47 protein-coding genes and 4 pseudogenes are annotated in these 57,671 nt (G+C 40.4%); 18 read left to right on the forward strand and 33 right to left on the reverse strand.

The window, feature by feature from the left end:
• Positions 1–254: 254 nt before the first annotated feature.
• The 13 genes and pseudogenes from ylqF to ND6B_RS19940 all read right to left on the reverse strand — a co-directional run bounded on the left by ylqF (position 255) and on the right by ND6B_RS19940 (position 12,690).
• The gene (gene ylqF, locus ND6B_RS09115) at positions 255–1,208 is read right to left on the reverse strand and encodes a ribosome biogenesis GTPase YlqF (protein ID WP_033103548.1); all 954 of its coding nucleotides are present in this window, start codon (positions 1,206–1,208) and stop codon (positions 255–257) included.
• Between the two features lie 251 nt (positions 1,209–1,459).
• A complete protein-coding gene (gene darG / locus ND6B_RS09110) occupies positions 1,460–2,527 on the reverse strand; it encodes a type II toxin-antitoxin system antitoxin DNA ADP-ribosyl glycohydrolase DarG (protein WP_033103549.1) in 1,068 nt (355 codons plus the stop codon).
• A 7-nt stretch (positions 2,528–2,534) separates the two neighbouring features.
• Positions 2,535–3,143 carry a type II toxin-antitoxin system toxin DNA ADP-ribosyl transferase DarT gene (gene darT, locus ND6B_RS09105; protein WP_033103550.1) on the reverse strand — a complete coding sequence of 203 codons (609 nt, stop codon included), beginning with the start codon at positions 3,141–3,143 and terminating at the stop codon, positions 2,535–2,537.
• Between the two features lie 2 nt (positions 3,144–3,145).
• Positions 3,146–3,979 carry a hypothetical protein gene (locus tag ND6B_RS09100; protein ID WP_033103551.1) on the reverse strand — a complete coding sequence of 278 codons (834 nt, stop codon included), beginning with the start codon at positions 3,977–3,979 and terminating at the stop codon, positions 3,146–3,148.
• A 3-nt stretch (positions 3,980–3,982) separates the two neighbouring features.
• Positions 3,983–4,528, reverse strand: a complete 546-nt coding sequence (locus tag ND6B_RS09095) for a hypothetical protein (protein ID WP_033103552.1) — start codon at positions 4,526–4,528, stop codon at positions 3,983–3,985.
• A 36-nt stretch (positions 4,529–4,564) separates the two neighbouring features.
• Positions 4,565–7,747 (reverse strand): type I restriction endonuclease subunit R, EcoR124 family, encoded by a 3,183-nt coding sequence (locus ND6B_RS09090; RefSeq protein WP_033103553.1) that lies wholly within the window; start codon positions 7,745–7,747, stop codon positions 4,565–4,567.
• Between the two features lie 22 nt (positions 7,748–7,769).
• Positions 7,770–9,029, reverse strand: coding sequence for a restriction endonuclease subunit S (locus tag ND6B_RS09085; protein ID WP_033103554.1), 1,260 nt, complete (start codon positions 9,027–9,029; stop codon positions 7,770–7,772).
• 1 nt (position 9,030) lies between these two features.
• Positions 9,031–11,634, reverse strand: a complete 2,604-nt coding sequence (locus ND6B_RS09080) for a type I restriction-modification system subunit M (protein ID WP_033103555.1) — start codon at positions 11,632–11,634, stop codon at positions 9,031–9,033.
• 51 nt (positions 11,635–11,685) lie between these two features.
• Positions 11,686–11,808, reverse strand: coding sequence for a hypothetical protein (locus ND6B_RS20485; protein ID WP_268746941.1), 123 nt, complete (start codon positions 11,806–11,808; stop codon positions 11,686–11,688).
• Between the two features lie 15 nt (positions 11,809–11,823).
• Positions 11,824–11,943, reverse strand: a pseudogene (locus ND6B_RS20385) (restriction endonuclease); the annotation flags it as partial.
• A gap of 38 nt (positions 11,944–11,981) precedes the next feature.
• Positions 11,982–12,095 (reverse strand): annotated as a pseudogene (locus tag ND6B_RS20390) (restriction endonuclease); the annotation flags it as partial.
• A 20-nt stretch (positions 12,096–12,115) separates the two neighbouring features.
• The gene (gene mads1 / locus ND6B_RS09075; protein ID WP_033103556.1) at positions 12,116–12,292 is read right to left on the reverse strand and encodes a methylation-associated defense system helix-turn-helix domain-containing protein MAD1; all 177 of its coding nucleotides are present in this window, start codon (positions 12,290–12,292) and stop codon (positions 12,116–12,118) included.
• Positions 12,293–12,480: 188 nt separating this feature from the next.
• The gene (locus ND6B_RS19940) at positions 12,481–12,690 is read right to left on the reverse strand and encodes an AlpA family transcriptional regulator (RefSeq protein ID WP_235420485.1); all 210 of its coding nucleotides are present in this window, start codon (positions 12,688–12,690) and stop codon (positions 12,481–12,483) included.
• A gap of 262 nt (positions 12,691–12,952) precedes the next feature.
• Between ND6B_RS19940 and ND6B_RS09070 the strand changes: the two genes are divergently transcribed.
• Together ND6B_RS09070 and ND6B_RS09065 are read left to right on the forward strand one after the other, a co-directional pair.
• A complete protein-coding gene (locus ND6B_RS09070; RefSeq protein WP_033103558.1) occupies positions 12,953–13,489 on the forward strand; it encodes a YaeQ family protein in 537 nt (178 codons plus the stop codon).
• Positions 13,490–13,673: 184 nt separating this feature from the next.
• Complete coding sequence (locus ND6B_RS09065) at positions 13,674–14,279, forward strand: PGAP1-like alpha/beta domain-containing protein (protein ID WP_028834704.1); 606 nt, start codon at positions 13,674–13,676, stop codon at positions 14,277–14,279.
• On the opposite strand, the gene ND6B_RS09060 is transcribed toward ND6B_RS09065, so the two are convergent.
• Positions 14,276–14,485 carry a hypothetical protein gene (locus tag ND6B_RS09060; RefSeq protein ID WP_033103559.1) on the reverse strand — a complete coding sequence of 70 codons (210 nt, stop codon included), beginning with the start codon at positions 14,483–14,485 and terminating at the stop codon, positions 14,276–14,278. The two genes, ND6B_RS09065 and ND6B_RS09060, sit on opposite strands and share 4 nt — an antisense overlap.
• A 399-nt stretch (positions 14,486–14,884) precedes the next feature.
• Between ND6B_RS09060 and ND6B_RS09055 the strand changes: the two genes are divergently transcribed.
• Entirely contained in the window at positions 14,885–15,358 is a 474-nt protein-coding gene (locus ND6B_RS09055) for a Dps family protein (RefSeq protein WP_008112861.1), read from the forward strand.
• Between the two features lie 64 nt (positions 15,359–15,422).
• On the opposite strand, the gene ND6B_RS09050 is transcribed toward ND6B_RS09055, so the two are convergent.
• The 4 genes from ND6B_RS09050 to ND6B_RS09035 form a co-directional block, all read right to left on the reverse strand.
• Complete coding sequence (locus ND6B_RS09050; RefSeq protein WP_033103560.1) at positions 15,423–17,495, reverse strand: S9 family peptidase; 2,073 nt, start codon at positions 17,493–17,495, stop codon at positions 15,423–15,425.
• A 151-nt stretch (positions 17,496–17,646) separates the two neighbouring features.
• The gene (locus tag ND6B_RS09045) at positions 17,647–18,222 is read right to left on the reverse strand and encodes a hypothetical protein (protein ID WP_013466224.1); all 576 of its coding nucleotides are present in this window, start codon (positions 18,220–18,222) and stop codon (positions 17,647–17,649) included.
• 277 nt (positions 18,223–18,499) lie between these two features.
• Positions 18,500–21,631, reverse strand: a complete 3,132-nt coding sequence (locus ND6B_RS09040) for an efflux RND transporter permease subunit (RefSeq protein ID WP_013466226.1) — start codon at positions 21,629–21,631, stop codon at positions 18,500–18,502.
• A 13-nt stretch (positions 21,632–21,644) separates the two neighbouring features.
• Positions 21,645–22,823 carry an efflux RND transporter periplasmic adaptor subunit gene (locus tag ND6B_RS09035; protein ID WP_028834707.1) on the reverse strand — a complete coding sequence of 393 codons (1,179 nt, stop codon included), beginning with the start codon at positions 22,821–22,823 and terminating at the stop codon, positions 21,645–21,647.
• Positions 22,824–23,115: 292 nt separating this feature from the next.
• Between ND6B_RS09035 and ND6B_RS09030 the strand changes: the two genes are divergently transcribed.
• Positions 23,116–25,626, forward strand: a complete 2,511-nt coding sequence (locus ND6B_RS09030) for a zinc-dependent metalloprotease (protein ID WP_033103561.1) — start codon at positions 23,116–23,118, stop codon at positions 25,624–25,626.
• A gap of 52 nt (positions 25,627–25,678) precedes the next feature.
• On the opposite strand, the gene ND6B_RS09025 is transcribed toward ND6B_RS09030, so the two are convergent.
• Positions 25,679–26,467, reverse strand: coding sequence for a PhzF family phenazine biosynthesis protein (locus tag ND6B_RS09025; protein WP_033103562.1), 789 nt, complete (start codon positions 26,465–26,467; stop codon positions 25,679–25,681).
• Between the two features lie 65 nt (positions 26,468–26,532).
• A complete protein-coding gene (locus tag ND6B_RS09020; RefSeq protein WP_016899022.1) occupies positions 26,533–27,147 on the reverse strand; it encodes a PQ-loop domain-containing transporter in 615 nt (204 codons plus the stop codon).
• 272 nt (positions 27,148–27,419) lie between these two features.
• Between ND6B_RS09020 and ND6B_RS09015 the strand changes: the two genes are divergently transcribed.
• Positions 27,420–28,553, forward strand: a complete 1,134-nt coding sequence (locus ND6B_RS09015; protein ID WP_033103563.1) for a PepSY-associated TM helix domain-containing protein — start codon at positions 27,420–27,422, stop codon at positions 28,551–28,553.
• A 48-nt stretch (positions 28,554–28,601) separates the two neighbouring features.
• Positions 28,602–29,757, forward strand: a pseudogene (locus tag ND6B_RS19625) (tetratricopeptide repeat protein).
• 17 nt (positions 29,758–29,774) lie between these two features.
• Here ND6B_RS19625 and ND6B_RS09010 read toward each other — a convergent pair.
• The 4 genes from ND6B_RS09010 to ND6B_RS08995 form a co-directional block, all read right to left on the reverse strand.
• Complete coding sequence (locus tag ND6B_RS09010) at positions 29,775–32,588, reverse strand: TolB family protein (RefSeq protein WP_033103564.1); 2,814 nt, start codon at positions 32,586–32,588, stop codon at positions 29,775–29,777.
• Between the two features lie 143 nt (positions 32,589–32,731).
• Complete coding sequence (locus ND6B_RS09005; RefSeq protein WP_033103565.1) at positions 32,732–34,282, reverse strand: PH domain-containing protein; 1,551 nt, start codon at positions 34,280–34,282, stop codon at positions 32,732–32,734.
• Positions 34,272–34,817: a PH domain-containing protein gene (locus ND6B_RS09000; RefSeq protein ID WP_033103566.1), complete on the reverse strand. Its 546-nt coding sequence runs from the start codon at positions 34,815–34,817 to the stop codon at positions 34,272–34,274. Before ND6B_RS09000 ends, ND6B_RS09005 begins: the two co-directional genes overlap by 11 nt.
• 16 nt (positions 34,818–34,833) lie before the next feature.
• Complete coding sequence (locus ND6B_RS08995; protein ID WP_033103567.1) at positions 34,834–35,688, reverse strand: D-hexose-6-phosphate mutarotase; 855 nt, start codon at positions 35,686–35,688, stop codon at positions 34,834–34,836.
• A gap of 415 nt (positions 35,689–36,103) precedes the next feature.
• Between ND6B_RS08995 and ND6B_RS08990 the strand changes: the two genes are divergently transcribed.
• The 9 genes and pseudogenes from ND6B_RS08990 to ND6B_RS08950 all read left to right on the forward strand — a co-directional run bounded on the left by ND6B_RS08990 (position 36,104) and on the right by ND6B_RS08950 (position 46,534).
• Positions 36,104–36,586 carry a MarR family winged helix-turn-helix transcriptional regulator gene (locus tag ND6B_RS08990; RefSeq protein ID WP_016899014.1) on the forward strand — a complete coding sequence of 161 codons (483 nt, stop codon included), beginning with the start codon at positions 36,104–36,106 and terminating at the stop codon, positions 36,584–36,586.
• 111 nt (positions 36,587–36,697) lie between these two features.
• Positions 36,698–37,983, forward strand: a pseudogene (locus ND6B_RS19630) (carbohydrate porin).
• A 142-nt stretch (positions 37,984–38,125) separates the two neighbouring features.
• Positions 38,126–38,521 (forward strand): YbaN family protein, encoded by a 396-nt coding sequence (locus tag ND6B_RS08980; RefSeq protein ID WP_033103568.1) that lies wholly within the window; start codon positions 38,126–38,128, stop codon positions 38,519–38,521.
• Between the two features lie 82 nt (positions 38,522–38,603).
• The gene (locus tag ND6B_RS08975; RefSeq protein WP_013466239.1) at positions 38,604–39,236 is read left to right on the forward strand and encodes a PepSY-associated TM helix domain-containing protein; all 633 of its coding nucleotides are present in this window, start codon (positions 38,604–38,606) and stop codon (positions 39,234–39,236) included.
• Complete coding sequence (locus ND6B_RS08970; RefSeq protein WP_016899010.1) at positions 39,236–39,745, forward strand: DUF2271 domain-containing protein; 510 nt, start codon at positions 39,236–39,238, stop codon at positions 39,743–39,745. The genes ND6B_RS08975 and ND6B_RS08970 overlap by 1 nt, the downstream gene beginning before the upstream one ends.
• A 34-nt stretch (positions 39,746–39,779) precedes the next feature.
• A complete protein-coding gene (locus tag ND6B_RS08965) occupies positions 39,780–40,625 on the forward strand; it encodes a DUF4198 domain-containing protein (protein ID WP_033103569.1) in 846 nt (281 codons plus the stop codon).
• A gap of 275 nt (positions 40,626–40,900) precedes the next feature.
• Positions 40,901–43,435: a TonB-dependent receptor plug domain-containing protein gene (locus ND6B_RS08960; protein WP_033103570.1), complete on the forward strand. Its 2,535-nt coding sequence runs from the start codon at positions 40,901–40,903 to the stop codon at positions 43,433–43,435.
• 207 nt (positions 43,436–43,642) lie between these two features.
• On the forward strand, positions 43,643–44,536 hold the full coding sequence (locus ND6B_RS08955; protein WP_033103571.1) for a lipoprotein: 894 nt from the start codon (positions 43,643–43,645) through the stop codon (positions 44,534–44,536).
• A gap of 102 nt (positions 44,537–44,638) precedes the next feature.
• Positions 44,639–46,534, forward strand: coding sequence for a monovalent cation:proton antiporter-2 (CPA2) family protein (locus tag ND6B_RS08950; protein ID WP_013466243.1), 1,896 nt, complete (start codon positions 44,639–44,641; stop codon positions 46,532–46,534).
• Here ND6B_RS08950 and ND6B_RS08945 read toward each other — a convergent pair.
• From ND6B_RS08945 to ND6B_RS08920, 6 genes are all read right to left on the reverse strand, one after another.
• Positions 46,509–47,237 (reverse strand): hypothetical protein, encoded by a 729-nt coding sequence (locus tag ND6B_RS08945; protein ID WP_033103572.1) that lies wholly within the window; start codon positions 47,235–47,237, stop codon positions 46,509–46,511. The genes ND6B_RS08950 and ND6B_RS08945 overlap by 26 nt on opposite strands.
• Before the next feature lie 119 nt (positions 47,238–47,356).
• Positions 47,357–49,153 (reverse strand): alkaline phosphatase, encoded by a 1,797-nt coding sequence (locus ND6B_RS08940; RefSeq protein ID WP_033103592.1) that lies wholly within the window; start codon positions 49,151–49,153, stop codon positions 47,357–47,359.
• An 11-nt stretch (positions 49,154–49,164) separates the two neighbouring features.
• On the reverse strand, positions 49,165–50,754 hold the full coding sequence (locus ND6B_RS08935) for an alkaline phosphatase (protein ID WP_033103573.1): 1,590 nt from the start codon (positions 50,752–50,754) through the stop codon (positions 49,165–49,167).
• Positions 50,755–50,940: 186 nt separating this feature from the next.
• A complete protein-coding gene (locus ND6B_RS08930) occupies positions 50,941–52,149 on the reverse strand; it encodes a CynX/NimT family MFS transporter (RefSeq protein WP_033103574.1) in 1,209 nt (402 codons plus the stop codon).
• Positions 52,150–52,227: 78 nt separating this feature from the next.
• On the reverse strand, positions 52,228–52,698 hold the full coding sequence (cynS, locus tag ND6B_RS08925; RefSeq protein WP_028834723.1) for a cyanase: 471 nt from the start codon (positions 52,696–52,698) through the stop codon (positions 52,228–52,230).
• A 24-nt stretch (positions 52,699–52,722) separates the two neighbouring features.
• On the reverse strand, positions 52,723–53,382 hold the full coding sequence (locus tag ND6B_RS08920; RefSeq protein WP_033103575.1) for a carbonic anhydrase: 660 nt from the start codon (positions 53,380–53,382) through the stop codon (positions 52,723–52,725).
• Between the two features lie 105 nt (positions 53,383–53,487).
• Between ND6B_RS08920 and cynR the strand changes: the two genes are divergently transcribed.
• The 3 genes from cynR to ND6B_RS08905 all read left to right on the forward strand — a co-directional run bounded on the left by cynR (position 53,488) and on the right by ND6B_RS08905 (position 55,807).
• The gene (gene cynR / locus ND6B_RS08915) at positions 53,488–54,381 is read left to right on the forward strand and encodes a transcriptional regulator CynR (RefSeq protein WP_033103576.1); all 894 of its coding nucleotides are present in this window, start codon (positions 53,488–53,490) and stop codon (positions 54,379–54,381) included.
• A 100-nt stretch (positions 54,382–54,481) separates the two neighbouring features.
• On the forward strand, positions 54,482–54,727 hold the full coding sequence (locus tag ND6B_RS08910; protein WP_008112798.1) for a DUF3297 family protein: 246 nt from the start codon (positions 54,482–54,484) through the stop codon (positions 54,725–54,727).
• 177 nt (positions 54,728–54,904) lie between these two features.
• Positions 54,905–55,807 (forward strand): homocysteine S-methyltransferase family protein, encoded by a 903-nt coding sequence (locus tag ND6B_RS08905; RefSeq protein WP_033103577.1) that lies wholly within the window; start codon positions 54,905–54,907, stop codon positions 55,805–55,807.
• A gap of 44 nt (positions 55,808–55,851) precedes the next feature.
• On the opposite strand, the gene ND6B_RS08900 is transcribed toward ND6B_RS08905, so the two are convergent.
• The 3 genes from ND6B_RS08900 to ND6B_RS08890 form a co-directional block, all read right to left on the reverse strand.
• Complete coding sequence (locus ND6B_RS08900; protein WP_033103578.1) at positions 55,852–56,688, reverse strand: alpha/beta hydrolase; 837 nt, start codon at positions 56,686–56,688, stop codon at positions 55,852–55,854.
• 73 nt (positions 56,689–56,761) lie between these two features.
• The gene (locus ND6B_RS08895; protein ID WP_033103579.1) at positions 56,762–57,178 is read right to left on the reverse strand and encodes a MerC domain-containing protein; all 417 of its coding nucleotides are present in this window, start codon (positions 57,176–57,178) and stop codon (positions 56,762–56,764) included.
• Complete coding sequence (locus tag ND6B_RS08890) at positions 57,178–57,669, reverse strand: Fur family transcriptional regulator (RefSeq protein WP_033103593.1); 492 nt, start codon at positions 57,667–57,669, stop codon at positions 57,178–57,180. The genes ND6B_RS08895 and ND6B_RS08890 overlap by 1 nt, the downstream gene beginning before the upstream one ends.
• Positions 57,670–57,671 lie beyond the last annotated feature (2 nt).

A 57,671-nucleotide genomic window follows, 5' to 3' on the forward strand; every position in this document is an offset into this window, starting at 1 on the left:
CGAAGCATACTTCTTGTGACGGAAAAGTTCATTTGTTTCTCGACCCTGAAACAACGTGTGGCGCACGTTAACAGCTATGGAAACCTGTTATAAACCACAACGCCCCTTGCTGTTTATGACCTGTTTCCGCCCTACTCATTTACTTGCTACATTGCTCATATCGGTGACGGTAGATATGAAACTAAAAAAGCCCTTACGGGCTTTTTTTATGTCTGTAATTTAGTGCGTAAGGCCTTAACCTGCACTTTTAAAAATTAACGACGGTTTTTTCGTGCACGTGCTCGGCGTTGTTTTTTCTCTTCTTCTTTGGCTTGCTTTTTCGCCTCTGCTGCCGCGCGCAATTCAGCCACCATTATTTCTTCTTCTTCACGCATGGCAGGTGTTTCCATGGTAATACGACCGATAATGCCATCTCGTAATTCATTAATTAGAATTTCCGACATTTTATACGTATCGATTTGGTTACCACCGCGAATACAGCCGCGCTTTTTACCCGCCATTTCAACAAACTCCCAATCGCTTTCTGGCAGTTCATCTAATTTATAGCGCGCTTTTAAAAGCTCAGGATAAGCATGCAATAAATACTCAGCGGTGTAACTTGCCACTTCTTCGTACTCAATAGCGGTATCACGTATCGCACCGGTTGCGCCTAAACGATAACCTGAGTTTTCGTTCTCTACTTTTGGCCACAGCATCCCTGGCGTATCGTAAAGCATAATGCCATCATCAAGTTTAATACGTTGCTGCGCCTTAGTAACTGCAGGCTCGTTACCCGTTTTAGCCACTATACGCCCAGCAAGCACATTTATGAGCGTCGATTTACCTACGTTAGGAATACCCATAATCATGGCTTTAATTTGCTTATCGGCACCGACTTTATGCGGCACTAACTTTTTACACAGCTCATTAATTCGATGCACTTCTGCGGCTTTATCGTTACCAAATGCAATGGCTTTTACGCCATTTTCTTGCTCAAAATAGTCTTTCCAGGTTTGCGTCATTTTAGGATCAGCTAAATCGGCTTTATTGAGAATTTTGATGACCGGCTTACCTTCACGCAGGGTAGCCACCATCGGGTTTTCGCTACTGTAAGGAATGCGCGCATCTAGCACTTCAATGATCACATCCATTTGTGGCATTATTTCTTTAATTTCATTTCGGGCTTTATTCATGTGCCCAGGGAACCACTGTATTCCTGCTCTACTCATTTGATTTATATGACCTTTAATTTTAGGCTCTAGGCCATGGGTACTAATGTGGGTGCTAAAAGTAAAACTATGCTTTTGTACTTTTGGTTTATTGGTAGAGTTTACTACAAAATAGCATTCTAATTCTTCTTAAAATAAACTCCTCAAACAAGAACTAAAATATTAAATGCGCGATTCATCATATTTAGTATTTTATAAATAAGAAAACCGCGGCATAAAAGGGAAGCTATACGCTTCCCTTTAGATTAGTTTTAAGCTGTTTGTGCTTTTAAATTTAGCCAGTCTTCTTGCTTTAACTTGTTCCAAGCAGCAAGGATATGGGCGGGCTTCATTTGCGATTTTCTAGCATTCCAGCTATGTACTGTATTAATAAGCTCTTCATCAGTAATGTTATTACCTTCTAACTCATTAGTTGCAACCCAATGCACAGTTGAAAGTAGTTCCATACCGTTTTGCGACTCAAAGCCTTCTATTAGCCTAGCTACTTTATCAAATCGTTGTTTTGTATCTGGGCATTCTTGCAAATAGTTAATTGCTTCGATAGCCGCATCATCTTTAAGCTCTATAGGTGTATCAGGCTTATTTATACCGTCTGCATAACCAGTAATAAAGTGACCTTCCATTTTATCTAACACATGGCGCAGCACATCAGCATAAGGGCCATAATGATGTTTTTGAAATACCACTTTGTTTAAAGGTTCTCCCGCTGCCGTTAAAAAATACACAAGCTTTTGTACTTCTAGTAACGATAAGCGATAACCAAACCCTGTAGAGGTATAACGTTCTATCAAACCTAAAACGGCAGCTCTACCGAGTGTCATATCGGGTCTTTTAGTTTTATTAGGCATCGCCTGGGCCGTTGGGGCGTTTTGTGGTGGGTATACACGCCATTCAACGTTTGGCAATTCACTTAAAGAGTTCTGTATAAGTGAATCAACAGCATTCCAATCTAAGCCCCCTAAGCCACTTCCCAGTGCTGGTAAGGCGACTGATTTAAGCCCTAATCGTTTTACCTCAGTTTTTAAGCTGTTAAGCCCTTGCTCTATATATTCAAGCTTAGAACTACCTTTCCAGTGCGCTTTAGTAGGGAAGTTAATAATATAAAATGGTGCATTAATAGAATTAAGCTCAACTGTTAACACTTCGCCTGTTATTAGCTCTTTATCATCACAGGCTTTTTTATATACTTTAAAGTTATCAGGGAAGGCCTTTTTAAATTGCAAAGCAAGCCCTTTACCCATTACCCCTACAGTATTAACTGTATTGATAATAGCATCAGCTTGATCATGTAAAATATTGCCAGTTTGATAAGTAATCATCTTAACCTCAGTAGTACCACTGTGGTCTAACTAAGACCTCAGGTTTATGCTGCGCATTTTGAAGTAGCATATTTACTTCATTAGCAACATCTTGTGTTTTTACGCCTATTTGGCGAATAGCTGCCCATTGTACAGACTCAAACGCTAAAAACTCAGCTTGTTTTTCTTCTTTAAAGTCCTGCCAATAGCGTTCATTAATAATACGTTTTATATCCAACTCATTAATACGTGTAAAATCATCAATTTGCTCTGCATATTCTAAATCGGCATGAATATCAGTAAAAAAGCAATGTTGGTTTCCCAGGCGCACTGTTTCAGTATCACTAATTAAGTGTAATACCTTATCTTGCCCACCGCCAAAGTCGCCATGTCCACAATGAATAACATACAACATGACTGAACGCGGGCAAAAATTAAACGGCACATACTGACCAATCGTACCACCCGCAGCCACTTTTACAGGGCGAACTAAACGACGTTTTTTAATATGGCTATAACCAATATTTTGGTTAACTAAACCAAGCTCAATACGTTTAGCATCAGACCATAGGCAACCTTGGCCTAAAATACTAACTAAGTTATCAATGTGCGTTATGTGCGAGACCTTGACCGTCATAATTAGTCCATTGCCTGTACTGAGTTAGCTAAACGTCTTTCATGGCCTAACGGTGTTGTATAAAATCGTTGTTCGATACCATATAGCAAGTACTTTAATTCATCATCAGTTGTTACTTCAAATTTACTGTTATCTTTATCAAACTTAAGCTTTTGCTCACAGTAGCTATGAATATAAGAACACATTTGGTCTCTATCTTCAGCAGGCATAGCAGCAAGAGTATCCATAGCTAAAGCGACTCTCTTGCGATTTGGCTTCGATACTTTTTCGGTGCTAAAATCGCCTGAAAGCTCTATAAAATCTTCTTCAAGAAAGCTTTCAACTTCTTCATTAGTCGCTTCTTTGTAAAGCACATCGATACCTTTAAAAATGCTAGATATAGTGGCTAAGCTTCGAAAAACTAATCTATCTTTTTCTTTAAAATAAACAGCATCAGCAAACTCATTAACAACCAAACGCTTCTCAGTATTCTCAAGCTCCGCAGCCTCGCCAAAAGCAATCATCTTCCTTGTAACAAATAGAGAAGGTGTTATTTTTTGAAAATAAAAATCCCCCGCTTGAATCGCTAATAATAAATTAATACTACTAAACTTATCTTTTGATAGGTCAAAATAATCCTTAGAGTCAAATTCCTTTTTTAATATATCAAGGCAGTACGGTTGCTCACTAAAGTTATCGATTTTAAACCATGAATCCTCATCTAAATTATGATCAGGGGCATATTCAACGCAGGCCTCATCTGTAACGAACAACTTATTAAACAGTGTTTTTCCAGATATAAGTTTAAAAACTTTCCTTTTACCATGTCCTTTTATTTTAGCTAGTACCTGATCCATCAACTATCTCCGTTCAATAAATGTGTAATTATTAATTCGGTGAGCTTCCTCAATAACTATTTCATCAGCGGTTTTGTATGCATGCCTGCTGATCAAAAAGATTGCACCACCATTTTTAGTTTTTATATTGTAAAACTCAAACCCAAACAGTAAAAAAAGGGGATTAAAATATAATGCCTGCGATAAAAATGTAAAAATAAATAAAACGCCATAAACAAAAAACAAGGTTTCCCAGTTCATAATACTCAAGGCAACAAAAAAGTAACCTAAATAGCTCGGCAAGAAACTATTATTTGCGTGTTCCATGTCTGTAACTTGACCAGTTTTAAAGTCATCCTTACCTAGGTATCGACTTAAATAGATACTGATCCCTGTAAAAGTAACGGGCACTGTAAAATAAAGCCCATAAGACACCATGTTGTGCATTTCCACAAGGAACGTACAATTATCAAAAAAGTATCCTAAAGTGTAAGCTTTTTGTACTAAAAAAATAATCACCAGTAACGAGGTAGCATTAAATGTTAGTAGCAATCTAAATAATAAATTCATTCAACTTAATCCTTTTCTGTTGGCAAAATTAAAAATTCACTCTTCTAAAATAAAAGTTTGCAGGTGCTTATCTACTTTAATTCTTAATTTAAAAGGAGGAACAGTACTACCATCTTTACCCTCAAAGTATGCTTTAGCTTTATTAATATCAACTGTCGCTTTTAGGTTATCAAATCGGCCAAATTGATTTATGTTTTTCTCATTAATTACACTGCTCATTAGCTCAATTAAAAGCGATTTATCAACACCTAAAGCATCAACCAAAGCATTGATTTTGGCGTTTTCTACATTGTTTTGATAATCGTTTATGTAATCTCTAAAGCTATGGCCATCCACTAACTTAGCATCACCGCGCTGTAAATCGTGCAAAAACAATTTAGCGTACTTTTGTTCGTTTTGAGTCAGTGATGAAAACGACTTATGTAGTTCGTTGAGTGTAAGCTCAACACTTGCCTTATCCAGGCCCTGATTCAGTTCTTTTAAATATTTATCAAAGCGACTGTTCATATAGTCGGTGTCGATTTTACCGGTATCAATTTCAGTCAAATAACCGCTAATATCAAAAGGTACTTCACCGCCACCAGCACCGCCGCCATCACCTGAACGAGCAAGCTCTTTATAACGTAGTACTAAGCTCAGGTAGGTTTGCTCGTCTATAGTTAACTCAGCCTCATCGCTAACAACAGAGTCAACCGAATACTTAGCACTTTGTTCAGCAATACCCACACTAAACTCACGCCATTGAAAGCCCTGCACTTTTGCTGCCTCTAAGTGCTGGTTAAAGGTTTTAAATAAATTTGCAAATTTAGCACAACCTTCAAGATCTTCGGGTAGCTTTTCAAAGTTTTCAACGCCAGCACTTGCAAATAGCTCTGTTATATCTGCCACTATTGTGTTCATAGCTTTAAGGTTGCTTTCTAAGCGGTCAACAAATAAGCCTATTGGCCGATCACCAGAATAGAGTTTAACTGCATCGTTAATGTGCTGCTCCATGGTATGAGGATAACGGTAGTAACGAATAGTTCCGTGTGGTTTTTCATCTTTTTTAAACAACCGATTAGTACGTGAAAATGCCTGGATAATATTTTGGTATTTAAGCACCTTATCTAAATACAAGGTATTGAGCCATTTAGAGTCAAAGCCTGTCAGCATTTGGTCTACCACAATGAGTAAGTCTAACTGTTTTTCTGGCTCTGTATGTATGCGCTCATAGGGCCTTTTATGGGCAAGACGTGCAGCTAAATCTTTTTTAAACTTACCATGCTTTGCAAAATCAAAATCTTGACCATAGCGTGCATTATAATCTGCCATAATCTCGTCTAGGCCATCACCTTTAAAAGTCGGCCCACGATCGCCGCTACCGTCATTATCAATATTTGGGTCAAACAGTGCTGATATTTTAAGCTCTGGTTTAGCCGCTTTTATACGGCGGTAGTAGTCAATGGCTTCAGCAATACTATTAGTAGCTAAAATGGCATGAAATTTATTAGCCTGGCTTAGCACATCCCATTTATCTAAAATATCACTCACTACCTCTTCTTGATGAGCATCAGTTAAGTATTGGCTTTTAGGCACGTAGTCTTCAATACCTTTATGATATTTACCCATTGCATCTTTTTTGCCTGCCATAGGCACATCATTCATAAAGTGGTTAAACTTTTTCTTTTTAGCGGGGCTACTCATAGCATCAGCCACCGAGTCTGCTTTAGCCTGGGCTAAAGCCACCTCTTTTTTTATGTCGCTATCTTTAAAGGTAGGTACTTTATAAGGGTCAAAGCCAAGCACGTTGCCATCGCGTATTCCGTCAGCAATGCTATAGCGATGTAATTCGTTACCAAATACGGTGCTGGTGGTATTGCCGCTTTTTTCGTTTTCTTCTTGAATGGGTGTGCCCGTAAAACCAAAAAACAATGCACTAGGAAAAGTACGCTTAATGGTAATCAACATATCGCCAAAGGTTGAGCGATGCGCTTCATCAATAATAAACACTAAACGTTTAGCTTGTATTATTTCAATATCGGCAGAGTTAGTCGCTGTGCCTTCATCATCAACCGCTTCGAATACGTTACTCATTTTTTGAATAGAGCTAACTATTAATGTTTCAGCCGGATCTGTACTTTTTAACTTAGAGATTAATACACCCGTATTCTCTGTTGCTTGTACGTCTTCCCCGTCGCCAGCAAAGCTCCGGTACTCTGCAAGTGATTGAGTACCTAACTCAATTCTGTCCATCAAAAATATAACTTTGTCGGCATCTTTAGATTGCGAGATTAACTGTGCCGACTTAAAGCTGGTCATGGTTTTACCTGAGCCCGTGGTATGCCATATATAACCCCCTAAGCGCTCGGTATTCGAGTTTATTTGCTTCCAATTAGTTTTAGCTACTTTATCGGATATCGCATTAGCGGCGTAATATTGATAACTGCGCATTACCTTAAGCACACCATCGGTATCGTCGGCCACGGTATAAAAACCAATAAGTTGGTGTGCCATAGGAATAGACAACAAGTCAGATGCTATATATTTCCAGTAATTTTTAGGCTCATTATTAAAGTTTGCCCAGTTAAATTGGTAATCGGGGTTAAACTTGCCGTCTAAGCCTGGGTTAGCAAAGTATTTGGTCTCGTTCGGCTCCATAGCTACAAACACTTGAATAAGCGAAAACAGCCCACTAAAAACGCCTTCTTCACTGTATTTTTCAATTTGGTTAACCGCTTGGCTTACCGGTACACCGCTACGTTTAAGCTCCACATGAATAACGGGCATACCGTTAATTAATAACAACACATCGCCGCGCCTGTCGTTACGTAAAGGGCTGGCGCGTTCAAATTTTGGTTGTTGTACTATTTGGTAACGGCTTTGGCCTGCGGCTATTTCTTGGCGGTCATATATTTTTAAGCTAACCTCTTTGCCTAAACGTTCTGGGTGAGCTGGGTTGTCGCGCGTAATTGCCACTGTTTTGCCATTAATTAAACCATTCAACTTCAGCGGTGTTTTAAGCTCTTTAATCTGAACAATAATTTGCTGCATTTCACCGTTGGTAAGCGGTACATCGTTTAAGCGGTCTTGCTGGCGGTTGTTTTCAAATAAAATATTCGCCCAGTTTTGCAGTAAATCAGCCTCAGTTTTGTTTTTTAATATTTCAGCTTCCCACCCTTTATGGGTAAGTACTTCAATAAAAGCCTGCTCAAATTGTGCTTCAGTTTTAAACGTAGTCATTGTTTTTTACTTCCCATCCTTGTTATACAAACATTTTTCTCAAACAGGCCTGCTTGATGTTATTGAGTTTGGTGATTTGTTGTTGATGTTGGTTTATCAATGCATCGAGTTGATTAAAGTACTCACCTATTTTAACTTTTTCTTTTACCGTTGGAGGTAACTTAATTTTAATCAACCTTATATCTTCAACTGTAATATTTGCGTGAGATGAAGATTTTGTTAGTGTTTGGAAATACTCTTGCCCAACCTTGGAAAGCAATTGATGAATAGTTACTAATCCATCGGAAGCACACTTCAACTTACATATTCCAACAGCTCCACCGACCAGCGACTTTTCTGGTAACTGATAAAACCCAACATTTCCGATTTTTCCAGATATTGAAATAAGTACAGATGGAACATCTATAAGTATCCTTGGATATTTATTTGCAACATCACAAGGAATAAAGAAGTCGGTTTCCAGATTTATGTTTGGACCACTAAAATCTTTATTTTGTATAAATGAGAATGTTTGACTACTTTTTGTCCTCACCAATGAGGGCTTGATTGTCGCCGAATAGTCAAAACCGGTTTGCTTAGTTATTAGATTACATATGTCATCAAGTTGCTTCTCTTCCCACTCTTCACTAAACCCCTTAAAACGGATTTCTGGGATAGTTTCGCCTTGTTTAGGGAACATTTTTTCCAGCATAGCTTTTTTAATATTGCTGAACTTATCATGCTTTTGTTGATGTTGATTGATTAGGCTGTCGAGCTTTTGGAAGATGTTGCCGATTTGAACCTGTTCTGGTTCATCTGGTACGTTTACTACTTGGCCCTTAACTATGTCAGAATTTAGATTAACCTGACTACCAGGCTGACCATATTGCTGCCACCTTGGTTCAAATGACTTTAACCATTGGTACATATACTCAAGTTGAAAAATAGGTTTTTTAAATATTAAGAAACCATCGTGAACTCCAGTCTCAACATAATTAATAACTGGCTTCCCTACGCTTGCGGCGATACTTAAAAGTAAATGCATCTCAAACAATACACGAGTCTTTCCTTGACCAAGCTTTGAAATCCTTTGACTTAAATAATGAATCCTACCGTCTTGCTTCGTAACATCTCTAATGCGTAACCAACCAACATTTGAACTAGTATCAAACCATTTTGGATCTTCTATAGGTCGAGGGCTTGCTCCGCGAACAATTTCAGCTAACTCACCTAGTTCTTTCGTCTCCCATTCACGACTAAACCCTTTAAAACGAATTTCAGGTACTTTTTTCTCTACAGCCATCTTATTCGTCCTTTAACAAGCTCGTCAGTTCATTCAAGCCTTGCATATCAAACTCATTACCGGTGAGCTCGCCCATCATTTGTGCTAACTCTTGCTCGGTGGCTTTAATATCACTCGCCACTTGCGAGTATGTGACTGCGTATTTATCGGCTAGAGCTTGTACTTGGCTGGTGAGCTGGGTAATAACTGCGCTTGGCATCGCCGCGAGCTTATTACTTAATGTGGTAATCCATTTTAAGTGAAGCAGCTCGCTTACTTGCGCGTCAGATAAACTCTCAATTGTTGTTTTGGTTAAAAGGTGCAGTGCAATAGCTGCTTCTTTAACTGATTTTTTAAGTGCTTTTTCTTCGTCGATTAGTTTATTAGCCTTGATGATTTTTGCTTCGTAGCTTTCCTGATCAAATTTAACTTTGCTGTCTTTTTGCTCTTTCAAGAAGGCTTTAGCGGCTTTGCCCACTTCAGCATTAACAAAGCCGTCTTTGCTTTCTTTTACCGTCGTTTGTTCTTTATCTTCTTCAGTTAAGCTTTCTATCACCTCTTCAAGCTGGCTCGCGATTTCTGCAAGGCGAGCTTCTTGTTCAGCCAAAGCTTGTAGCTCGTCGCTTAGGTGTGTTTGTTGTACCAAATTAAACGGGAGTATGTGACCTTTCCAGCCATCTTGCACTTCGGTGTCTTTACCGTTTTTCTTTTTAATCACCATATTAGCATCTACCTGTTTAGTTGCTGCAAAGCCTTCGGTCTGCATCATTTCTAAATCGGCGCTAATGGTTTGCCATTGGTTATTTTGGTATTGGTAGGCTTGGTATTTGTCCACCAACGCAATAGGCGCTAAGCGTTTAAATAGTTCTTCACTGAGTGTCGCTTCTATTTGATTGCGGTTAACTGTTTCCCACCCTTTAATAAGCGTAGTATTTAAGTAATCATCGTAGCTGCCATCAACACCTGTAAATGCGTTATTGTAGGTAGTGATAAGTTCACGCACTTGTGGGTGTTCACTAATGGTGGCATTCACGTCTTCTTTAGCCACTCTAAGCTCGCTATAAGCGGCTGATTTAGGCGCAAACAATGCAGAATGCAATTGTGGTAGAGCTTGCCAATAAGTTTGTAGCTCGGCTATTTCATTATTAGGGATACCACCAAGCATAGTGGCGTGTAAGTCCCAACTTTCTGCTGCCGCAGAAGAATCTACATAACGCGGTATATTTAAGTTGTAGTCATTTTCGCGCAGGGTTTGCTTGCTTACTACTTTTGAAAACTTATCGATACTTTCACGGTTAATAACCGCATCTGTCACTCGTTTTATATCACTTGCTTGTAGCTTGTTGTTTTTGCCTTCTTTAATAAAATGTTTAGAGGCATCAACCACTAGTACATCAGTGTTTTGTCGTTTTTGTTTGAGCACAATAATAACGGTTGGTATGCCTGTACCAAAAAAGATGTTCGCCGGTAAACCAATAATCGCGTCGATGTGATTATTTTCGATTAGTTGTTTACGTATTACGCCTTCTTCGCCACCACGAAATAGTACACCGTGTGGCAGTACAATGGTCATAATACCATCGGGCTTTAAGTGATAAAGGTCGTGCAGTAAAAAAGCAAAGTCGGCTTTAGTTTTAGGCGCTAAACCAAAACGCGAATAGCGAGGGTCGCTGTCTTTAAAGCTTGGGTCCCAGGCTTGTGAGTATGGTGGGTTTGATACAACGGCATCTACGTATAAAGGGTTGTATGTAGCAAGCGGATCGCTTTCATCAAAGTATGGCCAATCATCTTCTAAGGTATCGCCATTACGGGTAGTAATGTTATCGGGCAGAATACCGCGCATGATTAGGTTCATCCGGGTTAAGTTATATGTGCTCTCTTTTAGCTCTTGCGCGAAGTATTTAATATCGTCTTTACTTTTTGCATATTTAGCAACTGAGCTACCTATGTTTATTAGTAATGAACCTGAGCCACTGGTTGGATCGTAAATTTCAATTTTATCTTTATGTTTTAGTTCATGTGCTGTGATTTCTGACATGAGTAATGACACTTCGTGAGGTGTGTAAAACTCACCAGCTTTTTTACCTGCATTGGCGGCAAACTTTTCAATTAAGTATTCGTATATGTAACCCAGTACATCGTAACCAACATTACCACCCATAGGGATGCTTTTAATTAGGTGTAGTAAATCACTTATCGCTTTAGTACGTTTAGGCGCACTTTCTCCTAGCTTGCTTAAGCCTGTTTCTAGTGTGGTGAAAATACCTTCAAATAGCTTTTTATGATTAGGGTGAATTAGACGGCTAAAAGCCGAAAGTGCATCGCGCACGTTAGACTCATCAAAGTCAGACTTTGGATCAACCCAGGTAGAAAACAGGTTATTGTACGATATAAAGTAGCCTAAATTACTTTGCACATATTCTAAGGTTTCAGGGTCGTCTTCGCCAAGGGCTTTAATTTCATCTTCGGTCATGCCTTGCTCTTTGACAAAGCTAACTAATTTATCACTTACGTACTTGTAAAATATAAAGCCTAAAATAAAGTCTTTGTAATCGTTCGCTTCAATTTTCGAACGCATTTGGTTGGCTGATTCCCAAATTTTGGCTGCTAGTTGTTGCTTATTCATAAATAAAACTATTTCCTAGTACATAAGTAAAACGTAAACAGATAATGCTGCTTACGCTTCGAAAAATTCTTCGTCTATTTTTTTCAGGTGTAATACCTGCTCGTCTCTGCTGCCAATGTTGTAACGCAGCATGAGTTTTGCTAATTTTTTATCATTTATGAGGGCTATACGCATACCTAGGTCTTTAACTGTTTGCATGGCTGATGGGGTAAAGTCTGAGATGGTAATAAATATTCCTTTTTGCGCTTTTTTAAGGTTAAGAGCGCCAAAGAAGTCTCGTATATCAGCTGAGCCAACAGGTTCTCTAATACAGACTGCTTACCACCTGGCTGTGTTTCGGTGTGCACTTCATCTGTTAAGTTAAACTGCTCAGCGAGCTGGTTAATAACATTACGTAATTTAAGTTCATTAACTTGCCCGTTGTTATGAGCTTTATACGCGTTCTGAAGAAAGGGCCGCATAAACTCTTGGTAATTTAGGATCACCCGTTATCCTTTTGTTTTTCTATCCAGGCTTCTATATCTTCACGCTTAAAACGCCATGAGCCACCTACTTTAAAGCCAGGCAGTTTTCCTTCACCCGCTAATCGATAAGCTGTTTTTTCATTAAGCTTTAAATAAACCGCAAGCTCTTGGATTGTTAGTATTTCGTCACTCATTGATTTATCTCTGACTGTGAACAAAAGTAGAGTATGAGAAAATTGCGGAATGGTCAATTTAATACTGTAAAACACTTTTATTAACGCTATTGGCAAGTGCGGTATAAAGGCTCGGGTATTAAGCCCGAGCTTTATGTTATTTTCTTTTATATAGATTGGACTTCCCAGCTTATAAGACAGTTCTGGGTTTAGTTATCTCTTTCCCCTAATCTCTCCATTATCCAATCATCAACCTCTGACTCTAACCAGGCTACAGATTTAGCACCAAGCGATACTTGCTTTGGGAATGTGCCTTCAGAAATAAACTTATAAATACTTGAATGGCCAAGTGATGTTTTTTGAATAACTTCTTTTAATTTGATTAAACGCGTGGAATTTCTCAGGTTCGTTATTAGCACCTAACTTTACAGAGTATATAATTTTAACTGGCAAGTCTCTATACCCAAACCACCTTAAGACCTGAGTCTCAGTTGGAATTAAAAGCGATTTAGCCAAGGCATTGATTGAAAATAATAGTGGTTCTATTGTTAAAATCAATAACGCAGTATCAATCGCTTTGAAACCAACCCTTGGGCGTTTCATAAACGCTGAGCGCTGTATCTTGAGGTGGTTTGGGTATTATTGCGCTATACTGACGCAAATTTTTTCATATAAGACACTATGGCTCTCAAATCTACCATCATGAAGGCGCAGTTATCGCTTAGCGATATGGACCGTCACGTATACCAAGATTTTAATTTAACCTTGGCACAACACCCATCAGAAACAGATCAGCGGTTGATGATCCGCTTACTCGCTTTTGCACTTAATAGCTGTGATGGTTTAGAGTTTACCAAAGGGTTAAGCGCTGATGATGAGCCGGAGCTTTGGCATGTCAATTACAGTGAAGAAATAGAGCTGTGGATTGAGCTGGGGTTACCAGATGAAAAGCGCCTTAAAAAAGCCTGTAATAAAGCTAAAAAAGTAATTTTATATACCTATGGCGAGAATAACCAAGCTATTTGGTGGCAAAAGCATCAGCCTAAATTGTACGAGTTTAAAAACTTAAGCATTTTTAGCCTTGATTATGCTGCTACTCAGTTATTAGCTGCGTTGGTTGATCGTAATATTAAATTGGCTATTACCATTCAAGATGGTGAAGTTTGGGTTAATACCGACACCACTAACATTGAGATAAAACCTCAGCAATTAATGTAACTAGAATAGGTTATACCAATTGCATTAAATTAGTTATCTATTATAGCGACAAGTAAATAAGTCGGTAACAAGGCGAAAATTGTGACATATAGTTGTTCTATATAAATAATTTTTAACGTAGGTAGCGGATTATTTAATACGCTAGAATGATCATGTTTTTAATAAAATTGGTATTAGGGGGCGTATGAAAGTTAAACACGTTATTGTTTTACATGGCTTATATATGTCTGGCTTGGTTATGCGCCCGTTGTGCTCACGCTTGGAGGAGTCGGGGGTGAAAGTTTTAAACCTTACCTACAATACGCGTGACCCTAATCGGGATGCTATTTTTTCGCAAATAGATGAATTTATTGGCAACGAGCCTTCTGCTTTAGTGTGTCACTCTATGGGGGGCTTAGTTGCTCGCGCCTATTTAGAGGCAAACTCAGCGCCAAGTCATCATGTTGAAAAGGTAATCACCTTAGGAACGCCACATACTGGCAGCCATATTGCTGAAAAAATGCAGCAAAAAGGGTTCGAGCTATTATTAAAAAATAGCGTTGAGTTTTTACTCTCTAAGAATGGTGATTGGCCTTTTAAAGCCAAGCTATATAGCATTGCCGGCGACTTACCGATTGGCTTAATGCCACTCATTGTAAAAGGCAGCCGCTCTGATGGCACCGTATTATTAGATGAAACCAAGCTAAAGGGTATGGCCGAACATAAGGTATTTCACTTAAGCCATACCAGTATGATTTACTCACGCCAAGTCGTTAATTATATTCTTGAGCGCTTGAATGAGGACATTTAGTCCTCGGCTGCAGCCGCCACTTTGTAGCTGATCAAAAATATAATACCTAGCACTAAGGGCATTGGTGCAGCAATATAGCCAAGGGCATCAGAGTTTGCAAAACTTGCACCCGCTAAGTGCGCAACTAACCCTAATACAAACCCTAGCAAAGCAATACCAATAACGATGAGTTCAGCTTTATTTTCTTTACGTGTTTTAGCTTCCATAATTTCTCTCCGCATCTAATCAAGTAGCCCCTTAACTCAATAAAGTGATCTCTATCAAGTTGGGTTATAGTGATTATGCGCTTTACTTATGAGCGTTTTTTGACCTACATCAATAAATAAAATAAGTGTGCGCTGCGCCTGTCAAAAGCTTGTTTTAGATCATATTTTGTACTCACAAAATAAACAATTTCGCTGCTCAAGGTAGTATTTTTATAAACACAACCCATATCTATTGAACAGCGTTAGCTAACTTATTTAAAAAGTCGAGCTACGGTGATAGCTTTTAGCTATGACACCAATATGTATAAACGATTTTATTAATACACCATCTTAGGTAATACTGACTGTATTGAGCAAGGTGTAAACAAATTCATAAAACGGTTCTTTAAGGAGCAATGTATGTCGCAAGTAAATGCAATTGGTTTAAACAGTACAAAAAGTGAAGATATTATTAAGTCACTGAATACGCTTTTAAGCAGCTATCAAATTCAATATATGAATGCGCGCGGTTTTCACTGGAATATTAAAGGCCGAAACTTTTTTGAATTACATTTAAAGTTTGAAGAAATTTATAACTTACTACTGTTAAAAGTAGATGAAATCGCAGAACGTATTTTAACGCTTGATGGTGCACCGCTACATGCATTTTCAGATTACTTAGAAGTAAGTGAAATTAAAGAAGCAAAAGGGATCAGCGACGGCGTAACCGCAGTAGAGAACTTACTTGCCGGATACAGCAGCTTAATTAAAATGCAGCGCGATATTCTTGCACAAGCCGCTGAAGCTGATGATGAAGGTACCGCGTCATTAATGAGTGACTACATTAAAGAGCAAGAAAAACTAGTGTGGATGTTAAAAGCCTACCTAGATTAAGTTATTTTAAAAAATAGAAAGCCTCAGTTATTACTGAGGCTTTTTTGTAAAAATCATTTACGGGCTATGACAAAGCGATAAAAAAGGCCATTTCTAGCGCTTTTTCCTCTAAGCTCTTAAAGCGACCCGATGCCCCACCATGTCCTGCATCCATGTCGGTTTTAAACACTAAAATATTATCATCGGTTTTATATTCACGCATTTTAGCCACCCATTTCATTGGTTCCCAATACTGTACTTGTGAGTCGTGCAAACCGGTTGTCACCAGTATATTGGGGTAGTGTTGCGCACTAATATTGTCGTACGGTGAATACGCTTCAATAATGTCGTAAAAATGGGGGTCATTTGGGTTACCCCATTCATCATACTCATTTGTTGTAAGCGGAATGCTTTCATCTAACATTGTGGTGAGTACATCTAAAAATGGCACATGGCAGCCCACTCCACAGTAAAGCTCAGGCGCTTGATTTACCACAGCTCCCATTAATAACCCCCCAGCACTGCCACCAGAGGCAAACACTTTACTTTTGTTGCCATATCCTTGCTCAGTGAGCGCTTTGGTTACATCTATAAAGTCATGAAAGCTATTTTGTTTATACTGTTTTTTACCATGTTCGTACCATGATCGCCCTAGCATTTCACTACCACGCACATGCGCAATCGCATAGACAAAGCCACGGTCTAGTAAACTCAGTGACGTACTCGAAAAGCTAGGATCTATGGTGATCCCATACGCGCCATAACCATATTGAAACAACGGATTTGAGCCATCTTTTATGAAGCTATCTTTACGATATACCAACGACACCGGCACTTTTGCCCCATCTCGAGCGCTTACCATAAGCCGCTCTGACTGGTAGTCTTCTGCGTTAAAGTCACCGAGTACTTTTTGTTGTTTAAGTAAGGTTTTTTCGCCTGTGGTTAAATCAACATTATAGAGCGAGCCTGGCGTTGTTAAGCTTGAATAGTAAATGCGTGCATGGGTTACACTTGGCTCTGGGTTCATCGCAATAGCGGCGTAGTAACAAGGATCATCAAACTCAAGGTTCATTCGCTCGCCGTTTTTATTAACCACAACAAAGCGTGCTTGGCCTTGTTCGCGCTCGCTAAGCACTAAAAAGTCGTTAAATAGTTCAACGCCTTCTAATAATACAGTTTCACGATGAGGGGTATGTGTTTGCCACTGGTTTTTATCAGTAATGGTGTCGCTTGTTGCGGTCATTAATCTAAAGTTTTTGGACTGCCAGTTAGTCACTATATAAAAAATATCACCAAGCTTATCGATATCAAATTCATGCCCCTCTTCGCGCGGCATTAAAGCGGTAAACTCACCTTGCGGTTGATTGGCATCAAGCACCCACATGTCGTTAGTTTCTGTGCTCGCTAAATCAATAATAATTAAGCTTTCATCACGGCTTTTACCTAAGCCCATAAAAAAGCTGCTGTCTTGCTCTTCGTATACCAGTACATCTTGGTGTTGCTCAGTCCCTAGTTCATGTCTAAAAACTTGATAACCCAATAAGGTTTTTAAATCCTTTTTTACATAAAATACGGTTTTATTGTCGTTCGCCCAAACAACTTGCCCCTCGGTAATCTCAAGTACATCGTCGAGCATTTTATTGCTGCTTAAATCTTTAAACCGTACTGTGTATATCCGTCTGCCGTCGGTATCTTCAGAGTAAGCCATTAATTGCTCGTTGGGGCTTAGTGCCACTTCCCCTAACTCATAAAATTCATAGCCATTGGCAAGTTCATTAACATCAAGTAGTAGTTCTTTATCAGCCATTGTCATACTGCGGCTGCGATAATGACGCGCATATTCATCATCTCCGCGAACCTCTGAGTGATACCAATACTGGCCGTCTTTTACCGGTACAGTGTTATCGTCTTTTACAATACGACCTTTAAGCTCCTCAAATAATGTATTTTGTAGTGGCTTAATGGCAGCTAATTGTGCATCACAATAGGCATTTTCTTGCGCTAAATGTGCGAGTATATCGGCATTTTGTCGCTCATCATCGCGCATCCAATAATAATCATCACTGCGTGTTTTAGCATGAGTAGTCAGCGCATGAGCTTGCTTTTTAGCAACAGGGAAATTAGGTAATAAGCTTAAAGAATAATCAGAAGAAGACACAAAAAAACCGCTTAAAAAATAACAATGGCGGTCAGTTTATCATAAAAATAAAAAAGCCCACTCATAGTTGAGTGGGCTAAAGCGGTATAAATTCGATAACTAAAAACTACGAGAATTTTTATTGTTGTCGTTATACCTAAGGGAAGTTGATTTACTGTATTTGCTGCCAAGCCATCGCCCAGCTTTCACCAACGCCTGGCTCAAACATAGCGCTATTCTCATTCACACGGCAAAACTCACTAAATGGCCATGCCTTACACTGGTATATATGCCCTGTTTTTGGCTGTAATACTTTGGTGCCCGCACTGTACATATCGCCATTTTGAGGATAAACCGCGTCGTATCCAAGGCTATTGACTGTGATTAATTTTTTATTTTTTTCAGCGCGATTAAAGTGAACCACCGCGCTACAAATACCACTGCTTTCAAGTGCAAATATTTTGTTATGTCGGTACGCAACCACCAATCCTTGCTCTGTCATTCTGCCAGCGCACACAAGCGGAATATGCATATTAATATGCTCAACCACCAGCAAACTCCAAGCATGCGGTTCGCCCTGCTCTGGAGAGAGTATTTCATAATCAAACGCTAGCTGAGTTAATTCGCCATGCTCATCGTAAAAGCTCACACTAACCGTATCACCAACAAAGAGCTGGCTATACTGATCGAGCCCAAGACAACCAATAGTTAACCATTCTCCACATGTTAATGATGAATGTATAAACACTGCAAAACCTTAAAGAGTCAAACGTCGCCCATAACATATGGCTTTCAACAGGCAAACTAGCTCGTGAGCTAATATGCGTTAACTAAAGTATTAGGCTAAAAACCATTGTGTAATACCAATACCGACTGATTGTAATTCGCAATGTTGCAATAATCAAACAAAAGAATGTAACCAGAGTTTAAAAACAATACTAAAGTTTGCACTAATGAGCATAAAACAAAAAAGCCAACCGCTTTATAAACGGTTGGCTTTTTTCAGCTACATGATCTGGGTGGTGTTAACTTACGCTCGCTTTTTTACTTGCGAACGGGCGCTTAAATAGCGCGCCTATGTCGGTTAAAATAATATACAAACACGGCACCAAAATAAGGGTGATCAGTGTTGCAAACATAACCGCAAAGCCCAGAGCTACCGCCATAGGTATTACAAATTTGGCTTGTAAACTGGTCTCAAACATAATCGGCAATACCCCTGCAAAGGTCGTAATTGAGGTAAGTAATATGGGCCTAAAGCGTGCACAGCCTGCTTCAATAACCGCATCTTTTATACTGATACCAGCTCGACGCGCCTGATTAATAAAATCAGTCATCACTAAGGAGTCGTTAATAACCACCCCTGCAGCAGCAATTAAACCAAAGCCCGACATTAAGCTAATATCTAAACCAAACCAAAAATGACCCCATATTGCCCCCGTTAAACTAAATGGAATAACCGACATTACAATGAGAGGTTGTGAGTAACTTTTTAACGGCACGGCAAGTAATATATAAACTAAAATCATACCACCAGCAAAAAATAACAATTGCTCATTAGCTTGCGCTTGTTGCTCTTCAATTGCGCCACCTAGTTCTGACTTAACACTTGGGTATTCGTCCAACAGTTGTGGTAGTAAATTTTCTTTTACTTGCTTAACCACTTCGCCTGGCTCAATCACTTCCTCATCAATGTTGCCATACACATAAACAGTGCGATAACCGCCTTCACGACGAATATAACTAATACCAGGGGTTTCAGTTAGCTCAACCACATCTCCTAGCAATACTTCTTTGCCTTGGGGCGTAGTGATAACCGCGTGTTTAAGCGATGAAAACGCTTCGCGAGTAAGCTTAGGGTAACGTACCATCACCCGTACTTCTTCACCGCGACGAATAACACGTTGCGCCTCGCCACCATAAAAACTGGCACCGACTTGATTTGCAATTGAGGCCAAATCTAACCCTAAGTCAAAGGCGACTGGTTTTAAGCTCATTTGTACTTCTTTGCTAGCAGGGTCAATGGTAGAGCTTATATCAAATAAGCCTTCTTGCTGCTGCAATAATCCAATAAAGCGACGCCCTGCTTCATTCAATGTATCGATATCAGAGCCATACAGCAAGTAACCAAACTCACCGTTACCGCCGCCACCTCCACCGCCAACATCATCCTGAATAGTTAACGATTTAACGCCCGCAATATTAGGCATCGCTTCACGCCAGCGGCGCGAAAGCTCAAAGGCATTATAAGGGCGTAAATCTTCATCAACCAATGGCGCTAATAACTGCGCCTCTGTACGACCTTGGTTAAATACCAATACATCGCGAATCATCTTTTGCCCTTCTTCGCGCTCGGTTTGCTTATCTATTTCAAGCACCATGGCTTCGATTTGGCGAATAGCATTAATAGTTTGAATGTCTGATACGTTATCGTTCATCTCAACATTAATTTGCGGGAAGTCATGCGGCACTTTAGGCGATGGGATCATTCTCACCTGGTTTGACGATATTAACGCAAAGGTGAAAATTAGTAGCGCAATAAAACTAAACAGCACCGTCCAACGCCACTTTATACAATTAACAATAAACTGCCTATACGGCCCATTTACAAAGCCAAAAAAGCGCTTATTAAAGCGTGCTCGCCAACCGTCAGGGTTAATAGGAGAAAAGTGAGTATGCGCAATGTGCGCCGGTAATATCAGCTTAGATTCAATCAAGCTAAATATTAAACATAAAATCACCACCACTGAAATACCTATAAAAAAGGAACTTTCAGGGCCGCTTGAAAGCGTAAACGGCGCAAATACCGCAATGGTTGTTAGTACACCAAAGGTGGCAGGGGTTGCCACTCGTTTAGCGCCATTAACCACATTAACAACACCGCCGCCTTTTTTTTCTATTTCGGTGTAGGCACTTTCACCTATGACAATGGCATCGTCCACCACAATCCCCAGCACCATAATAAAGGCAAATAAAGACACAATATTAATTGTGATACCAAATAACGGCATCAGCATCATCGCACCTAAAAAGCACACTGGTAAACCAATCATTACCCACAGTGCGAGCTTAAAACGTAAAAATAACGAAAGCATAATAGCGACTAAAATTGCACCTTGCAGCAAATTAGCTTTCATCATGTCTAAGCGTGCATTTAGATAGTAAGTAAAGTCCATTAGCGGCTCTATACGTACACCCAATGGCAGTTCTTTATTTTTTTGATCAATATACGCTTTAACCGAATCGGCCACCGGAATAATGTTTTGATCTTCGGTGGCTTTTACCGATAAATAAACCGCGTTTTCGCCATTAAATTTAAAGTAACGCTCACCTTCAACGAACTGATCTTTGATTATAGCAATATCTTGTAGCAGCACTTTGGCACCATTGGCGCCAATTTTTACCGGAATTTGCCTAAACTCTTCACCAGAATAAAACTGATTTTCTACCCGAACCGAAATAACACCCGCATCAGTTTTTAATTGTCCGGCTGAAAAGTTAGCCGAATAACGACGTACCGCATTTGCTACATCCGATAAAGTTAAATTATATTGGCGCAGTGTGTCGGGCTCTATTTCTATGGCAATTTCATCCAGTGGCACATCGTTTACCACTAAAGATACATTCGATAACTGCAAGAGTTCATCTTCAACCTGATTTGCGATTGGCTTAAGCTCATTTAGCGGTAGGTCAGCCACGAGCGTCATACCAATTACATCTTGGCGAAACTCTATTTGGCTAATGGTAACCGGCTCCATTCCTGCAGGAAAAGTCGCGATACCATCTACTCGCAGTTTTACCTTATCGAGAACGTCGGTAAGCTCTGCGTCAGTATTAATTTCAAGGCTGGCAGAACCCCCATTACGAAAAGCGCGATATACCCCTTTTTTTATCTCTGTTATATCTTTTAGCGACTCTTCAATTTTTATTAAGATACTTTCTTCAATTTCTTGTGGCGACGCCCCCGGGTAGTTTGCATTTACAGTAATATAGTTAACTTCTATATTAGGGAACATTTGTCGCTGAATGGTAAAGTAGCTTATAAGCCCCATTACAATAATAAAAAACATCATTAAATTGGCAGCAACAGAGTTGTTAGCAAAATAAGCAATTAACCCTGTTTGTTTGGTTGTATTGGGCTGTTCTGTGTTATTCATAACTCACCCTACCTTAAAGTTTTTCAGTGGATGCATTTTCTGCTGCATCTGTATTTTTAGTCTCTGTTAAACCGGCTATTTTTACTGCCATGCCTTTTTGAGGGTATTCCGGTAAGGTGGTAACGAGCTTATCGTTGGCCTGTAAGCCATCGCTAATATAAAAATATTCGCCTTCTTCACGAATCACTTTTACTTTACGCGGCTCTAACTGTTGCTCATCATTAACTATCCACACGGTTTGGTTATTTACTAACTCTTGCGGTAAACGATAAATATTATTGAGCATAGTGCCGGCAAAGTTTACTTGTACATAAGTGCCAAATTTAATTGCAGGCTGCTGATTAGTCAGTCCGTAAGGATCTTCAATTCTTACCACTAAACTGCTCATGCGAGTCGCGTTATCAACAATCCCTAAATCGCGGTCTATTACTGCTTGGCGAGTAAACCCATTGAATCCTGTTTTAATAACGGTTGCCGTTACCCCTTTAACGCGCTCAGGTAAAAACACACTGTCAAAACCTGCAATCGGAATAATCACTTCAGCGGTTTCAATATTATTCAGCTCGGCAACTTGAGCGCCCATACTAACAAACTGGCCAACCCCCACATTCCGACTAACAACTAATGCATCGTAAGGTGCGGTGATTTCACAATTGTCTAAATCGCGTTGGGCTCTTTTTAATGCTGCTTGCGCCGACTTAACTGATGCTTGCGCACTCAGCACTTGTGGTTTGCGTAAAAATAAATCTGTACGTGCTTTATTTGGGAAACGTTTTGCTTCGTCTTCTGCGACTTTGGCTTGCGCTTGCTCTTCAATTAACATCGCTTGAGCGCGGGCAAGTTCAGCTTCAGCTTGCAATACCGCAGCCTCGTAGTTATCTTTTTCAATAGTAAATAAGGTTTCGCCGCGACCCACAACACCACCCGCCACAAAGCTTGGATGCCAGCTGACTACTTCACCTGACACTTGCGCTGAAAGTTGGGTATTTTCTAGTGGCTGCACTTCACCATAACTATTAATGATAACTTGATGATCGTTAGCGGAAACGGCTTCAACTTGCACCGTTGGTCGAGTGTCTATGACTTCTTTTTTGTCTGACTCTTTTGCAATCGCATTAATTGCAACAAAACCAGCAACACCTAATGCCAGTGCTACAAATGGAAAAGCCCATCTAAGTACATTACCTTGCATCTGTTTATTTCTCCCAAATTACTATTAGCACTATGATACCAAAGCTTAATGAAACATTAACGTGACATTTGTAAGCAACTGTTACAAAAAGGTATAAATAAGGTCTTCTTCAGCAAATAAAAGGTAAGTCAAAAGCACTGTTAAGCCGCTTTATAAATGTATTGTTACAATCTTTTACCATTATAAATCATAAAGCTAATCACTTTAGGTTAGTATTTATTAATCATACTGTGCGAAAAAGCATGACACACCGTACAGTAAAATTACATTAACAACTAAAAAAGACTAAACGATGAAATTAACCACACTTACCTTGGCGCTGAGTATAGCGCTTAGTGGCAGCTATGCTGTTGCAGCAGAAAAAAAAGAAGAAAAGAAACCACAAACATTAACTGAAATGATTAAAGGGCAAATCGAATTTGCGGGTATTTTTAATCTTTACCAAGATGAAAAAACCGGCGATCACTTAATGGTGATAAACGAATCACAGCTCGATACGCCCTTTGTGTACTTTGCGCATACCATTGATGGTGTAACTGATGCGGGTCATTTTCGTGGGTCGTATCGTGAAACAAAGCTGATTGAATTTAGAAAATACTTTGATCGTATTGATATTATTAGTAAAACCCCTCGCTACTTATTTAACGAAAATAGCGCACTTGCCAAAGCCAGTGAAGCTAATATCAGCGAAGCCGTGCTTGCAAGTATAAAAATAGAAAAACAAGAAGAAGGTAAAATAGCCTTTAATGTAAATAAGCTTTTTTTAAGTGAAGCGCTACATAAAGTATCTCCTACGCCTAACCCGAACGATAAAAATGCTAAAAAGCGTTTTAAAGTAGGTAAATTAGACGATAAAAAATCACGCATCATCAAACAGCGCCCATACCCTAACAACCTAGATGTGGTTGTTGATTATGTTTTTACCAATAGCAGCCCAACCGTTCGAGGTTCAGGTGCTGTAAGCGACCCCCGAAGTGTGTCGGTAAAAGTACAACATTCATTTGTGGCTTTACCAGAAAACAATTACCAACCTCGCTTTGATGATGCACGTATTGGTTATTTCACCAATCAGTTTGATAAAATGACGTCAACCGACTGGGCGCCATACCAAGATGTCATTAAGCGCTGGGATTTACAAAAGAAAGATCCAAACGCTGCACTTTCAGAACCAGTAAAACCGATTACCTGGTGGATAGAAAACACCACACCGGTTGAATGGCGTGACACCGTGCGTGATGCCGTACTTGCTTGGAACACCTCATTTGAAAAAGCAGGCTTTAAAAATGCACTTGAAGTGAAAATACAACCTGACGATGCCGATTGGGATGCCGGCGATATTAACTATAACGTACTACGCTGGACTTCATCACCCAAACCACCGTTTGGTGGGTATGGGCCAGCATTAGCGAACCCGTTAACCGGTGAAATTTTAGGCTCAGACATTATGCTTGAGTTTGTATTTATGAAAAACCGCTGGATATACGACACACTGTATACTCAAGGCACGATGAGCCATACACAGCCAACCAACTATTCAGAACTCAATTGCTCTTTAGGTCATGAATTACAGCAAAGCCTAATAATGGCCAAGGGCTTAGCAAATGGCGCTGATATTGAAGATACCCAAATGTTACGCCAAGGCTTAACTCAGCTGGTTTTACATGAAGTAGGGCATACTCTAGGTCTTAATCACAACATGAAGTCTTCTATTTTGTGGGATGAGAAAGAAGTTCACGACAAAAGTAAAACCCAAGGCATAGTTACCGGCTCGGTAATGGACTATGCGCCAGCAAATATAGCGCCAACGGGTGTGACTCAAGGCGATATTTTCCAAACTAAACCAGGTCCATACGATGATTGGGCAATAAATTACGGCTACAGCGCAGCGCTTAAAGATGAAGCTGCAGAGCAAGCTCGCCTTGATAAAATACTCGCTCGCTCAAGCGAACATGCGCTTTCCTTTGGTAACGATGCCGACGACATGCGTGCCCCTGGCCGCCACATAGACCCTCGCGTGATGATAGGTGACTTGTCGTCTAACCCTGCAGCTTACGGCGCAGATAGAATGGCACTGATCAATACACTCTTTGCAGAACTTAAAGACAAAGCTACAGTAAAAGGTGAGTCTTACCAACAGCTTGTTACTTCAGCTAACAGCCTATTTGGCCAGTATCGTGCACAAGCAGGCGTGGTATCTCGTCAAATTGGTGGCGTGTATGTAGAGCGTGCCGTCGTGGGCGATGAAAATGCAGCAAAGCCTTTTACACCGGTACCACTTGAGCGTCAAACCCAAGCAATGGCTATTTTAGCTGAGTATGTGTTTGCTCCAAATGTACTGCAAAGCATGCAGCCATTGTATAACTTTATGCAGCAGCAGCGTCGTGGGTTTAATCATTACGGTAAAAACGAAGACCCTAAACCGCATAAAATGATTTTAGGTATGCAAAAGAGTGTACTAGCGCAACTACTACATCCTGCTGTGTTACTGCGTATTTCAGATACTGCTTTATATGGTAATGAATACAGCCTTACGCAATTTATGGAGGATTTAACTGCAAGTATCTTTGTTGATAGTAAAACCGCTAATTCAGTCAGTCATAATTTACAGATTGAATATGTTAATCAGTTAATTGCGATTGCAGGCCTAGAAAAAGCAAGTAAATACGATAACTTAGCGAAAACAGCCGCGCTATATCAGCTAACTCAAATAGCCGATAAAAAGGTTGCATGGGGCGCTGATACCGCAACCAAAGCACATAAAAAATATATCGACCGCTTAATTAGCAAAGCGCTAGAAGCATAAATAACACTGAGTAAACCAAGGCCACGTCATACGTGGCCTTTTTTACACTAACTCAAAGGTAAATAGTGCCTTTAAGGTACCTTACGGCATGACCCGTTAATGTCACTGTTGTATTGCCCACTTCACAGTGTAGCTTCCCACCTCGTTGTGAGGCTTGATAAGCACTGAGAGAATTTTTTCCAAACTGCCCTGCCCAATAAGGGGCAAGCCCAGTATGAATTGAGCCGGTTACAAAGTCTTCATCACCCCCACTGGCAGGCCAAAAATAACGAGAAATAAAGTCATACTCAACACTCGGTGCTGTTGCAACCACATCTAATGGGGCTAATTTTTTTAGTTGTTCATTGGTTGTTTTCAGATCTACAACCTGCTGCTCATTATCATAAATAGCAAAATAAGCTTGGCGGTTTTTCAGCACTTTAACAGGTTGTATAGACAGGCCAGCTAATAGAGCATCAGGGATGAGCTGAACCTCTTCAGGGGCTTGTTTAGGAAAGGTCATAGCAAAGCTGCCATCGTTATTTTTATTAACAATCAGTTTGCCCACCGCCTCTGCGCTAAAGCACACCTGCGATATACTATGTTGCTCACAAAGCACATAGGCCGCCGCTAAAGTAGCATGGCCGCAAAAATCAATCTCCATTAATGGCGAAAACCAACGTATCGAAAAGCTTCCATCTGCCGACTGACAAGTAAAAGCGGTTTCAGACACATTGTTTTCCGAAGCTATATTCAGCATAAGATCATCACTAAGCCAAGACTCCAATGGGATCACGGCAGCATAATTACCTTTAAACAGTTCACTGCTGAACGCATCGATTTGATGGATAGTTAATTTCATAGTGGGCACTTTTTATTTATTGGTCACTCAAAGTGCCACAAATGAAATTAACGGTCACTATAATTTTATGCCAACACAGGACGTACGCGATAATACTGCATACACGCAAATTGCAGCGCATTAGTTAGCAATATCATAATAAACATTAATATATGCGAAGTACTTTGCACTGGCATGGCTAGCTCTGCAAACAAACCACAGATACCTGCTATAAATTGCAAACTAAAATAGCGCGCACTCAGGTTACTAATATTCCCTGTTCGCAGTGTTTTATAGGTTTGTGGCATAACCCGAACCGAACTCATAATTAAGCCCACATAAGTTAAGCCGTTTAGCACAGAGGCAGTATCTAGGTTAGGGTTTAACAGCAACAAAAAAGGTAATAACGAAAAGCTAAGCATGCCAAGTAACTGCAGCTTCTGACGTTTAGCGGCATTATAACGGGCAAAAAAGTATAAAATTAAACCACTCAACAATCCTGTCGCAAAAAACGGCAAGGCAATATAAAAGCGAGCAAAATAAAGATTGTAGCTAATAAAGTACACACTTTGCGCTAAACCAAATGTCATCATTAGCAGTGATACACCCGATACACTGCGGTTTTTAATAATTTTATTAAGTAGCGGTAAAAAACTAAAAACCAAAATAAACACTGACAAAATAGGCAAATAATACGCCAAAGCAAACCTCGCTCGTTACATTGTTGTTAATAAAAAGGAAGAAATAAAACATTTTTTAAACATCTGTTTTTAAAGGCTTTATTTGTGTGCGCGCATTGTAGGGCTGGCTAGGTTTTATACAAGCTTAACGCTTACTTTAGTTTTTAGTGATGGCAACTTGAGTATACAAAAACCGTTACTAAAACTTCACAGCACGCCACTTCAACTAATTGCAATACAAATGATAACTGTTATCATGCGCATACGTGTAATTTAATATACAAGCTAAAATAATGAGAAAAACACTGTTTAAAATTCATAGTTGGTTGGCGCTAATTGCCATTATTCCGTTAATTGTTATTAGCATTACTGGCAGTGTTTTAGTGTTTAAAAGTGAAATAGACGGCTTACTGATGCCTGACAAACACTTTGTGGTACAGCAGCAAGCTGCTCGCTTACCTATGGACTCATTAATAGATAAAGCCGAAGCAGCCTTTCCTGAGTATGTAGTAGGAAGCTGGGAGCTTTTTAATAACACCACCGCCGACCGGCTTTATTTGGTTAAGCTTGGCACTGACGATTGGTATAAGTTGCATTTAGACCAATACACAGGAGAAGTTTTATCAGAACCCGTAAGCACAACTCATTATTTTACCGACTGGTTTTTAGAGCTCCATTACACCTTTTTACTTAACGACTTAAAAAGTTTACCAGGGCAAACAGGCACCGTATTAGGGTTCTTTTTTGCTTTATTTTTATTAACTTTAGGTATTACTGGCTTAATTATTTACCGCAAATTTTGGCAGCGACTATTTAGCGTACGCTGGCGCGCAACGTTACAAATAGTACTCAGTGACATTCATAAGATGACCGGTGTTTTAGGCTCACCTATCCTTATCGTTTTAGCGATTACAGGTGGTTATTTTAATGGTGCAGTGTGGTATCACGAAGTAATAGAACACGCAGAAGAAGAGCACCACACTATTACAAATAAATTATATAGTGACGACATCTCTTTTGAGCGGATTCTTAATGATAGCAAGCTGCAAATACCCACTTTTAATACAACTTTTTTAGTTTTTCCACGAGAGCCCGATGAAAATATCACTCTTTATGGCGAAGTAAATACCAGTAACCCACTTACCAGTGAATATGCCAATACCATAACCTATAATAAGCAAACAGGTGAACACATCGCTAACTGGGATATTCGAGAAGCTGGTGCTGGTTGGCAAGTAATAGACAGTTTTAGAAAACTACACTTTGGTTATTTTGCTGGGCTTATCAGTAAAATACTATGGTGTATTGTTGGCCTTAGCCCTGTATGGCTCGCTGGTACAGGCTTTTATTTATGGCTCACACGCCGTAAACGTAAAAAGCAATCACACAAAAATCGCTTAACTCAACGACGAAGCGCGAATGCTTGATAAAACAATCACTCCCTTGTAAAGTGAAACCAACGAGGGAGTGAGTTAATGAATATGTTCAAGGTAATAATAAGTTTAACTTTTTTATTTGTTGTGGGGTGCAGCAGCAAAATCAATACGCAAACTCAGCGCGTACAATTAAGTTCATTAATTAATCACACATTATTTGTACAACAAACCACACCTTCTGAAAAGGTTATATTTGAACTTCCCGAGGCAGAAAAAGCACGCTTTTTAGCCTTCGTAACAAAACAACAAACAGCTAATATTCGTAGTGACCGTATTATTTATAACTACCTTGAAAATCAGCTCTCTAATTTTAAGTATCATGGCGATACGCTTACATCATCTCAACCTTGCACAAGGTAACTGTATCAGCCTTGCTGTTCTTACCCAAAGTTATGCACAAACATTAGGGCTTAAAACCAGCTTTCAAGAAATGACTAGCGAGCCAGTTTACGCACAGGAAGATAACTTGGTTTATGTAGCAAACCATTTTAGAACTAAAGTTTATGCCCCAGAAGAGGAACTGCCTGAAAAAGAAGAAAATGTGATCACTTTTTTTCGCCCAGGAACCTTAATAGACTACTTCCCAACCAGAGGTAGTGTGTATTCTGATAGTGCTAATTATAATGATTTAATCTCTAAATTTTATAGTAACTTAGCTGCTGACGCGCTTTTAGATAAGCAGCTTGATCAAGCGTACTCTCTTATTTTACAAGCAAATAAATACACCCCTTATGATCCTGAGCTATTTAATATGGCTGGAATTTTACATCGACGAGCTGGCGATTTAAAAAGTGCACAGCTTATTTACCAAACTGCTTTAGATAATAAGCTGATAAATATAAATTTACTTAGTAATTATCAAGTTTTAGCCAAACAAATTGGTGATCAGCAACTTGTTGAACAATTAGCAAGCCGACTTGCTGAAGTAGAAAAAGATCCTTATGAACTTTTAGTTATTGCAAAAAATGACCTAGAAACAGGACGAATTAATACCGCTACAGAGCATATTGAACAAGCCATAACAAAAGCGCCGTATATTGCAGAACTTTATTTAGAGCTTGCTAAAATTCGCTATCAACAAGGAAAAAATCACCAAACACAAAAATTACTTGAGAAAGCGATAGAGCTCGAAAAAGACAAGCAAAAGTTAAATGTATATCAAGCTAAGTTACTGTCCTTAAAAGCGAGTAAGTAACTTAGCTAAATAGGCTTTTACAATGAATAGTAAAAGCTTAACCACGCGCGCATTTCATCTTCAAAGCTGTCACCTTCTACTCGCGACAACCCCATATCAAAGGTTAAGTCATTAACGCCCGCAGGCCCCATCCCGAAGCTAAAGTCACCTTGGTATTTTAAGCCGTAACTTTGTGCATAAACGTTGCTGTCTAATTGATGTTGCTTGTAATAAAGCCAAGGCATCCCCTCTTTAAAGCTAACGCCACCACCATACCCTTGGTAGCGCTCAGTGGTTGCACTATAAAAAGGCAGTTCAGCAGCAAGCACAAATTCACTACTTTGCTGCTGATTAATTAAATTAGAACTAAAGCCGCCTAATGTCAGGCTACTGTCATCTCTTTGCTTTTGCTCAAAGTTAACAAAAAGTGGTATATCAAACGCTTTACCAAATATTTTTGCTGCCAAGTCATAACCTTGCCAATGACTACTGTGATTCTGCCCATCATAAATGCTGGCATAAATACTCTGCCCAATAGCAAATGCTTGGCGGTCATGTTGCCAGCTTTGAGCAATACTCAACCGTGTCCAATTTTTATGGCTATTTTTATAATCTGTATAGTTATAGGCCAATTCTGGGGTTAAATGTAACTGGCCAAATTTCAATGGGTGGCTTACTGCAGCATAACCACCTCGGGCTTCAATATCAGCGTTTAAGCTAGGTTGATATTGATGTGATGTATCCAAATTATAATCAAATAGCGCAAGCTTAAACTTTGTATTTAACGCATTGTATTTTGCTTGTATAAAGCCGCCATGTAATGCACCGTCATGCAAATCAATGTTATAACCCGCTTGTAAATCAAGTTGTTTTAATAGGTCGCTACTTTTTATACCTACACTTAGCAAACTGGTTGACGCTGAATAATACTGAGATCCCAAGGCAAACGTCGCTTGCTGATCAAGTACTGCGTAATCGCTTTGTTCTGCTATCTCATCGGTATATATTTTTGCCGGTGGCAGAGTATGCTTATTTACCATCAACAATGGAGCTTCACTGTTTACAGCGAAATCAGTCACGGCTGTGCGGTTTTTTGTTGTTAGCGTTTTTACATCAGGGCCATCGGCATTAATGGAGAAGTAAAGTAGTGAGCCATCTTCAGCCTCAATCGGGTATGCGAGCGCTTCTTGCCCGTTAGTTAAGCGGGTGAGGGTGTTATTTTTTATATGATAATTATAAATATCAGTTTTATTATTTAGGCCAGCAACAAAATAGATAGATTCCCCATCTTGACTGAAACTCGGCTGACTTAAATACTGATACCCGTTAGGCATTGGGATTGACCGCCTGGCATCACCGTTTAAGCCTTGTATATACAACTGCCAATTTTCGTTTAATGATGCTGATAAGTAAGCTAATTTTGTTTCATCGGGGTTCAGTGTCGGGTAATCATAACTTGTTTTTAAGCTCTTAGTAAAAAATGGCGTGATTGTTTGTGTATTAAGATCGACTTTTACTAATTCAGAATACCCAGCTCTTATTTGCTCACCGTAAAGTGTTTCACCATCACGGGTAACACTAAAACGGCGAATACCGGCCAGCTCTGTAAGTTGCTCTATGTTGCCAGTGTCGGTGTTGTAGCTAAAAATGTCAGACACTTTGTTATAAGTTCCCGATCCTTCACTACTGTAGGCATTAAAATAAAGTGTGTTGTTATTTACCCATTGCGGGTTAGCAATACCTGCGCGATTAATTTGATTTAGTACTTGTTTTTGTTCGCGCTTAAACACGATTGGCGGGGTATCAGGAACATCTTGCTTATCGTTCTCTAGGAGCTCCTTTTGCACCTTAGTAAACTTATCTCGTGCTTTGGTGTTGTCTTCTGTACTGTAAATTATTAGTTTTGTTTTACTCTTTTCATCACGTTCAACTATCGCAATTTTGCTGCCATCATTTGAAAGGACAGGATTGCTAGCGTATAAATCTAGCTTTAACCAAAGCTTGCTATTAAGTGATGACTCGGTTTGCTCTTGTTGCATTGCTTTATAAGTGTATTCAGCAATAAATCGACGATATAGCTTGGCAGCGCTTTGCCCAAATACACCAGAAAATGCGGCTTCAAAATCTCGTGATTTCACTGCTCGCATACGAACCCATACATTATCGAGTAGCTGCTCTGAGTAATTTTGCTCTAGCCAATATAAAAAACGACTTCCCATTAAATATGCCATAGAGCCCGCCATAAAGCCCTCATCGCTATTTAGTTGCCCATAGATGGGAAGCGCTCCCTGCTGAGCAAACTCTCTAAGTATTGCCTCAGCATAGTTATCAAATAAGCGCCCTCGACCTGTCATTTTTGATTCGATTAAAGTGGCGTACCCTTCGGCTACCCAGCGCGGTGTATCACCATAGGTTAAATCGTATATATCCCATACACCGCGAATCTTTTGCTGCCAGTCGTTACGGGTTGGCTGCGCTAAATGGACTAAATGAATGTATTCGTGCAGCACCAACAATTGCTGCCAACCCGATGAATTTGATATCACGGTATCCGACTGTGGTGGCGTAGTAAAAAGCGCCATAACAGGATTATTAGAGGTTGGTAAGGCAAAGCCATTTGCTGCATTTAGAGGGTCAAACACCACCACATCGACGATTTTATCAAGCGCCCGATTTTGTTGCTCAAGCACTTTAGTGCGAACAATTTCCAGCTCCACAGCAGTCGATTTAGCAAAATCAGTATGCTCACTACTAAAGTGCACATTAAAATGCTCGGTATGAATAGTTTGCCAATCAGCAGCAAAGCTAGGTGCAGCCAATAATAAGGCTGATGCAATGAGTGACTTTTTCACAATAATCCCTTAAATATTACATTTGATAATGTTTAGAGTATTATCAAATGGAAAAAACGGGCAGTAAAAAAGTGTAATAAAGCATGTGCAAATGTGTATTTACACCCGCTTTATTATTTAATCTGAGTTTTGAACAAAGGAAGTTACATCCAACTGCGAGGGTCTGACTCAGCCTGCATAAGTGTAAAATCTATAATGAAGTCAGCATCTTGCTGTTTTAAATATGGGACGTACGCACCGCCTGCAGCAAGTTGTATATACAGGCTTTTTAAGCCAGAACGACGCATAAAAAAGGTGCTCACACTGCGAGCGCTTTGTGCTTTGTACAGCTCAAATACCCGGTAATGCACACCAATCATACCTTTGCGTACCACCAAATAAAAACGCCCATCTTGTTGATGAAGGTAATATCCATAACGTTTATAAGATAAAAACACTAACGCGGCTAATACCAAGAATAATGCTAATGCAATTAATATATTAAGTTGCATAAAGCTAATAAAAAAACCAGAAGCAACGCTCGGTAGCAAAGCATAAAACACCGTGTTTTTATATAACAACGCCCTTTCTACCGCATTGAATGCCAGCTTTTTACTGTCAAACCACGGATAAATCCACTGACACACATTATCAACTTGCTCCTGCGTGAGCACAGGCAGCACTAAGGTTTGTTTATTCTTTTTCGCCATGCTTGCAGCACCGCCGCTACTGGCTTGCAAACACTCCACAGTAAAGCGTTTTAATAGCCTAGCAACTAGGTTTTGCTTAATAACGATTGACTGTACTTTGTCTAAACTAATTGATAGTTGATGACGCTCTAACAGCCCTGCAATACGTTTGAATTTATTATTTTTGAAGTAAAGCTGATAGTTATAAAAACGAATGAGCGACATAGTCACCGATAAAAACACCGCAATAAATACCAATACAAAAATCAAAGTAATTACTGCAAATACCGCTGCATTAGCCATCATACCTAGCTCTTGCTGATAAAAACCCTCTATTCTTGTTATGAACTGCTGCTCTAAAAAGTCGATGGCCACATTCATAAAAGGAGCAATTGCCGCAAGTGCTAAAATGGCCATATTCGACATTAAACCAAATTTAGCAATTTCTTTATTGGTGATAACTAAACTATTTTCGCTCTGCTCTTCAATATGAGATTGCGCTGTATCAGCGAGCTCTACTGATGGTTGCTGCTGCGCTTTATAGTCAAACACTCGTTTACGCATTTGTTGCGCGTAATCTTTAGTTACCCCTGGCAAAACAGCTTCTTGAGCAACACTGCCTGCCGCATCAAAAATACAATTAACTAACCCTATGGGGGTGAAGTAAAATGGCTCCGCTATATTTACGTTTTGCACTCGAGAAAATTTTAAGGTAAGTCGCTCTTTTTTAAATACGCCTTTATTAAGTAAAATTTCATGCTCGTCAGTAATACAAAAACGAAAACTACGGTAATACAAAAAACAATAGGCAAGCAATGAAGTCAAAGCAACCGCGAGCCCAACTTGCCCCCAAAATAGTTTATTTTCTACTTGGGTAACAAATACCACCAACACGGGCAGTAAATTAAATAAGCCGTCTTTTATGAAGCGCACACTAAAATGCATCACAAAATAAGCCAGCGCCCAGGGCGACACTTTTTGCCAGTTAAGTGAAGGTGACGTTATTTGCGCAGCATCAACACTCACTGGCAGCTACCTCGCTTGCGGTTTCATCGTGGCGATAGCTTTGTACAAACTGACGAATATTTTTGCATTTTTCGTGAGTCAGGCCGCTAATTTGTAAATCGGCACTCATCCCCCCTGCGCTATAAAGTCTTAAACTGGCTAAACCAAGCCTTCGCTCTATGGGCCCACGGTGTATTTCAATATGCTGCACACGCGCTAACGGTAAAATTGTCACCTGCTGCCAAATAATGCCTTTTTTAAAAGCAATATCGTGGGTACGCAACGCGCTGCCCTGTAATTTTATGCTGAACACGCTATATAACATACACAGTAAAATTAATAGCGGAACAGCAACCAATAAGTAACCTTGCGCCATAGCAGCAAAGTCTGTATTAAAATAGCAAACAGCCGCTAGTACTAAGCAAAAAGGAATGAAAAATAACAACCAATTCAATTGTGCATGCAACAATGCTTTGTCCGCAAGCGGCTCAAACACTATGCTTTTATGTTGCGGTAGGTCGGTTATTTGTTGATTAGTAAACACACTTTGCTCCATTACGCGTATGGTAGGCTTAGCCAAGCCACTTAATTGTTGTTACTAGGGTATGACTTTGTTTTGGTTCAAGCGTAACCGCATCTTCAAGTACATTCGCAGCCTCTAGGCATAACATGCTTTTATAATCATCATCGGCAAAATTTGATAGCCTCTTTGATTTTTCAATCCATGGATTCCATAACACGCACGAGCGCGAGTTTTCTCTGCTAACGCTGATCATCCCTTGAGGAGTTTCAATGGTTTGCACAGCCGCGGCTTGGGTATAAACCATATCGGTTTCACGGGTAAAACCAACCACATCACTTTGCTGATAAGGCCCTTGGCCAAATTCTATGTATTGCGCCCCTTGCAGCCCTGTTACGCGAGTATTATTAATATCATCAGTTGGAAAGTAAGAATGCAGCGCCTGTGTATAACTAAATGAGGTGTTACCTAAATTACAGGTGGTTAAACGCACCTCTAACTGCTCAGATAAAATAAACTCAACCCTTAAAGAAGATTGATGAGGCCAAAAGGTAGAATCTATCTGCTTCATTGGTAATTTAAGACTAACAGTAATCTCGTTCTCGGTTTCATGCACTTCATCGGCTTGCCATACGTGCGTGCGCGCAAAACCATGTGCTGGAAAGTCTTTATTTTCATGTTGACCAAACCAAGGCCAGCAAATAGGAATACCGCCACGAATGCCCTTCCCCTCGCTAAAGGTTTCATCCCCAGACACCCACAATAGTGGCAATTTACCTTTGGGTGTAAACTCAGTTATTTGCCCTCCTTGTAAAAATATCTTCGCCTTACATTGGCGACTATTAATACTAATAAATTCCAAACCGCTATGTGTACGCTCAATACATACTGAGGGTGATAATTGCATTTTATTTCCTTTAACACTGAGACTAATTTTTTAGTACTTAACCTGAGTTCAGGTTACTGTACACAAACAATAATGCATGCTTAAAGCATAAGCTACATAGAATAGTTATTTAAATTGAATTAGTTACTATATTTTTATGCCACATCAACGGCTCAATTACGACTAAAGTTTTAAACCTGTGGCTTGCGTATCGCTTTTAACTTACGTAAGGTGCGCAACCTTAGCAAACAGAGTGTTATTAACTTTTAATAAAATAAAGATAATAAATACCATTTTAATTACTGCTCAAATTAATAAGAACCATTAAAAACTAATAATAGCGGCGTTAAATGATATATATCATTTGAATTCAATTTATTTGATGTGTAACATTTCGTGATTACGGCAACTGATTCGCCTTTCATGAGACAAACAAATGCAAAAATATGACGAGTTACTAGTTTCTTTACGCAAGGTGATCCGTGCGATTGACTTACATTCAAAACAACTTAATAAAACAGCGGGTTTAACTGGACCACAACTGCTTATTATGCAAGAAGTGTCTCAAACTGATGGTATTACCGCCAGTCGTATTGCGCAAAACGTCAATTTAAGTCCGGCAACGGTCACAAATATTCTTGACCGAATAGAAAGCAAGAATTTGGTAACACGCGTTCGTAGTCAAATGGACAAACGCCGGGTCAGCTTATACCTTACTGAACAAGGTAAAGAATTACTCGAAAAAGCGCCTCAGCCCTTGCAAGAACACTTTATCGAAAAATTTTCAGCGCTTGCTGAATGGGAACAGAGCCTACTGCTTTCATCAATGCAACGTATTGCCGCAATGATGGATGCAGATAAGCTAGATGCCTCTCCTCTTTTAGAAGTAGGCGCACTGTTTCAAACTTCTAAAGAATAAAACGCAGTATAAAAACAATAAACTAAATTAGTCTGCCATTTTCTCCTTTTTCCACACTAAGAGGCGCATCGTTGCGCCTTTAATTTTTTAATCACAATCAAAACGGCTATTATGACTAAACTCTCAAAACTAACACCGCATTAATTTTAAGTGGTGTTGCTAGCAATTCTTATGCATCAAACCTTCAACCTCTCCAAAGCCAATTAACGCAGTTAAAGCAACAAGTAGATAAACTTGAAAGCAAACTCGCTGAAAAAAAGTCTCAGCAAGTAGAACAAGTTAGTAAACAGTTGCAAGCTACTTCTAAAGACACTGCACAGCAAGATAAGCAATCACCTGGAATAAAGGTAGGAGGTGCTATTCGCGCTAACTACGGTATAAACTCTTACGATGAAGACAATGAAGATCGCGGTGGTGACTTTGATTTTGATATTTTCCGGTTAAATGTCTCTGGCGAAATTAATGATATTTCAGTCAATGGTGAAATACGCTTTTACGATTATATGACTGTCGTAAAGTACGCTTACTTAGGGTACGAATTTATTGATGGCTGGGAAGCTCAGGCAGGCATAACAGCCGTGCCGTTTGGTAACGGTCCTTATAATTCTCACAGCTACTTTTTTAGCACTAACTACTATGTTGGCCTAGAAGATGATTTTGATTTAGGTGTGGTTGCTAAGCGCAAACTTAAAGACAACTGGACACTTGATTTAGGCTTTTTCAAAAATGATGAACTGGGTGGAGTTGATGGCTCAGCATCAGACAAAAATCATCGTTACTCTTATGATATTGTTGGTAGTCGTCCTGCAAACGAAGGCACCTATGCCGAGCCTGCAAAGCAACTTGGTGAATACAACACCTTTGCTGGTCGCGCTACTTATCAGCTTGAGCATAGTAAAAATATCACCACTGACATCGGGGTATCGTTACTCAGTGGTGGACTTCACGACGGTGAAGACCGCGCTGGTAATTACAGTGCTTGGGCTGTTCACTTAAACAGCAACATTAATAACTGGAATATTCAATTACAACACGGTGAATATAACTACGACTTAGACGATGGTAATAACCGCTTTGCGGTGGGTGCTTTTGACTATTATGATAGTGTATCGAGCCAAGCCACAATGACCAACTTTAATATTGCCTATGACTACGCACTAGAATGGGGCCCAGTTACCAACCTGCAGTTTTATAACGACTATGGGATCATCTACAACAAGTCAGATAATAGCGCCAATACTTGGATGAATGTAACCGGTATGAGCATTACTGCTGGCGGATTCTTTAGTTATGTTGATTTCGTACAAGCCCGCAATCAACCCTTTATTGGCGGTACCATTATTGGTGATGGCGATACCGAGCGCCGTTTTAATATTAATTTAGGCTATTACTTTTAATAGGTAGTGCAATCAGGAAATTCTTTTCCTTTGCTAACCCTAAATGGCTTAGTTGATAACATGCAACTAAGCCATTTTCTCTTCATTTTACCTTTTAATTAGCTTACCCTTTTACCGTTTAATTAATTAAAAAAGAGCTAAAGTGAGCATAAAAAACGTTTTTATTTATTATAAAAATTTCGGCTTTAAATTGCTGGGGCTACTGTGTGTATTACTGGGCATTATTGGTGTTGCCCTACCTGTTATGCCAACCACGCCGTTTTTAATTTTAGCCTTAGCCTGTTTTGCTCGCTCATCCGCGGCGCTTGAGTCTTGGCTATTAAACCACCCTCGCTTTGGCACAACATTACAACATTGGCGCGCCCATCAAGTGGTTCCTGTAAAGGCAAAGTATGCTGCAGGTATAGGTATGCTAATAGGCTTTATATTTTTATTATACAACAGCCCTCCAGCTTGGATTATTGCCCTAGTGGCTGTTGTTGAAGTGCTGGTTATGGCTTACTTAATTTCTAAGCCCTCAGCTCCTCCTAAAAAATAAAGTGTAAAGTTTGGTAAATAAATTTGTAACAGCTAATGCAAATCATTATCATCCGTATAAATTAAATAACCCAGCTCCTTTTATGCCCTTTGTTAATAAACGCACTTTATATAGTACAAGTCGTACTCTACATATCTATATTTCCACCGCTTTGTTTTTTTTACTTATTCTATTTTGTGTAAGCGGTATAGTGCTAAACCATGTTGACTGGTTAAAAAACGATAAAAACAATGGCCAAATTACGGTCCAAATCCCCCAAGATCTGCTTACTCAAGCAAATACACAATTAAATAGCCTGCCTGCTATTTACCCCCAAATTGAAGCTTACTTAGCCAAACACTATGGGCTTAATAAAGTAAAAAGCATTGAATGGGAAAAGCAAGATTCACTGGTTATGCTCGACTACCCATTACCAGCAGGCTATGCCTATGCAGAGTTTGATTTTATCAGTGGCGAATTGTTACTCGATTATCAAACTGGTGGTTTTTTAAGTGTTATCAGTGATTTGCACAAAGGTCGTCATTCAGGAGAAGTATGGAGCTGGGTTATTGATATATCAGCGGTGCTGATGATTCTATTTGCCATCACCGGCATGATTATTTTATTTCAAAACAGAAAAAAACGCTTAGCAGGAATATGGATAACCGTATTAGGAATCGCAACACCATTGGTTATTTATTTATGCTGGGTTCCACAAATTAAAGGAGTATTTTAATGTTCAAGTTTAAATCTTTAATTAGCACCGTATTGTTGTTAATTGCCGTGTGTTTTCACACTTCGGTGGCAGCGCAATCGCCCCAATTAGAAATCGAATTAACTCTACCTGAGTTAGATGTGCAGCCCTATCATCGCCCTTATGTTGCAGTTTGGCTCGAAACACCAGAGCGAAAACATGTCACAACTTTAGCGCTTTGGGTACAAAAAGCGGAATGGTTTAAAGACCTACGCCAATGGTGGCGTAAAGCAGGTAAAAGTGATGCAAACTTCGATGGGGTTAGTAGCGCAACCAAACGCGCAGGCACTTATACCATTAATTGGGACGGAAACGATCTTAATGGCAAATCAGTTATCGCAGGAAAATACCTGTTAAATGTTGAAGTTGTTCGTGAAGAAGGCGGGCGTGATTACAGCCGTATTGAGCTTGATTTAACCCAATCAGGAAAAATAACCATTGATGGCAAAAACGAATTTTCAACCAGCTTTGTCACTGTATCCGCTAGGTAGTCCCTACTTATCATTCAAATTTAAAGGAAAAATAATGAACGTTAATTTATTAAAAACAGCACTCATTGGCGCACTGAGTTTATCAGCGCTGGTATCAACAGCTGCAAGTGCACATGGCCGCTGGTTACTACCTTCGCATACCTCGCTATCAGGGGATAAAGCCCATTATGTAATGATTGATGCGAGTATTTCTAACGAAATTTTTGCACCTGATAAAGCATTTCGTCCAAGCACAAAAGGCGCTGAATACGACGATACTCTGCTTATGGCACTTGCCCCAAATGGCGAGCAAGTTACCGATACCATTCGTGCCTATTACCTACAACGCAAAAGCTCTGCTGCAGTAAAACTTCAGCAACAAGGCACCTATCATATTGCGATGACGCAAAAACCTATGTACATGACATTCTACAAAAATACAGCAGGCGAGCGAAGCCGTGTATTCGCCAAAAAAGCAGATGCCAATCTACCTAAAGACGCCAGCGACATCACTACAATTAAAACCATCTCTACTGTTGATACCTTTGTTAGTCATAATGGTACCTCTAAACCAGCACAATTAGGTCAAGGCTTAGAGCTTAGCGGCCCAACGCATCCAAACGATTTATTTGTTGGCGAGCAAGCGCGCTTTCAGCTAATAAGCGATGGAAAGCCGGTTGGCGAAGGCATTGAAGTAAGCATTTTAAAAGGCGATACACGCTACCGTAACGAACGTGGCGAAATAAAAGTAACGACCGACAAAAACGGCATGTTTAGCACAACGTGGAAAGAGCCAGGCCTATACCTAATCGAAACCTCTCAAAAAGTGATAGTAAACGAAAAAGGTGTAGACGCCAGCCGCTATGTATTATTTACCACCCTTGAAGTAGCACCTGAATAACTTTTTAATTCCCTACAGGCCACATTAATCGTTTGGCCTGTAGCTTCTTTATAATTAAACCCCTTTAGCAAAGCTTTAAACCAAGTTAGTCATTTTCGCTGCCTAAATAAGCATAATCCTATATTTTAGCCTCCTTGTCTGTTCCTGTTTCAATCTATTATTCCGATCACTTATTTTTATGAAAATAGTTGAATAACTTAGTCAATTTAGATCTTTGCGATGCACTAGCCGCTTATATATGATGCGCCCTTTTCAAAATCTTCAAGGCACGCTCAATGACTTTTCAGCATTTATCAGCTAATAAAAAATTAGCACTTAGCTTGGCTATTACCACCGCACTTAGCGCCTCTTTTTCAGCTGCTAATGCGGCTGAGCAAACTAACCAAGTCGAAGAAAATATCGAAGTAATTTCAGTAACAGGCACGCGCCGCAGTTTGCGTAGTATTGCGCAAAGTACTGTGCCTGTAGATATTATTAGCAGTGACGATATGGCAAGTACGGGGCAACTTGAAATTAGCCAAGTGCTCGCTAACCAAGTCCCGAGCTTTAACTACCCAAGTGCCACACTCTCTGATGGCACCGATCATGCTCGCCCAGCGGTTTTAAGAGGCCTTGCACCCGATCACACCTTAGTCCTTATTAACGGTAAGCGTCGCCACTCTGGTGCGTTATTAAACTTAGGGGGTACGGTTGGTCGCGGCTCTACCGCGGTTGATTTAAACATGATCCCAACCTCTGCAATTAAGCGTGTTGAAGTACTGCGCGATGGGGCTGCAGCACAATATGGCTCTGACGCCATTGCGGGAGTAATCAATATTGTTTTAAAAGATGCCACCGAAGGCGGCAGTGTTAGTGTAACTTATGGCCAATACGACAGCCAAATGGCAGGTGTACCGCAACTAAATAGCACTTATGCGGATGATAACGGCAACCTTGCATTTAATTTAGGCGACGATCGTCACGTTAACGACGGTAATACCCGCACAATTAGCGCAAACTCAGGTTTTTCATTAACAGACAATGGTTTTGTAAATGTATCAATTGAATACCGTGATAACGACTCAACTCAACGCTCTGGTTTTGATCCGCGCGAACAATACAGCCGCCTAGATGATGGCAGCCTAGACCCACGCGAATTTACAATTGATCGCTACAATCATCGTTTTGGTAAAGCAGCGTTGGAAGACTACGCTTTGTTTTACAATATGGGATACGATTTAGAGAATGGCTTTAATGTTTATTCGTTTGGTAGCTATTCAGAGCGTGAAGGTAACTCGGGCGGATTTTACCGTCGTGCAAAAGACAGCCGCAATGTTTTAGAGCTATACCCTAATGGCTTTTTGCCACAAATTGCTACCGACGTAAAAGATTACTCGCTGGCACTTGGTTTACAAGGCGATAGTGGCGACTGGACTTGGGATGTAAGCACCAACTACGGCCGAAATGACTTTGGTTTAGGGGTTGTAAATAGCCTAAATACTTCGTTAGGTACTAACAGCCAAACTGAGTTTGATAACGGCGCCATGGTTTACGATCAGTTTTTAGTTAACTTTGATGCCAATACCAGCGTTGATTTTGGTCTACCCGATGATGTGTTTTTCACTATTGGTGCTGAATACCGCCGTGAAAGCTATAAAATAGAGCAAGGCGAGGAAGCCTCTTATATTACTGCGCTTGATAACAACGGCAACCCAATTGCTGCTGGCGGTGCGCAAGTGCTTCCTGGGTTTGGGCCGCAAAGCGCAACCAATGAAAGTCGTCATAATGTTGCTGTATTTGCTGAATTTGATACTTACTTAACTGATAAATGGAATGTTGTTTTAGCCAGTCGCTATGAAGATTACAGCGATTTTGGTAACACATTTACTTCAAAATTAGCCACGCGTTACAGTATTAACGACAACCTATCGTTACGTGGTGCGGCAAGTACTGGCTTTCGTGCGCCGTCACTTGCACAAAGCTCGTACCGTCAAATATCGACTATTCTCGAAAATAACCAGCCTTTTGAAGTTGGCCTATTTCCAAGCTCTGCTCCTGCAGCGCAAGCGTTAGGTGCAAAACAGCTCGATGCAGAAGACTCAGTTAACGTTACCGCTGGATTTGTTTACACTCAAGGTGGCTTTAGCTTAACAGTTGATGCGTACCGCATTGATATTGATGACCGGATTGTACTCTCTGAAAACTTAAGCGGTGACGCTGTGCAGCAAATTCTAGCGAATGCTGGCGAACTAAATACCGAAAGTGTTCGTTACTTTACCAACGCCATCAATTCGCGCACGCAAGGTGTTGATATTGTGGCAACGTACACACTTGATTTAAATACATTGGGTGATGTGCGCTTAAATGCGGCGGCAAACATTAACGATACCGAAGTGACTCATGTAGATGCAAACCCGAGCGAGCTAAATTCTTTAGGCGATGACTACGTGGTATTTGCCCGTCGTGAAATAGGCCGTTTTGAGCAAGGCACACCCGATAACAAGTTAAACCTTTCGGCTGTTTGGAGCTTTAAGCAATGGCAAACAACCTTGCGTGCAACTCGCTATGGGGAAGTGGCAGATATTTCAACCACCAGCGAGGGTGATGAATATTTAGATGCTAAATGGATTGCTGATTTAGAAGTCGCTTATCGTCCTAACGAAGCGTGGAAATTTGCAGTGGGTGCAAATAACTTGTTCGATCAGTACCCTCAAGCAACGGTAGATAATATTGGCTACTCTAACTTTGGCCAAATATTTCCGTACACGCCTTACACACCCTACAGTTTAGATGGGCGCTTTTTATACGGTAACATTACTTACAATTTTTAAGTAAAACGCCCATTAACAATAGAGTAATTACAAAAGGATGCAGTGTGCATCCTTTTTATTAACATTTAGTATTTTTAACCATATTTTGGCATTTTAACTTTTTAATTACTGCTGCCACCTCATATAAAACAACAACTTACATTTCGGCCTCAATTTTGCTCTATACTTTGTATATTAACTAAAATAATCAATATCAAAGGACTAAACATGAGCGCATCAACTCTATTGAACTTCACTAAGCCCGTTTCATTAATTAGTGGCATTTTATTACTCAGCGGTTGTGTATTTCACATATCGCCCAGTGTCGCATCAGTTAAACAAACCCAGCAGCTTTCACTGCCAAGCAATAACCTTGAGTACTTAACGATATTAAGTGGTGCCGGTTCGCTCGATATTCAGGGCTCTAATACTGCAACCAATATTAGCGTTGATGCCATCATTTACACCGCCGACATTGACGATGAATACGAACTCACCCTTGAGAAAAGCGGTACACAAGCAAAACTTGTTGCACAAAATAAAAGTAATAATGGGATTAGCTTTTACAGCGGGCAATCACCAAGTATCAATTTAGTTGTTACCGTACCTAACACCCTAAATTTAGATATTAACGACGGCTCAGGCGATATTGTTATTAACGAGATGCAAAGCAATATTGATGTAAAAGATGGTTCTGGCAGCTTATCTATCAATGGTGCTAAAAACCTAAATATTGATGATGGCTCGGGCAGTATTTACGTAAAAAATGTAGTCGGCGACTTAGCATTAAATGACGGCTCAGGCAGCATTGATATTGATAATGTCAGTGGTAATGTCGCCATTGAAGATGGCTCTGGCGAAATGCAAGTGACTAACGTAACAGGCGTATTAAATGTTGAAGATGGCTCGGGCGGCATAACTATTAAACATATTAAAGGCGCAGTCACCGTAGACGATAACTCAGGAGATATGTTGATTGAACATATTGGCTCAAGCGTGACGATTGAAGATGGCTCTGGCGATATTCGCGTTAATTACGCTAAAGCGCTAACTATTACAGAAGCAGGCTCGGGTGATGTCAGTATTGATAATATTTCAGGCACTGTAAAATTAGACCGCTAATACACTAATAAAGCGAAATAAATGGCTGTTCACTACATCAGTTATTGTATTTTACTAACACCTAAGCCATGCTAAATGTCTTGAAATTATTAGGATAAACGCGTGTTAGAAATTGCTTTAATTTATTTAGCCGCCGCCATTGTGGCTGTTCCTATTGCCAAACGACTTGGCTTAGGATCAGTACTGGGTTATTTAATTGCTGGCATACTGATTGGTCCCTATGCATTGGGAGTCGTAGGGGATCAAACCGATGTAATGCATTTTGCCGAATTTGGCGTAGTGATGATGCTATTTTTGGTCGGACTTGAACTACAACCCTCACGACTATGGAAGCTTCGGCACTCTATTTTAGGGCTTGGTGGCTTACAGGTGGTGCTAACTGCGGCGGTTATTTTTGCCTTTTGTTATTGGTTTTTTACCATGCATTGGCAAACCGCATTGGCCATTGGTTTAATGCTGGCACTTTCTTCTACCGCGATTGTATTGCAAAGCCTCGAAGAAAAAGGCTGGTTAAAGCAAGAAGCTGGGCAAAATGCATTTTCGGTTTTATTATTTCAAGATATTGCCATTATTCCTATTTTAGCGCTACTCCCCTTACTCGCGTTTGCTGCACCAAGTAGCTCAAAACAAATTAGCGATTCAATCATTGCAGGCTGGCCTGTTTGGCAACAAGTAGGCGTCTCTGTTGGCGTTATTGCCGCTATCATTGCTGGCGGTAAATATGTGTCGGCACCACTGTTTAGATACATAGCACAAACTCACATGCGTGAAATATTCACTATTTTTGCATTGTTTTTAGTCGTGGCTATTTCGCTTGTAATGCACAGTATTGGCCTATCACCTGCTTTAGGTACTTTTTTAGCCGGTGTAGTATTGGCCGAAAGTGAATTTAGACACGAATTAGAAGCCGACATAGAGCCCTTTAAAGGCCTATTGCTAGGACTATTTTTTATCACTGTAGGGGCTTCAATTAATTTTGAGCTATTATTTAATCAATTTAGTACCGTGGTTGCTTTAGTTGCCTTATTAATTGTCATTAAAGCCTGCATTTTGTTTGCCCTTGCTGTCACATTTAAAATTAGCTCAAAGCAAAAACTATTGTTTACATTGGCACTAGCACAAGGTGGTGAATTTGCTTTTGTACTTTTAAGCGTGACCACCACATTAAGTATTTTAACCCCAGAACAAACCAGTCTAGTGACCTTAGTGGTTGCGGTATCTATGTTGATAGCTCCTTTATTACTGATGTTGTATGAGCAAATACAAAAACGCAGTAGTAGCACTAAGCCTGAGTTTGATAAACCAGAACAAATAAATACCGCTAAACATGTAATTATTGCGGGCTATGGCCGCTTTGGGCAAATTATGGGACGTTTATTACATGCACAAGGCTATGAAATTACCGTACTTGATCACAGCCCAAGCCAAATAGAACTGCTGCGCCGCTTTGGTAACACCGTATTTTACGGTGATGCTGCTCGCCAAGAACTGCTTGAAGCCGCAGGCGCGCATACTGCACAAATGCTGGTTGTTGCGATTGATAACCCAGATAAAACCATTGAAATTATTAAGCTGGCACATAAAAACTACCCACAATTAAAAATAGTGGCGCGCGCAATCGATCGTCGCCATGCGTATCAACTACTGAATCTAAAAGTGGATGCGTTTAACCGCGAAACCGTCGACTCAGCCATTAACTTAGCCATAGAATCACTGCAGCTACTTGGCAATAGCAAAGAAGACGCTGAGCGTGCTGGTAAATTATTTAGGGATCATGACCGTGCATCTGTGTTACAACTTTCTGAGCTTTGGGGAGATGATGCCAGCTACGGCGTTGCAGTACGCCAACGTATGGAAGATTTAAAACAGGTATTACAGCAAGATAAGCAAGCACAGCAAAATTTAAATACCTGTGATGCCAACGATTATGAAAATGGCTTAACAGAAGACTCTGCTAAGCCCAAAAAACGACCTAATGATGATGTCCACCTTGAATAGCCTCACCTTGAGGATTATAAAAACCGGTGGCGCCGTGCTCTATAAAACCTAGGTTAATCATTTTTGCTAAAAATGGGTCGCTTTCGTTATCGCCAATGTCGGCATAGTCGGTGGTTTGAAAGTTATCCCATTTTGCAAACTGAGCCTTAATAGCTGGTGTGTCATTTTGCACCGCGTCTAAGCTAAGTGACGTGCTTGCTTTATTCGCTAGGTTACTAATACTAAATGTTTTTACTAGTTTTGAATGGGTAAAAAATGCCAAGTTATACTGAGAGTTATTTTCTTCTAAGCTGTAATTTTTTATTTCGTTGCAGCCTTCGCCTTCGGTGCTCACTAATGTCATTTTTTCAATAAGATGATTATCTACCAGCTGTACTTTTGCACTCCAGTTTTGCACTCCTTGCACCTCTGAGGGCTGATATTCAATACCGCGCTGCTGCGCATTAAAATAACGAATAGGCCGTATTTGATTGTTGCTCGTATGCTGCCAAAGCTCTGTTATAACTTGGCTTTGGTGCGCCACTTGTTGCTCATTTCGCCAAAGGGTGAGAGTTTGGCTGTTTTCCTTATTATTTTTAAGCGCTTGTGGAGCCTTATTAATAATAGTGTAAGTGGCTTTTAATACCTGTGGATTTATATCGCACTGCTCAGCAAAGCTGCTTGCGCTAAATAATGCGCTCATTATTAAAAATACTTTTTTCATTGGGCTATCTCTTTAGTTAATCGCTTTTAGCTTAATTGCCTTTAACATAACCAAAAATAATGGCAGTTTAATGACATAAAAAACCCGCACAGTGTGCGGGTTGTTTTATATCGCAAGGTTTATTGCGCTACTTTTTCATCCGCGGCTTTTACAAAGTCAGCGGCAAAGTCCATAACATGGAATAAAAAGCTTTGCTCATTAGTACCTGTTACTAAATGCGCCCCAGGGCCCATTGCATACACACCTACATCTTCGCCTGCGTGAGTTTCTGATGATAGTGGCACAAGTGCCTCTTGGTGAAAACCTGGCGTTGTAGTATCAACATTACTTAAATCAACACGCCCTGTAACGGGTGCAGCTAAGTAAGATGCATCGGCATCGGTTTCTGCACCTAGGTCTCTGTAGCCTAAACCATTAGTGTAACCAACTGTAGTATAAGGCATATCGTCGGCAGCAAGGCTGGGCTCTGTTTGCCCTACACCAACCACTTTACCTAAAATTGGGTTACCGCGTTTAGGGTAGCCCGCAATGGTAAATACGTGACTGTGATCGGCTGTTACTACAATTAGCGTCTCTTCTGGGTTGGTGTTTTCCATCGCTACTTTTACTGCTTTAGCCAGCTCTACAGTATCGTTCAGTGCGTTGTATGCATTACCCGCATGATGCGCGTGGTCAATACGTCCCGACTCAACCGTTAAGAAAAAGCCTTTATCGTTATTATCAAGCACATCAATCGCTTTTTCGGTCATTTGTGATAATGAAGGCTCGCCTGCAATATCATTGCCACGGTCGGCTTCGTATTGCATGTGAGATTCATTAAATAAACCAAATACACGCTCGGTTGTGGTTGCATCAATCGCAGCAAAACCCGCTTGATCCATTACATAAGCACCATTTGGGTATTGCGTTTTCCACTCGGCGGTTAAGTCGCGATTATCTGTACGATCGCCCTCTACAGCACTAACAGCATCAGCTGAGTTAAACGCGGCATCTTTTGGTAAAAAGTGACGACGCCCGCCGCCCATAACCACTTCAATCCCGTCTACATCAACACCACTAAAACGCGCTTCTAGATTTTTTTCAAAGTTAACCAGCTGTGAGGCAATATCTTCACAATTAGCTGACTCAGAAGCAGGCATATCTGAAATATCTTCCCAGTTACGGTCTGCCGATTTAGCGTAGGTTGCCGCAGGTGTTGCATGGGTAATACGCGCAGTAGAAACAATACCCGTAGACTTACCGGCAATTTCTGCCAGCTCTAATGACGTAACAAGCTCATGCCCTTTGCCTGATGCACAACTACCACGTTCAACCGCTTCGTCTATACCAATTACACCCACATCGGTTTTTACACCTGAGGCCATTGCCGTCATTGTACCGGCAGAATCTGGCGTTTGTGCATCCACGTTATAGGTTTTTACAAACCCAGAGTACGGCATGGTTTCAAAGCTTAATTGGTGATCTTCACCCATTTCACCCTGTAATTGCCCCGCTAAAATACGGGCAGCTGTCACAGTAGAAATACCCATTCCATCGCCAACAAACAAGATCACATTTTTAGCTTTACCCGATTCAGTTACCACTTTACTTGCAGCATCTTGCGCGCCGGCGAGCTTAGTTTGTGCATCACTAAACCATACGTTATTGCTAAGAGACGCCAGCTGCTCACTCGTTAATGAGGTGGCTGGGTCGTTACAGACTAAGTTAGTGTGCGTTACTTCGTTGCTCTCTAATTGCCCGTTTGTATTGGTATCAACACCGCTTTGTGTTTCTACGCCGCCATTGATACATTGCGCAGATCCCACTGCAATTGGGAGATCGACCGCTAAAATATTATTGCTGTTTTTGTCGTCATCACTCGAACACCCCGTTAATGCGACCATTACTGCTAAAGAAAGTACTGTTAATTTATTCATGTGAGCCGCCATTATTGCTGAGTTAGTTCAAGAGCTTGATTAATTAAATGAAATACAACGTTTTGCTCAATAACACCTTGAGCTAGGTGAGCACCCGGTCCGGTTGCATGCAGTGAAATATCTTCACCTGCGTGTGTTTCAGAGCTCAGTGGTACCGTGGTTTCTTGGTGAAAACCTGGCGTTGTTGTATCAACACCATTTAGCTCAACACGTCCTGCAACCGCAGCTGTTTCATAGCTTGCGTCCGCATCCGTTTCATCGATTAAGTTTCTAAAACCGAGGCCATTTGCATAACCTACTGTGGTGTATGGCATGTTATCAGCAGCTAGCGTTGGTGTAGTTTGCCCTACAGCAACCACTTTACCTAAAATTGGGTTACCACGTTTAGGGTACCCTGCAATAGTAAATACATGGCTGTGGTCAGCTGTAACTAAAATAAGGGTTTCTTCTGGATTGGTGTTATCAACGGCAGCTTGTACTGCTTTTGCAAATTCAATGGTGTCGTTAAGTGCATTGTATGCGTTACCCGCATGGTGAGCATGGTCAATGCGCCCCGACTCAACTGTTAAGAAAAAGCCTTTTTCGTTTTTACCCAGCACATCAATGGCTTTGGTGGTCATATCGGTAAGCGATGGCTCGCCTGCTATATCGTTTGCACGGTCAGCTTCGTATTGCATGTGCGATTCATTAAATAAACCAAATACTTTAGTGGCGTCATCGGCAATGCTATTAAAACCGGCTTCATCCATCACATAAGTGCCATTTGGATACTGTGTTTGCCACTCAGTAACAAGGTTACGCTCATCGGTACGATCGCCTTCTATGGCACTCATAGCGTCAGTAGAATTTGCCGCGGCCTCTTTTGGTAAAAAGTGACGACGGCCGCCACCCATCACAAAATCTAAGCCATCAACATCGGTTCCGACAAAGCGTGCTTCTAGGTTTTTTTCAAAATTAACCAGCTGTGAGGCAATATCTTCACAGCCAGCATTCACTGCTGCCTCAGGCATGTCTGAGATATCTTCCCAGTTGCGATCAGCCGATTTAGCATAGGTTGCCGCAGGCGTTGCATGGGTAATGCGGGCAGTAGAGATAATTCCTGTTGCTAGGCCTTTAATTTCAGCAAGCTCAGTGGCTGTAAGTAACTCATTACCAGCCACCGTTGAGCACTCACCGCGCTCAATATCTTCATCAACACCAATAACACCCACATCGGTTTTTACACCTGAGATCATGGCCGTCATGGTGCCTGCAGAGTCTGGCGTTTGTGCATCCACATTATAGGTTTTAACTTGCGCAGAGTAAGGGAACTGCTCAAAGCTTAAATAGCCTTCTTCGCCAAGCTGATTATTGCGTTGACCTTGTAAAATACGCGCTGCCGTTAAGGTAGAAATACCCATGCCATCGCCTACAAATAAAATAACATTTTTAGCTTTGGTGTTTTTAATTGCCTGTGCTTGCGTTGTTTTTGTTGTTAGTTTTGCTTGCGCAGCGCTGTACCAGCTGCTGTCTTTTTGACTTTGCGGTAGAACATTGGCATGACTAACGGCGCTAAACGCAAATGTTAGTGCGATTGCCGCAGCAACTTTTTTAATTTTCATCCGTAATTCCCATTATGTAGTGGTTATTTTTAAAAGTGTGAACACAAAAAACATCAACCGCTGTACTCTAAAAAAGAGTTATGACTAATAAAGGTAATTTTGATGAAGAAAAAATGACGGTGGCAATAAAACGCAGAAAAAGTGAAAGGATATGGGATTTAAAAAAGCTTAAATCCCATAAAATAGTTAATGAGTAATATTTATTGCCTTTGCATACGTTGCAGGAGCAAATCGGATTGTCATAAACAGCATTGCAATTAGCGTTATCACCAACATAAACCAAGATGCTTGATAGCTTGCAGTAACATTAAGTAAAACACCTGCTATATAAGGCACGATAGCGGTAATAATAAAACCAACGCCTTGGACAAACGCAGTGAGTACACCTGCCAATTTGGGATTAGCTAAATGATCGAGCGCCACGGTGAGTGTTAGCGAAAAACAAGCACCTAAACCACACCCTATCATCCCCACCCAAACGTTCATCATAGAATCGGGCATCAATATTAATCCTATAAAACCTATTAGCTGAATCGCAACAGCAAAAAATAACCAAGGTCGCCTGTCTAAGCGGTTTGCTGAAAGTACCGGTGCACCCAATGCACCAATTACCTGAAAAACAGTCATAACGCCAATAAGCTCCCCACTATTTTGTGCACTCCATCCTAAATCCTGAGCGTAACTAGGTAACCAAGCAATCATGCACGCGTAGCCGCCATTAGCGAGTCCAAAATAGGCAGCAAGTAACCATGCTCGCTGGTTAAAAAATAAATTAAGCTTAATACTGTTATGCTTTGCGTCCATCTGCTCCTGCGGCCTTAACCACCAAAGCAACAGAGCAATAACAGGAATAATAAGCCACACTCCAAGTCCTGCTTGCCAGCTGCCATAATGCACCGCCACCCGCGGCGTTAATATTGCAGCTATACCACCGCCTGCCATAAGTGAGGCAGAATATACCCCCATAGCTAAAGGAACTCGCTGTGGATACCAACGTTTAACCACTCCTGGAGCCATCGCTTGCACTATTGCAATGCCTGTACCGCCTAATAACGCACTGATTATTAACGCCCAACCACTGCCAAGCCACAAACGCCAAAAACCAGCTAATGCAATTGCAAACAATCCACCAGCAATCCACGCATTTTCACTTAAATAACGCCCAAGCCAAGGAAGCAATAATGGAAACACACCCATACAAAACATAGGGAGTACGGTTAACAAAGACGCCCCTTGTAAACCAAGCCCAGTGCTTAAACGAATTTCTTCAAGTAATGGGCCGGTAGAGGTAAGCGTGGGTCGTAAGGTCATTGCGAGCACAGCAATGATTAACATTGGCCAAAAAAGCGAAAGCGCCGATGCATAAGAAGAAGTAGAAGTGCTGTGATTACTCATCAATAAAAACCATCCTTAATAACCAAAAAAAGCCGGCGCTTAGCGCCGACTGTTTATATACAAAATATTATAAAGCGTTTAGAAAGGCTTGTAAGGTAAGAACTTACCATCAAGCGTAATTACAGCACGTGAGCCACCTTCAGGATCTTCAACTTTTTTCATATCTACTTTAAAGTTAATTGCACTAATAATACCGTCGCCAAACTGCTCATGAACTAATGCCTTAAACGTTGTACCGTATACTTGCATCATTTCATAAAAACGGTAAATAGTCGGATCGGTTGGCATATTGTTTTCTACACTACCACGTAGTGGAATAGCTTTAAGTAATTCAACCGCACTTGCATCAAGGCCCAGAGTTTGTGCCACTTTTTCAGCGGCTTCTGCAGGCAATGGGTGCTGGCCTAATAAAGCCGCCGTCACGTAAACGTCGCTTAAACCTGTGCCCTCTGCAATTTGTTCAAACGACAGATTTTTTTCTGCTTTTGCAGCAATAATTATATCGGTTAATGCTAGGCGCGCCGTGTTGCTCACTTGAGATTGGATCATAATAGTACCTCTTACAATGGTTGGTTATACAGCTACAGGAAGCTGAATTGGATATGCACGAACATCTGTATGTTCGGCAAGGGAAACAAACGTATTCGTTGCGCCATTTAAAGCTTCAATGCCGCCAGATTCGATATCATAAACCCAGCCATGTAATGCCAAGCGACCTTCGCCAAGCGCAAGACGCACCGATGGATGGGTTTTAATGTTTTCAAGTTGAGCAATCACATTTTCGCGTACCATAGCTTCAATGCGATCACGTTCATTTGCGTGATTGCGCGCTTCATTGACAATGCGAGCTGAATCGGCGTAACGCAGCCAACTGCCAACCGCAGGCATGTGATCCATGCACTTACAGGTTGCTATTGCCGTCATTGCTCCGCAATCAGAATGGCCGCAAATAACCACATCGGTTACTTGCAGTGCAGTAACTGCATATTCAACTGATGCAGAAACCCCGCCAGGCTCAGGCCCGTAAGATGGGACGATGTTTCCGGCATTGCGAATAACAAATAATCCACCAGGCTCACGTTGTGTTACGAGCTCAGGCACTAAACGACTATCAGAACATGAAATAAACAAAGTGCGTGGATTTTGCTTAGTAGCCAAATTTTTAAATAAATCGGCACGCTCTGGGTATGCATCACTTTGAAACTTTAAAAAACCTTCAATGATATCTTTCATAACGGGTGTCTCTATATTGTCGATGAGATGAATATTACGCCCGCTTTTTAATAAGGTAAAAGACTGGTATATTATGATACCGATAAGAAATACTTATAGTTAGCTATGATACTTCGCCACATCAATTACTTTTTGGCCGTTGCCAAGCACAAGAACTTTACCAAAGCAGCAGCATCCTTATATGTGTCTCAACCTGCGTTGTCGCAACAAATTAAACAGCTTGAAGAAACCCTCGGTGCACCTTTATTTGACCGCTCAGGGCGCAGCGTAAAATTAACTGATGCAGGTGAGGTATATGCTCGTTATGCACACAGAGCCTTGCAGGATTTAGAAGAAGGTAAGCGGGCGATTCATGATGTACAAAACCTCAGCCGGGGGTCATTGCGAGTGGCTATTACGCCGACGTTTACTACTTATTTTATTGGGCCATTAGTCAACGCATTTCATCAGCACTACCCCAACATCACCTTAAGCATGGAAGAAATGTCGCAAGAACGCATGGAAAATCGTTTGTTAGATGATGAGTTTGATGTAGGTATAGCCTTTGAAGGCAACCATAGTGCAGACATACACGCCCAAACTTTATTACAAGAGACACTCGCTTTAGTAGTAAATAAACACCATGCTTTAGCTAACAAACACCGTATTGACCTGAGCACTTTAAATGAACAATCACTGGTGCTGCTCAGTAATGAGTTTGCAACTCGCGAACAAATTGAACGTCATTGTCGCCAACACAAGGTGCAGCCTAATGTACTTATGGAAGCCAATTCACTCAGTGCCGTTATTGAAATAGTGCGCCATACACAACTAGCTACTTTGCTTCCCTCTAACATAGCGAGTAAACACGAAGAGTTAGTTGCCATTACTCTTGCACCTTCATTATTAAAACGTACCGCTGTGTTATTACAGCGACAAGATGCTTACCAAAGTGCCGCAACAGCCGCTTTTATAGAGCTGGCTCACAGCACCGCTGAGGCAATAAGCTCAAACATATAACGATAAAACTAAAAGCCGCTCAGTTTATGAATGTCGTGCTTGAGCATAAGCCAGCTATTGCCTACAATAGCGCATAATTAATTCAACGCAGATCACCATTATGACTGATACAAACAAACCAGAATTACCAAATCAACTGTCTATCAATCCACGTAGCAAATTTTATGTAGAAGAAGTATTTGAGCATGAAATCGGTATTACACTTAACGGTAAAGAGCGTTTTGACGTTGAAGAATACTGCATCAGCGAAGGTTGGATAAAAGTAGCGGCACCTAAAGCGCTAGACCGTCGCGGCCAGCCATTACTTATGAAAGTAAAAGGCACTGTAGAAGCGTTTTACAAGTAATAGCTTACTTGTAAAAAGAAAAGCGACACCTTACTGGGTAGTCGCTTTTTTTGTGCCTTTTAAAAACAGCTTTAACATGTTGAACTTTTTTCATACTCAACCTGATGAAGTTTCATTATGAATTTTCAAAAAGTATGTTTGAATAGCCTTAATTATTTAGCCGTATAGAAGTCCATTATGAGTAGGTTAACAATATTAGATGGCGGCATGGGTCGTGAACTTAAACGCATGGACGCGCCATTTTCACAGCCACTTTGGAGTGCACAAGCTTTAATAGAAGCACCACAATGCGTAACTCAAGCGCATCAAGCTTTTATAAATGCGGGGGCAGAAATTATTACGGTAAATAGCTATGCGTGTGTCCCCTTTCATTTAGGTGAAACGCTTTACCAAGCACAAGGTGCAGCACTTGCACAGCAAGCTGCTGTAATTGCAAAAAAAGCAGCTCAAAACACTAATCAAAACGTGCTAGTTGCGGGTTCATTGCCACCCGCATTTGGATCGTACCGTGCTGATTTTTTCCAAAGTGAACGCGCATTTACTATTTTAAATACCCTGTATAAAGCACAAGACGAATATGTCGATGTTTGGATTGGTGAAACCATATCAAACATTGAAGAAGCGCGGGTTATGGCAAGGGTGCTTAAGAATTCAAACAAACCATGTTATTACGCATTTACCTTAAATGATGAGGTAAGCGAACAAGCGACATTGCGCTCTGTTGAATTAGTATCCGACGCTATCTTAGCATTACTCGAACATAATATAGCGGGCATATTCTTTAACTGCTCTATCCCTGAGGTTATTGAACAAGCGCTACGCGACACTAACCGCGTACTAAAACAGCAGAATAAAAATGTTGATTTAGGGGCCTTTGCGAATGGCTTTACACCAATCGCCAGCGACTATAAAGCCAATGAAGGCTCGCAAGGTTACCGCGACTTATCACCCGCTGAGTATGTAGCGTTTGCAAAGCAATGGCATAGCCTAGGCGCAACAATTATTGGCGGCTGCTGTGGTATTGGCCCCGAATTCATAGCAGCACTGGTAAAGTGGAAAAGCGATATTGAAGCGCTTTAATATCATTTATTTAATTACAAAAGTATCGAGAATCCCTTTTGAGCTTATTGACTGCTTCCCAATACCCAATCGAGCCCTTGTATTGCTGTGGTTGGGAATGCGGTTGCATGCTGTGCTCCCTCAATAACAACACTTTTTAATTTTATATTATCACTATTAAGCGCGTTAATTTTTTGCACAAGTTGCGCTGCGCCTTCAACCATATTGTGTCCTTCACCAAAGGCTGGAGTTTCCTTTGCGCCAACAGATACATAAACCTTTATTGGTATTTTGGGCTTATTCACTTTTAACGCTAGCAGTGCATTGTTATCAAACCAAACCGACGGACTGCCAATAATATAATTGCTAAATAGCTCAGGCATCGTAAATAAAATAGTCGCGCCAAATAAGCCGCCTAGCGAGTTACCAATATACGTTCTTTGCGTATTGCTTGCTCGGTAATTTTTTTCGATAAAAGTAAATACTGTACTTTGCAAAAACGTAACGTGCCCTTTGGCATTACCCGTTTGCTTCTTCCAATTTTGAGCCTGAGTCGGTGTGTAATCTCTAACTCGACTACTAGCTCCTCTTGAGCCTTTTTCATAGCCAATCGCCACAATAATAGCCTGTTGCATTTTGTCGCTATTCATTGGAAACCGTGTGGCACCGGCAACGATAGGAAATGCATACGGCGCATCGGTTAAATAAATAACAGGATACGTTTTATTAGGCTCCTTTGCATATGACTTAGGTAATTGAATAAAAATAGAATAAACACGCTTAGTTGAGGGCTCCGTAAGCTCTACAACAGTACTTCTGGGGATTTCGTAAGGGGTATTTGCGCTTAATTTAAAACAGATGAAAACACAAAGTAACAGCAGAAGCTTTAAAGCAGTATTCACTAAATTAGTTTACCTAAAAAACGATATTTATAATTACAATGCCACATAGTCGCTATGTTTAACACTGGCAGTGTTAAACAAGTTGGTCTGATTTATCACCTGAACAGCGGCATTTTTCGTTATTTTTTTTAAAACACTGTTGGTAGTTAAACCAATGGGCTAATGCGATAAAAGCGGAGCCAATTAAAGTGAGTGCTTTTTCGGCCTCTTCTTGACCTAGCAATACTGCAATTATCAAAAAAGCTAAACCAACAACTCCACACGCCATATAACGTGTACGTTTGTGCTTTTTACAGCCTAAGCTTAAAGCTAATAAGCTTGTTGGTAATACTGCAGCAAGAACCCATAAGTGAAACTGTTCACCATTTATTTGTAGTACAGCAAAGCTTGGCAACAGCGCTAAAATAACCGGTGTTGCAAAACAATGTACCGTGCACATTAACGAAAGCCCAATGGCAAACTTGTCTGCTGTCGTTTGAGTCAGCTTCATTATTTATCCTTCTTTTTAATTGTGTTAGCGGTACTTTGCTGGCACCCAAAACAAACACCTGAGATTTCTAATTGCGAAGTTGCTGGCGTAAACCCTTTCATTTTCAGTTCCCTAAACAAAGATTTAACCGAATTGTTAAGGTCATTCACCTCACTTGCTTTATTACAAGAGCTACAAATTAAAAACATCGATAGTTGATGCTCTCTATCATCATTAACGTGACTGCACGGTATAAACTTATTTTCTAACTTTAATCTATGTACCAGACCTACCGACTCTAAAAAACCTAATATCCGATAAACGGACATTGCCAAAATCGGTGTATTTATTTGCTTATTAAATTGATCTGTTAACTCATAAGCAGACAAAGGTTTATTTGCTTTCAATAGAATTTCAAATACCTGCTGACGTTTTGGCGTTAATTTTTTTTCAAAGGCTTCACATCTTTTTATCGCAAAACCCATCATCTCTTTAAATTGCTGCTTATTCATAT

The organism is Pseudoalteromonas sp. ND6B (assembly GCF_000764215.1).
Classification (GTDB): Bacteria; Pseudomonadota; Gammaproteobacteria; order Enterobacterales; family Alteromonadaceae; genus Pseudoalteromonas; species Pseudoalteromonas tetraodonis.

What these genes read in the sequence shown, in the direction of transcription:
- ND6B_RS08990 (WP_016899014.1), top strand. Translation starts at nt 36,104, where the DNA reads ATGCAAAAATATGACGAGTTACTAGTTTCTTTACGCAAGGTGATCCGT.
- ND6B_RS09035 (WP_028834707.1), bottom strand. Translation starts at nt 22,823, where the DNA reads ATGCAAGGTAATGTACTTAGATGGGCTTTTCCATTTGTAGCACTGGCA.
- ND6B_RS09080 (WP_033103555.1), bottom strand. Translation starts at nt 11,634, where the DNA reads ATGAATAAGCAACAACTAGCAGCCAAAATTTGGGAATCAGCCAACCAA.
- cynR (WP_033103576.1), top strand. Translation starts at nt 53,488, where the DNA reads ATGATACTTCGCCACATCAATTACTTTTTGGCCGTTGCCAAGCACAAG.
- ND6B_RS08945 (WP_033103572.1), bottom strand. Translation starts at nt 47,237, where the DNA reads ATGAAAAAAGTATTTTTAATAATGAGCGCATTATTTAGCGCAAGCAGC.
- cynS (WP_028834723.1), bottom strand. Translation starts at nt 52,698, where the DNA reads ATGATCCAATCTCAAGTGAGCAACACGGCGCGCCTAGCATTAACCGAT.
- ND6B_RS09000 (WP_033103566.1), bottom strand. Translation starts at nt 34,817, where the DNA reads ATGGAGCAAAGTGTGTTTACTAATCAACAAATAACCGACCTACCGCAA.
- ND6B_RS09065 (WP_028834704.1), top strand. Translation starts at nt 13,674, where the DNA reads ATGAAAGTTAAACACGTTATTGTTTTACATGGCTTATATATGTCTGGC.
- ND6B_RS08905 (WP_033103577.1), top strand. Translation starts at nt 54,905, where the DNA reads ATGAGTAGGTTAACAATATTAGATGGCGGCATGGGTCGTGAACTTAAA.
- darG (WP_033103549.1), bottom strand. Translation starts at nt 2,527, where the DNA reads ATGATTACTTATCAAACTGGCAATATTTTACATGATCAAGCTGATGCT.
- ND6B_RS08895 (WP_033103579.1), bottom strand. Translation starts at nt 57,178, where the DNA reads ATGAAGCTGACTCAAACGACAGCAGACAAGTTTGCCATTGGGCTTTCG.
- ND6B_RS08920 (WP_033103575.1), bottom strand. Translation starts at nt 53,382, where the DNA reads ATGAAAGATATCATTGAAGGTTTTTTAAAGTTTCAAAGTGATGCATAC.
- ND6B_RS08890 (WP_033103593.1), bottom strand. Translation starts at nt 57,669, where the DNA reads ATGAATAAGCAGCAATTTAAAGAGATGATGGGTTTTGCGATAAAAAGA.
- ND6B_RS08970 (WP_016899010.1), top strand. Translation starts at nt 39,236, where the DNA reads ATGTTCAAGTTTAAATCTTTAATTAGCACCGTATTGTTGTTAATTGCC.
- ND6B_RS09055 (WP_008112861.1), top strand. Translation starts at nt 14,885, where the DNA reads ATGTCGCAAGTAAATGCAATTGGTTTAAACAGTACAAAAAGTGAAGAT.
- ND6B_RS08935 (WP_033103573.1), bottom strand. Translation starts at nt 50,754, where the DNA reads ATGAAAATTAAAAAAGTTGCTGCGGCAATCGCACTAACATTTGCGTTT.
- ND6B_RS08975 (WP_013466239.1), top strand. Translation starts at nt 38,604, where the DNA reads ATGCCCTTTGTTAATAAACGCACTTTATATAGTACAAGTCGTACTCTA.
- ND6B_RS08940 (WP_033103592.1), bottom strand. Translation starts at nt 49,153, where the DNA reads ATGAATAAATTAACAGTACTTTCTTTAGCAGTAATGGTCGCATTAACG.
- mads1 (WP_033103556.1), bottom strand. Translation starts at nt 12,292, where the DNA reads ATGAGTGACGAAATACTAACAATCCAAGAGCTTGCGGTTTATTTAAAG.
- darT (WP_033103550.1), bottom strand. Translation starts at nt 3,143, where the DNA reads ATGACGGTCAAGGTCTCGCACATAACGCACATTGATAACTTAGTTAGT.
- ND6B_RS09090 (WP_033103553.1), bottom strand. Translation starts at nt 7,747, where the DNA reads ATGACTACGTTTAAAACTGAAGCACAATTTGAGCAGGCTTTTATTGAA.
- ND6B_RS09095 (WP_033103552.1), bottom strand. Translation starts at nt 4,528, where the DNA reads ATGAATTTATTATTTAGATTGCTACTAACATTTAATGCTACCTCGTTA.
- ND6B_RS09060 (WP_033103559.1), bottom strand. Translation starts at nt 14,485, where the DNA reads ATGGAAGCTAAAACACGTAAAGAAAATAAAGCTGAACTCATCGTTATT.
- ND6B_RS08965 (WP_033103569.1), top strand. Translation starts at nt 39,780, where the DNA reads ATGAACGTTAATTTATTAAAAACAGCACTCATTGGCGCACTGAGTTTA.
- ND6B_RS09030 (WP_033103561.1), top strand. Translation starts at nt 23,116, where the DNA reads ATGAAATTAACCACACTTACCTTGGCGCTGAGTATAGCGCTTAGTGGC.
- ND6B_RS09040 (WP_013466226.1), bottom strand. Translation starts at nt 21,631, where the DNA reads ATGAATAACACAGAACAGCCCAATACAACCAAACAAACAGGGTTAATT.
- ND6B_RS09015 (WP_033103563.1), top strand. Translation starts at nt 27,420, where the DNA reads ATGAGAAAAACACTGTTTAAAATTCATAGTTGGTTGGCGCTAATTGCC.
- ND6B_RS09100 (WP_033103551.1), bottom strand. Translation starts at nt 3,979, where the DNA reads ATGGATCAGGTACTAGCTAAAATAAAAGGACATGGTAAAAGGAAAGTT.
- ND6B_RS08995 (WP_033103567.1), bottom strand. Translation starts at nt 35,688, where the DNA reads ATGCAATTATCACCCTCAGTATGTATTGAGCGTACACATAGCGGTTTG.
- ND6B_RS08955 (WP_033103571.1), top strand. Translation starts at nt 43,643, where the DNA reads ATGAGCGCATCAACTCTATTGAACTTCACTAAGCCCGTTTCATTAATT.
- ylqF (WP_033103548.1), bottom strand. Translation starts at nt 1,208, where the DNA reads ATGAGTAGAGCAGGAATACAGTGGTTCCCTGGGCACATGAATAAAGCC.
- ND6B_RS09025 (WP_033103562.1), bottom strand. Translation starts at nt 26,467, where the DNA reads ATGAAATTAACTATCCATCAAATCGATGCGTTCAGCAGTGAACTGTTT.
- ND6B_RS20485 (WP_268746941.1), bottom strand. Translation starts at nt 11,808, where the DNA reads ATGCGTATAGCCCTCATAAATGATAAAAAATTAGCAAAACTCATGCTG.
- ND6B_RS09070 (WP_033103558.1), top strand. Translation starts at nt 12,953, where the DNA reads ATGGCTCTCAAATCTACCATCATGAAGGCGCAGTTATCGCTTAGCGAT.
- ND6B_RS08960 (WP_033103570.1), top strand. Translation starts at nt 40,901, where the DNA reads ATGACTTTTCAGCATTTATCAGCTAATAAAAAATTAGCACTTAGCTTG.
- ND6B_RS08910 (WP_008112798.1), top strand. Translation starts at nt 54,482, where the DNA reads ATGACTGATACAAACAAACCAGAATTACCAAATCAACTGTCTATCAAT.
- ND6B_RS09085 (WP_033103554.1), bottom strand. Translation starts at nt 9,029, where the DNA reads ATGGCTGTAGAGAAAAAAGTACCTGAAATTCGTTTTAAAGGGTTTAGT.
- ND6B_RS08930 (WP_033103574.1), bottom strand. Translation starts at nt 52,149, where the DNA reads ATGAGTAATCACAGCACTTCTACTTCTTCTTATGCATCGGCGCTTTCG.